Raw genomic sequence first — 57,671 nt, 5'->3', positions numbered from 1 at the left:
AGAGGGCCGGCGAGTCGGACAGTGGACCCGGCTCGAACAGCAGTCGGCCGCCGTCGGCGACACTGACCGTGGTACGTCCGACCAGGCCGATCGTCGTCAGGAAGTTGCTGCGTATCGCTCGCGAGGACTCGTACGTGCCGGCTGCCAGCGCGGCGTGCCTGGCCACGGTCGCCGAATCGACGCCGGCGGTCGGCTGTCCGTCGCGGGCCGGGAAGTAGCGGTCGGCGAATCCGTTCACGACCGACTGACGAAGGTCGTGGCTGGCGAGGGCGCCGGAGCCGTTGCTGTTGAGCGAGACGAAGATGCCCGCGCGGTCGTCGGGGTAGATCTGCAGGTGGGTGTGGAAGTACGTGGTGTCGCCGCCATGGCCGAGGATCCGGTGGCCGTTGCGGCTCTCGTCGAAGAAGCCGAGCGTCATCCGGGGTCCGTCGGCAAGTGTGCCGAGCGACGTCGCGTCGAGCGCGGGCCGCTGCATCAGTTCGCGGGTCGGCTTGTCGAGCAGGGGTCCGAAACCGACAGGCTCGCCGAGTTGGGCGAGCATGAACCGCGCCATGTCGGTCGCCGGGGCGCTCAACGCGCCGGCCGGGGGAGTGCCGACGATCTCGAAGGGTCCGGCGGGTGCGGCGGAGGTGTCGTACCCCTTGGACATCCGGTCGCGCAGTGCCGCCGGAAGGGGCTGTTCGAAGCTCGACGACGGCATGCCCGCCCGGTCCAGGATGTTGCGCTGGACGTACTCCTCGAAGCGTGTCCCACTGACGCGTTGGACGATGTAGCCCGCGAGCGAGTTGCCGTAGTTCGAGTACGCCGGGACGGTCCCCGGCTCGTAGATCTGGTCCGGCGGGTCGGTCACCAGGGCCTTACGCAGATCGACGTCGCCACCCTCGGTGCCGATGAGACCGGCGATGCGCTCCTCGAAACCGGCGGTGTGCGTCAGCAGGTGCCGCAGGGTGACGGCCCGCTCGTAGTGGCGCGGCAGGTCGAGGTCGAGGTACGTCTCGACGTCGGCGTCGAGGTCGAGTTTGCCGCTCTGCACGAGTTGCAGGACGGCGGTGGCGGTGGCGAGTTTCGACACCGAACCCATCCGGAAGAGATGCCGGTCCGGGTCGACCGGCACGGCCCCGGTGCCACCGTTCCCGGTGTCGGCGTGGCCGTACCCCCGGGTGGTGATGATCTTGCCGTCGTCCACGACGGCAACGGTGGCCCCGGCGATGCCGGTGCGGTCGAGGGCCGCCGGCAGCAGACCGTCGAGCCAGGCGTTGGCGTCGGTGTCGGTCAGGGTGGAGGCCGCCCCGCTCGCGGCAGCCGGTGCCGCCGGAGCGTCGACGGGTGGCGCGGGAGCGCTCTGCCCCGCGCCACAGCCCGCGGCGCTCACGGCGATGACGACAGCGGTCGCCACCACCGCGCCGAGGCGGACGAGCGGCCGTGCGATTCGGGCCGAGCGGGACGGGGAAGAGAAGAGAGAACGCATCGTCGGTTACTGCCTTTCCAGGCGAACGGGGTTCCGGAACAGGTCCGTACGGCGTCACCCGACGCCCTGGGACAAGCCTGTTCGAGCGACCGCACCCCGCCATCTGGCGCAGGACGGCAATGCGCTTACGACCTGAGGAGGAGGGGCATGTGCACCGACGGTGGGAAGCGGAGCGTCCGCCGCCGCCCCGGTCGCGTGAACCACTTCCCGTACGGGTGCATCAAACCCAGTGACAGACCCGATAGAGGAAAGGACCGTCCATGCGCGGCAGACTGCTGATCGGTGTGGTGCTCACCCTTACGTTCGTCGTCGGTTGCACGTCACCGTTCGACCGGGTCGGCGGCGACGCGGCGCCCGCCGGCTCCCCGTCCGCCAGCACGAGCCCGCCGGCACCGAGCGATCCGGCCTCGGCCACCCCCAGCCCGACTGCTCCGGCCAGCCCCACCCCGGCCACCCGCACCACCGGGCCGGCCAAGCCGCTGAGCGAGATCAGGCGGACCGACTGGCCCAACGCGGTCATCGACAACCTGAAATTCTGCGGTGGGTCCGACGACAAGGTCACGTTCCGCAACGGATCCAACGGCGCCGCCGTGCCGTGCAAGATCCTGCCGGGCGGCGCGAGTCCGGTGTACGCCGAGTTCATCGTCGAGGAGCCCGCGATCGCGCCGTCGACCGAGGACGCCCTCATCCTCGTCGAACTGGGCAATCCCGGCTCCCGACGGGCACAGGCCCTGGTGCCCGTCCAGCTCTCCGACACCGGCGGAAAGCGGTCCGCGTGGCCGTACATTGTGGGCGACAGCGACGGGCCCGACGAGATCGAGACGTTCATCTCGTACCGGGTGGTGGGCCAGAACGTGCAGGCCACCGTCCGCAAGCTCGACGGCAGCACCGAGAAGCGGGAGTGGCGCAAGGCCGACGGCAGCGGAAGATGGGAACGGACTACCGTTGGGTGACCAGCGACGGGTCCACCCGCAACGTGCCGAGGATCTCGTCGGTACGGTCCGCGCCGTCGCTCTGCTTCACCTGGACGTACACGCCGACGATGCCGTCGGCCGCGACCAGGGTGACCTCGCTGAAGGACGTCTGCGCGCCCCCGCAGCGCGCCCAGTGCCCGACGTTCCCGCTGAGGGCACCGACGGTGATCGCCCGATCGGCGGCACGCGTGCATCCGCTGTGATCCGGCAGTGTCGGCCTCTTGGCTCCCGCGAGAGCAGGGCTCAGCCCGACGAAGACCCCCGGTGTCGCGCTGTCCACGTCGGACCAGTCGGTGAGGTCCGCTCCGACGAGCAGGCCCGGACCACGTTCGCCGGCGAGGCCGATCACGGCCGGGTCCCAGCCGGCGTCCCGCAGTTGCCGTGCCCAGCCGTCCGGGACGGCCACCGAGAGCGCGCCGGTCGCGTCGGCCACCCGGGTCCAGCCAAGTGCGGCGGTGGGAACGGTGGCGGATCCGGCCATGACCAGCGTCGCGGCCACGGTGCCGGCGGCGGTGAGGCTCCGACGGGTACGCCGCAGCCACGGGCGAGCCGGAACCCGTCGCGCGGCGAGCAGACCCTCCAGCGCGTCGGCGTACGTCGCTGCGGTTGGCCAGCGGCGGCCCGGGTCGCGGTGCAGAGCCCGACGGACGACGCGCTCGACCGCGGCGGGTACGCCCGAGGCCGCCTCCATCGCCTGCCCTGGAGGCTTCCCGGTCAGCATGTGCTGGGTCAGGGCGCCGATCGCGTAGACGTCGGCGCGCGCGTCCAGCCCGCCGCCCGCGACGAGCTGTTCCGGTGCCATGTAACCGGGCGTGCCGGCGGTCAGCGTGAACCCGGAGGCGTGCGCGAGCGCCTTGGCCAGCCCCAGGTCGGCGACGAGCACCCGCCCTCCGGCCGCAGGGCTGTCGAAGAGGATGTTGGAGGGCTTGAGGTCGCGGTGCAGCACACCGTTGTCGTGCAGGACGGCCACCGCCCTGGCGATGTCGGCGGCGACCCGCACCGCTTCGCCTACCGGCATCGGCCCGCCCACCAGCCGATCGGCGAGCGTGCCACCACCGGCGTACGTCATCACCAGGTACGGCCGACCGTCGGGCAGCTCGCCGATGTCCAACACGCGGACCAGATGGTCGGAGTCGACCTGTCGCATGAACCGCGCCTCCTGGCGGAACCGCGCCCGGATGTCGGCCCGCTGCGACCAGTTCTCGGCCAGCACCTTCACGGCCACCGGGGCCTGCAACTCGTCGTCGTGCGCCAGCCACACGGTGGCGAACGCCCCGCTGCCGACGGGGCGTGCGACGCGGTACCGGCCGACCTGTGGCGGGATGGACACGGCCGTATTATCCGGCAACCGGAACTGCGGGTGTCACACACGAGCGGGGGGAGCGCCGGTGGTGGACGGGTCGTCGATCGAGGAACTGGCGCGCCGGGCGGCGACCGGCGACAGCGCGGCCCGGGACGCGTTGCTGGCGGCGATCGGTCCGCGGGTCCTTGAGCAGTGTGGGCGTTTCCTGCCCTGTCGGCAGGACGCCGAGGAGGCGGCCCAGGACGCGTTGGTGCAGGTGGCCAGGCACATCGAGCGATTCGAGGGCCGGTCGCTCTTCTCGACCTGGTTGCACGTCGTGGTCGCCAACTGTGCCCGCCAGACCTATCGGTCCCTGCGGCGACGGGCGGCCGAGCAGCCCAGCCCGCTGCTGCCCGTCGAGGTGGCCGACCCTCGTACGACGAGCGTCATCGCCGGGTCGCGCCTCGACCTGCTCGACGCGTTGGACCGGCTGGAGGCCCACCGGCCGGAGTTGGTGACGGCACTGGTGTTGCGGGACCTGTGCCAGTTGGACTACCAGGAGATCGCCGAGCAACTGGGCATCCCGGTCGGCACGCTGAAGTCCCGGATCCATCACGCCCGTCGGCACGTCCGCGAGTCGTTGCGGGGCGGGGAGTAGGGCGGCGGGCCTGCCGGACATCGTATCGATCTGGGGTTTTGTCGCTGATCGAGTGACATCGTTTGACATGCGACGTCGACCCAACTTTGATATTCGATGTTCATAGTTCGACTTGGTCGGGTGCCGGTCGTCCGGCACCGGATCGGTCCGGTCGACGCCCCGATCCTGGAGGACGGATGTCAGCTTTCGCGCGGCCCAACCCCCGTCACGCACGACGACGACGGCTACTGCCGGCGGCGATGGCAGCGGTGACGCTGCTGACGGTCGCCATCGGCGTACCGGCATCGGCCGCGCCGGCCTCTACGGTGGTCAGTGCGGCATCGGGCCGCTGCCTGGACGTCGTCGGCAACGTCCGCACGGCCGGCGCCGGCATCAACATCTACGACTGCAACGGTCAGGCCAACCAGTCCTGGACGTTCACCTCGGCCGGTGAGCTGCGGGTCTACGACGAGACGATGTGCCTGGACGTGGTCGGCCAGGACACCACCGCGCCGGCCACCCTGCAGATCAACTCCTGCACCGGCGGCGCCAACCAGCGCTGGCGGATCAACACCAACGGGACCATCGTCGGCGTCCAGTCCAGCCTGTGCCTGGACGTCAACGGCGGTGCCACCGCCAACAGCACCCTGGTGGGTCTCTGGACCTGCAACGGGCAGGCCAACCAGCGGTGGACGACGGCGCTGGGCAGCTCCGACACCCAGCCGCCCACGGCTCCCGGCAGCCCGCGGGTGAGCGGCCTGACGTGCAACTCGGTGACCTTCGCGTGGAACGCCTCGACGGACAACGTCGCGGTGGCCTTCTACGACGTCTACCACGACGGCCAGTTGATGAAGTCGGTGAGCGGCTCGACGCTGTCCACCAGCCTCACGGTGGTCGCGGGAGCGACCTGGGGCCTGTACGTCAACGCCCGGGACGCCGCCGGCAACGTGTCCCAGGCGAGCACCACCGTGTCGATCACGCCCCCGCAGTGTCAGGCCGACACGCAGGCGCCGACCGCGCCGCAGCAGCTCTCCGGCACCGCGTCGGGCACCACGGTGACCCTGCGCTGGACCGCGTCGACCGACAACGTCGGCGTCCGGGCGTACGACGTCTTCCGGGGTGGTGTGAAGGTCGGCACGGTCACCGGCACGCCGCCGGTGACCACCTTCACGGACAGCGGGCTGGCGGCGAACACCGCGTACCAGTACTACGTGGTGGCCCGGGACGCGCAGGACAACACCTCGTCGCGCAGCGCCACCACGACGGTGACCACCGGCGCGGGCTGTGGCAACCCGGTGTGCGGGGTGCGTCAGGTCACCACCGACACCGACGTCCCGTGGGGGCTCGTCACGTTGTCGGACGGCACCGTGCTCTACAACCGCCGCGACGCGCACGACATCATCCAGCTCAACCCCAGCACCGGGGCCAAGACCAATCTGGGCACGGTGCCGAACGTGCAGAGCACCGACGGCGAGGGTGGCCTGCTCGGGCTCGCCGTGTCGTCCAGCTTCGCCAGTGACCGCTGGTTGTACATTATGCACACCTCGCCCAGCGACAACCGGATCGTGCGGATCAAGTTCGAGAACGGCCGCCTCAACACCTCCAGCGAGCAGGTGCTGGTCAGTGGCATCCGGCGGAACAAGTACCACGACGGTGGCCGGCTGCGCTTCGGCCCGGACGGCAAGCTGTACGCCAGCACGGGCGACGCGCAGAACGGCAACTACGCGCAGGACCGGTCGGCCCTCGAAGGCAAGATCCTGCGTCTCAACCCGGACGGCACGGTCCCCTCGGACAACCCGTTCGGCAACTACGTCTGGAGTTACGGCCACCGCAACCCGCAGGGGTTGGCGTTCGACTCGCAGGGTCGGCTGTGGGAGCAGGAATTCGGCAACTCGATCATGGATGAGACCAACCTGATCACGAAGGGCGGCAACTACGGCTGGCCGGCGTGCGAGGGCACCAGCGGCACCTGCGGCACGGCCGGGTTCATCGCGCCCGCGCGTACCTATCCGACCGCGGAGGGGTCCTGCTCCGGGATCACGATCGTGCGGGACGCGCTCTACGTGGCCTGTGCGCGGGGTGCCCGGATGTATCGGGCGGTGATCAGCGGCAGCAGCCTGACGAACGTGCAGACGTACTTCAGCGGCACCTACGGCCGCCTGCGGACGGTGGAGCCGGCTCCCGACGGCGGTTTGTGGTTGACCACCACCAACACCGGTGACAAGGACAGCACCCCGAACAACAGCAACGAGAGGATCCTGCACGTCACGCTCGGCAACTGACAGCTGTGGGCCGGGCGGCTCAGCGCCTCGTCAGGATGACGAGCTGCTGGGTCGCCCGGGTCATCGCCACGTACCGGTCCACCGCGCCCTCGATGCCCGTGCCGAACGCGTCCGGATCGATCAGGACGACCAGGTCGAATTCGAGGCCCTTGGCCTGCTCCGGGCTCAGCGATCGGACGCGCGACGCCGGTGCGAACGCCGGGTCGCCGATCACACAGGCGGTCCCGTCGGTGTGCTCGGTGAGCCAGGCGTCGAGGATCGCGCCCAGCTCGGCCGTCGAGCCGTGTACGACGGGGAGCCCGTTGCCGCGGATGGAGGTCGGCACGTTGGCGTCCGGGAGCACGGCCCGGATGACCGGCTCGGCCCCCGCCATGACCTCCTCCGGGGTCCGGTAGTTGATGCTCAGTGAGGCCAGGGTGATCCGGTCCAGCCCGATCCGCTCCAGGCGTTCCTGCCACGACTCGGTGAACCCGTGTCGGGCCTGGGCGCGGTCCCCGACGATCGTGAAACTGCGCGACGGGCACCGGGCCAGCAGCATCTGCCACTCGGCGTCGGTCAACTCCTGGGCCTCGTCCACGACGATGTGCGCGAACGGGCCGGCCAGCAGGTCCGGGTCGGCGGTGAGCGATCCGGACTCGTCGGCCAGGGCGTCGCGCAGGTCGGGCTGGCGCAGCATCGTCAACAGACCCTCGCCGTCGTCGTAGGCGTCGGCCGCGAGGAGTTCGTCGACGACCCGGTCCCGGTGCTCGCGCTCCACGGCGGCGGCGGGGTCGTGCCGCTGCGAACGCCCCGACGCGACGCCGAGCCGCCGCCGGGCCGCGTCCAGCAGCGGCAGGTCGGACACGGTCCAGGCCCGGGGCTCGTCGCGCTGCAGCGTCCGGATCTCCTCCCGGCTGAGCCAGGGCGCGCACGTGCGCAGGTACGCGGGCACCGACCACAGGTCTCCCACCAGGTCGGCCGCGTCGAGCAACGGCCAGGCGCGGTTGAAGGCGGTGCGCAGCTCCCGGTTGCGCGACAGCGACCGGCGCAGCACGTCGTCCGGCTCGTCGCCGTCGTACCTGTCGACGAGGATCGTGAGCAACTCCGCCCAGATCTCGTCGCGTGCCTCGTTGTGTGGGGTGCCCGGCCCCGGCGCCTGGAACGCGTCGGCCCAGTCGTCGGCGCCCAGCCAGAGGTCGCCCTCGTCGGTGGTGACAGTCATCGGCTTGACCGGTGGGTCCTCGTAGAACCGGACCGCCGCGTCGATCGCCCCGACCAGGTCCGCCGACGACTTCAGCCGGGCCACGTCCGGGTCGGGTTCGACGGTAACCGCCCCGCCCTCGTCGACGAGGTCCCGCAGGGTGCAGGTCTGCACGTCCTCCTCGCCGAGGCTGGGTAGGACGTCGGCGACGTAGGCAAGGTAGGGCTGGTGTGGCCCGACGAAGAGCACTCCGCCCCGGCGTTGACCCAGGCGAGGGTCGGAGTAGAGCAGGTAGGCGGTGCGGTGCAGCGCGACGACCGTCTTCCCGGTGCCCGGGCCGCCGTCCACGACGAGAGTGCCAGCCGATCCCGCCCGGATGATGGCGTCCTGGTCGGCCTGGATGGTGCTGAGCACGTCCCGCATCCGGGCGGAGCGGGCAGTGCCCAGGCTGGCGATGAACGCGGACTGGTCGTCGAGCGCGACGGCGTGCCCCACGAGCCCGTCCGGGGTGAACACCTCGTCCCAGTAGTCGCTGATCCGGCCGCGAGTCCAGCGGTAACGGCGACGGCTGGCCAGACCCATCGGGTTCGCGTGGGTGGCGCCGAAGAACGGCTCGGCGGCCGGAGAGCGCCAGTCGAGCAGCAGCCGCCGACCGGTGCTGTCGGTGAGGCCACGCCGCCCGACGTACACGGGTTCGGGGTCGTCCGCGCCGACCACGTGGCCGAGGCACAGGTCCAGGCCGTAGCGACTCAGCGCATGCAGGCGGCCGGTCAGCCGGCGGATCTCCTCGTCCCGGTCCATGGCCTGCCGGCCCTTGCCGCCGGGCGCCAGGCGCTCGGCGGCAAGGCGCTCGGACAGCTCGGTGTTCAGCTGGTCGAGGCTCTGCGCCATCGTCGCGAAATGCTGCTCGTCCAGGGCGATGAGCCTCGGGTCGGCCTTGGGGGAGAGGTGCGCGGGGAGATCGAACACGGAGGTAGGCAGGGAATTCAAATGATGACTTCCATTTCGGCAGATTCTGGCCTCGGCCGACGATTTTGCGGCACGACCCGGGTCTTGCCGCAAGCCCCCCAGTGCGCTATAAGTTAGAGGTGGCGGGGGAGCAGGTGCCCCCGTTTTCCAAGCTCAGGGCATGTCCACGAGCTCGCGGCCGAGGGGCCAGAGCGCCGCCGGCACGAGCTTGAAGTTGGCGATGCCGAACGGGATCCCGATGATCGTCACGCAGAGGGCGATGCCCGCGACGATGTGGGACAGCGCGAGCCACCAGCCCGCCAGCACCAGCCAGAGGATGTTCGCCAACCCGGAGGCCACGCCCGCGCCGGGCTTCGGCACCAGGGTGCGGCCGAAGGGCCACAGCGAGTAGACGGCGAGGCGGAGCGACGCGACCCCGAACGGGATCGTCACGACCAGGACGAAGCAGATCAGTGCGGCGACGCCGTACCCGACCGCCAGCACGATGCCACCGCCGAAGACGAGCCACAGCACATTCAGTACGAAACGAATCACCACTCCAGCATGAGCGACGCTCGCCACCCGCCCGCGCTCGGCGACCACCCGCGTTCGGCGACCACCACGAGAATGAACACCATGGACGCGAAGACGTACGCGACGGTCGCCGACGTGTGCCGGCGGCTCGCGGGCCGGCTCCCCGACGATGTCCTCGGGACCGTGCGGGAGCACTACGCCGCGGGTGAGTTCGCCCTGGCCGACGCCACCCTCCTGCTCAGCCTGACGTTCCACGGCGTCGCGATCACCAGCGCGGAACGGGCACTACTGCGCGCCTTTGTCGGTGAGCCCGACGGCTCCGACCTGGCCGGCGTGCCGGCCGTCACGGAGGTGCCGCCACTGTCGTACCGGTTCAGCGTCGACGGTCCGCCGGACGCGCCCGATCCAGCCCCGGCCGACACCCTCCTGTCCGTCGACGCGCCCCGCCGCCACGGGCGCAGCCTGCACCGCGCCTGGCGGACGCCACTGGACGGCGCGCCGGACGCGGCGGCGTGGACGTACGTGCTGCTGGTGGCCGAGGGCGCGGACGAGCCGTCGACGTACTCGGGCGTGCTGTCGACGCTCTGGGTCGCGCTGGGGCAGAGGTGGCCGGTGGAGGTCGTCGCCGCGGACTCGCCGCGAACGCCGTACCAGGAGGCGGCGCTGGCCGCCGCCGCAGCGGTCTGGCGCGCCTGACGACGAAGCCCCGACCGAGGGTCGGCTCGGTGGAAAACCTGAGACGGAAATCGGGGGCCGGGCGAGGATCTTCCCGGAACCGGCCGCGACGCCGAGGATCAGATGATGGTCGGCATGAAACGCGCTGAGCTGTATGTCCTCGCCGGACCGATCGGAATCGCCGCCTACGGCCTGGTCCGCCTCTGGGCGAAGTCCGATGGTGTGTACGGCCCGGGGTTCGACTGGCAGGCCGCGCATCTGGTCGCGCTCGCCGGCATGGTGTGCTTCGTCCCGGGGGTGCTCGCGCTGTCTCGCCTCCTGCCCCGCAGCCCCTGGCGAACCGGGGTGGTGACCGTCACGATGGTGGGACTCGCCGCGACGATGGTGCAGTTCGGCGCCGACATCGTGGAGGGTCTCCTGGCGGCCGACCGGGCGGAGATGTCGGCGCTCGGCGCGGACTTCAAGGCCATCCCCGGCGTCGAGGTGGCCTTCTACGACGTCGTACCCCAGTTCTTCTTCCTCGGCCTGGTCGTCCTCGCGGGCATGCTCGCCGCGAAACGGCGGCTGCCGTGGTGGAGCGTGCCGCTGCTGATCGTCGGCATCGTCCTGCCGGTGGTCACTCTCGACCTGCTACCCGTCGCCGGCCTGGCCATGCTGGTGGCGCTCGCCCCAGCGTTGCCGGCCCTGCGCCAGCAGGGCGAGCGTGCCGAGCCGCCCCTGGCCGTGCGCTGATCTGCGCTGGTCCCCGCCGTTAATGGCTGACGGGGACCAGCGTGGCTGCGACAGCGACGGTTTACCGCACCGCATCCCGTCGTGCCGGTGAGGACGACTCGGATAGTACGTGATCCGACAGCAACTTTCGAGCGGGCCATATAGCGTCTGAGCTGGGCAAACGTTCCGAATGAACCGATCGGGACGCCCTCTTTCGATGCCACTGCCGGGCATTCTCCCTATCTCGCAAGGAAGGCCCGTCCATGCATCGCATGATCCATCGAGGACTGCTCCTGACCGGCACGGCCGTCGTCATCGGAATGCTGACGACCTCGGCGGGCGCGGCAGCCCGGCCCGACAGCGTCTCGTCGAGGTCTACCTCATCCGCCGGTCCGGCATCGTTGAACGCCGGCTCCTGCACCATTCTCTGGGACCTGCTCAACGCAGGTGGCCGTAATGGCCGGGTGGCGGTTGGTCTGACCGAGGACCAGCAGCTCCTGAAGTTCGCCGCCAACCGACCGGGGTTGGCCTGCGTGATCGGCACGGTGGACCTGCCCGGCGCCGAGAACCTCGTGGGCATCGACTACCGGGTCCAGGACGGCCGGCTCTACGGCGTCGGCAACAGCGGCGGCATCTTCACGCTGTCCACCAGCGATGCCGCTGCCACGAAGGTCAGCCAGCTGACCATCCCCCTCAGCGGGTCGTTCTTCGGCGTCGACTTCAACCCGGCCGCCGATCGCCTGCGCATCATCAGCGACGTGGGCCAGAATCTGCGGCACAACGTCAACGTCGGCGGCGTCACCCTCGCCGACGGCACCCTCACCTACCCGCCTGCGGTCACCGCGGCCCCCGGGCTGACCGCGGCGGCCTACACGAACGTCGACCTCGATCCGAGCACCGCGACCACGTTGTTCGACATCGACACCAACCTCGACCAGGTCGCGCTGCAGTCCCCGGCAAACGCTGGCCAACTCGTCGCCACCGGCAGCCTGGGCGTGGCCGCCAACCCGCGGGCCGGCTTCGACATCCACAGCACCCTGCGCAGCGGACGAGCGGTGAGCAACAACGCCTACGCCGTCCTCAACGGTGGCTTCCCCAGCCAGGTGTACCAGATCGACCTGCTCAGCGGCACCGCTCAGCTGACCGGTGCGTTCACCGTGAAATACCTGGTCATCGATCTCGCGCTGCACCTCAACCAGCAGTAGCCCCGATGTCTGACAGGGGTGGCCCACCTTCGGGTGGGTCACCCCTGGCCGTGTTCTGGCAGGCGCGCGCCGGTCAACCCGGCAGCCCGGTGCAGGCGACCCCGTCGATGGTGCACGCCTCGGGGGCGGCACCGGTGGGTGCGCCGTTGACCCGGAACGTCACCCGGACCGACGAGCTGCCGGGCACCGCAGCGGCGCTGCCGTCCGGCACGAACGTCCACACCGCGCCGTCGCGGCTGGCCTGCGCGCCCTCGACCGCGCTGACCCGCAGCGACTCCCGGGGCAGGGTGAGCACCAACGTCCACTGTGGTGCCGGAACCGGCCCCGGGTTGGTGATGGTCACGGCCGCGCCATAACTGAGCAGTGCGGTGTCCTCGACGGCGAAGTCGGCGATCAGGGGGGCCGGCGTGGGTACGGCGGTCGAACCCGTCGGCGCGGGGCTGGTCGTGGCCCCGACGGTCGGCGGAGGGACCACGGTGACCGAGGCGGCGGGCGGGGAAGCGGCCACCGCCGGGCTGGTCGCTGCCGGTTGTGCCCGCGCTCGGGGAGTGCCGCCCGGCGTCGTGCCCACCGGATCCACCGACAGTGGCGGGTCGAGAGTCACCGGCGCCATCTTCTCCGGCGTGCGGAGCACTCCGGCGACGAGAACCGCCGTCACCCCGAGCACCCCGAGCACCGCGACCGCGGCAACCCAGGTGATCCGCGAGGCGTCGTCGCGACCGCTGAGCACCCGCCGGGCAGTCGTGGCGAGGGCCACGATCCGGTCCAGCAGGATGATCGCCACGGTACGGCGTGGCTGGGGTGGTGTCACCGGCACTGCCTGTCTTCCCTTCAGTTCGTCGCCGGATGCCCGCCCGCGATCCGTCGCGGATGGCCCCTGCCCTGTCACAGGGTGCGGAGCCCGACGAGGATCGCCTCAAGCAGATCCGTGGTCGGCAGCTCCGACAGCACCGGCGGGTCGTGCGTCTCGATCAGTCCGGCCGCGAGCAGGTCGCCGAGCAGCACCCGCACGGTCCCGAGCGGGAGGTCCAACTCGGCGCCGACCTCGGCAACCGACACCGGATGGTGGCACAGCTCGACGATCCGCGCCTGTTCGGGAAAGAGCGGGGTGGGAGGCGCGGCCGCCCGCCGGGCGACGACGAGCGAGATCAGGTCGAACTGACCGCCCACGGGCGAGGTACGCCCGCCGGTCATCGTGTAGGGCCGGGCGACCGGGCCAGCGTCGTCGTCGTACCACGCCTCGTCAGCGGTGCCGTTGGTGCGCACACGTGTCCCCGATCGTCGCGGAGGAGGCCGGACCCAGTGTGATCGGCAGGTGCTGCTCGGCCTGCCCCACGAAGAGCGCCACCTCGTACGCCATGTCGCCGACCTTGACGTCGTCACCGGAGATCCGCACGGTGAGGATGGTCCCGTTCGCGATGGTGGCGACGAAGAGGAAGGCGCGCGCCATCTGCACCACGACCTGACGCAGACCGCCCGCCTCGCAGGTCCGGGTGGCGGCCAGCCCCAACGCGATCAGGCCGGCGACGACGCCGGAGATCTGCTCGGCGAGCTTCGTCTCCACCTGCCGGGAGCCGCCGAGGAGCAACCCGTCCGGGGACAGCACGACGGCGAACTCCGCGCCGTGCACTCGGTCGACCAGGCGGTCCAGGGCGCCGGTCAGGCCGTCGTCGGTGACCACTGCGGAGGTCATGGGTCTCTCCTCGCTGTTCTGGCGACCGGCATCTCGACCGTGTCGAGGCCGGCCCTGCCGTGTTCGGGGTCGGGTGGCCCGGTCTGACGGACCCGCGTCGGCAGCGCGCCGTCGCCGCTCGGGTCGGTGCCGTGGTGCGCGGGCGGGTACGGGGCGGGTGGCGGCGAGGTGGAGGGTCTCCGGCCGGTGTCGGGCGCCGGGACCAGGTGGGCCGGCAGGAGCACGACCGCCGCCGTCCCGCCGCGCCGGCTGGGACGCAGCGAGACGAGGGCGCCACATCGGTGGGCCAGCACGGCGACGGTGTACAGACCGGTGGGACCCGGTGGTGGAGCCGCGGGCGGGCTGGCGAGCAGGTGGTTCGCGTCGGCCAGCGCGGCGGCGTCCAGGCCGGGCCCGTCGTCGACGACCAGGATGGCGCACCCCGGTGTCCGTTGCTCGCCGCCGACCCGGACGGTGGTGTCCGCCGGCGAGAAGGAGAGGGCGTTCTCGATCAACTCCGCCAGCAGGTGGACGACGTCGGTGACGGCCGGGCCGGCGAGCGACCACGGCCAGTACGGCGCGATCAGGACCCGCTGGTAGTCCGGCACCTCGGCGACGGCACCGCGTACGACGTCGAGCATCGGCACCGCGCGCCGCCAGCGGCGGGCGGGCCGCGCGCCGGCGAGGGCGATCAGCTTCTCCACGTTGCGCCGGACGCGGGTGGTCAGGTGGTCGAGCTGGAACAGCTCGCTGCTCTCCTCGGCGGGTCGCTCCCGGCGTTGCATCCCGTCCAGCAGGTCGAGCTGATCGCGCAGCAGGACCTGGTTGCGGCGGGTGACCCGCAGGAACAGCTCCCGGTCGGGACCGTCGGGCGCCGCCGCCACGTCCGGGGTCGGGACCGGCGCGTCGACGATCGGCCGGGTCAGCTGGTCGGTCAGCCGTCGGACGGTGCTCGCCCAGCTCACCAGGAGCACGAGCACGACGATGAGGCCCAGCCCCACCACGGCGCCGGTCCGGGCGACGAGCACGGCGGCACCCGGCGTGGCCCGTTCGACACTGCTGCGGGCGGTGCTCGTCACCAGGGTCTGCAGCGCGCCGAGGGCGGGATCCGCGGCGGCCCGCCAGTCCGCCAGGGTGGTCCCGGCCAGGGCGTTTGCGGTGTCCGTCCGCACCAGCCTGTCCTCCAGGGCGAGCAGCCCCGCGAACGCGGGGCCGCCCGCGATCCGCCGGTGCTCTGCCGGGCCGTCGGCCGGCAGCCCGGCCGCCGCCTCGGTACGCGCGAACCGCTGGTTGTCGACGAGTTCGGTCAGCCGGCGGCGATCGTCCGGGCCGAGCCGTTGGGCGGTGAGGGCCGCGCTGACCAGGGTGTCCTCCCGCGCGAGCAACTCCCGGGCGCGGGCCAGCGCGATCACCGCGCGGCTGTCGGCGGCCAACGTGCTCTCGTTCGCGCCCCACTCCGGGCCGTACACCCGGAAGGCGACGTCGACGACCTGGTCGTACCCGTCGACCGCCTCGGCCTGGTCGAGTTGCCCGGCGTCCACCTGGGACCTGATCGTGCTCAGGCCGTCGAGCCGGCGGACGAGTTCGTCGGCCCGGTCGCGCACCTCGCCGGCGCTGAGCAGCCGAATGTCGCGGCCCGCGCGGAACCTGCGGAGCTCGGCGGCGGCCCGGTCGGTGACCTCACGCGCCCCGCCCAGTGGGGTCGCCGCCGGCCCGGCTCCGGCGAGCGCCTCGGCGCTGGCCCGACGTTCGACCTGAAGGCTCAGGATCAGGCGGTCGATGGGCTGGCCCAGGGTGTCCGCCAGGGCCCGCACCCGCACCAGGTCGAGGGCGTCCTGGCTGGTCAGATAGGCCGCGTACGACCAGAGTGTGACCAGGACGGCGGCCAGTACGACGAGCCTCGTCCGGATCAGCCGGACCTCGCTGGGCGTCACGTCCCGCACCGCTCGGTGCGGCGGCGTCCCCGGCGGGGGCACTCCATCAGGTCGTCCGCTGCGGCCACGGCTGCCCGGCCGTGTCGCTGGCCCGGTCGGCGACGACGGTGCGCAGCAGTGCCAGCAACTCGGTGCGGTTGGCGCAGTTCAGTCGGTTGCGCATCCGCGCCACGTGGTGTTCCACGGTCTTCGCCGAGATGAAGAGCCGGTCGCCGATCTCGCGGTAGGTCAACCCGGCCAGCACCAGCTCGGCCACCTCGTACTCACGGTCGCTGAGCCCCTGCTGGGCGGGGCCGGTGACCCGCGTGGCGCTCTCGGTGGTGCTCGTCGGTGCCAGCTCGCCGTGGCCGCCGGGTGGTCGCCCCTGGAGTGCCCGCGCACACTCCAGCAGGGTGGTCATCGCCCGCCGGTCCGCGGTTCGGATGGCGGCCTGGCCGGCGAGGCGAGCACCGTCCCAGCGCAGTCCGGTGTCGTGCAGCGCCCGGGCGGCGGCCTCCACGCGGGTCGGGTCGACGACCCCCCGCAGCACCTCCACCCAGCACTCCGCGGCGGCGGCGACCACTGCGGCGTACCGGCTGTGGTCGGCCGCGGCCAGCAGGGCCGCGACGTGTTCGTCGGCGACGTCCGGCGCCCCGGTGAGGATCGCGGCGTGCAGACCGCTCCAGCGCAGCGGAACACTCCACAGTGGTGGGTCGTCGAGCCGGCCGAGCAACGTGCGCGCCTCCCGCAGGTACGGTTCGAGTCGGGCCAGGTCACCGAGGCGCGCGCCGGCGATGGCCAGCTCACCCAGCGGCAGGAGCGTGAACAGGTCGACGGGGTGCCGGACCACCGCTTCCAGCGCCTGTCCCCAGCCACGCTTGAGTGCCCCGATGTCGCTGGTGCGGCGGCCGACGCCCATCCGGATCGCGGCGGCGAACAGCGCGTCGCGGGACTCCAACTGCCGCCCGTCGAGCGTCACCGCGGCGAGCTGCTCGCTCGCGGCGCGTGTCTCGCCCCGGACCATCAGGATCCACGCCTGCAACAGCCGGTGGCGGCGAGCCATCAGCGGACCACCGACACCGGCGCCCAGGGCGCGGCGCAGCACCTGCTCGGCGATCTCCAGCTCACCACAGTGCACGGCCGTCAGCGCGGCGAGCGCCGCCGGGCTGTCCGGGAGGAGTGCCGCCCGCCCGTCCGGTTCCAGCAGCGCGGCGGCCTGCACGAGCGCGGAGAGCGCGGCGGTCGGCGGGCCGCTCACGCTCTCGCGTACGCCGTCGGCCATCAGCCGGGCGGCGCTGGCGTGCAGGGTCGGCGGTTCGCCCAGCGGGTCACCCGCCGGTGCCGCGGCGGCGGGGTCCGGGTCTCCGCTGGCGAGCCCGCCGACGACGGCGAAGGCCAGCGCCGAGGCGGTGCCCGACCACCGGTACAGCTCCACGCTGCGGCCGACGTGGCCACGGTGCGCCAGGGCGGTCGCCGCCACCACGGCCGCCTCGGACCGATCGTGGGGTGCGGCGGTGGCCAGCAGCCGGTCCGCCAACCGCAGGGCGTCGTCGAGGTTGCCGGCGAGCGCGGCGGCGAGCGCCTGCTGCGCGCTGGCCGGTTGCCCGGCCGCGGTGGCGGCGGCGAACAGCTCGGCGGCGAACGCCGGCTCGTCGGCCAGGGCCTCGCCCGCCGCGGCGGCCAGGGTCGAGGCCGGGCAGTCGCCGAGCGCGCCGACCGCGAGCAGGGAACGGACCAGCGGCAGTACCGCGCCGCCCCGGGCGAGCTGCACCTCGGTGAGCCGGCGCCAGACCGCGGTGCGGTCGGTGGTGGGGCTGAGCGTCGTGACCGCACGCCGGACGATCGGCGCGAGCCGGCCGTCGGCGCCGAGCAGCCCGGCCGCCCGCGTGGTGGCGATCAGTTCGTCCACTGCCGCCGGGTCCACGCCCAGGAGCGCGGCGAACATGTTCGCCGGCAGCGACCCGCCGGCCGCGACGGCGAGCAGCAGCCGACGTACGGCGGCGGGCTGCACGTCCAGGTCCGGCCCGAACTCCGCGACGACGGACCGGGGTGGGTTGACCACCGTGCCGGTCCGGGTCTCCGCGCCGGCCAGGCCGCGGGCCAGCCGTTCGACGTCCCGGGGTACGCCGGAGGTCTGCGTGTGGACGAAGTCGACCAGGTCGTCGCGGCGGCCCAACTCCGGCGTGGCGGTGAGGTAGCTGGCGGTCTGCTCCCGCGTGAACGGGGTGAGGAGCACGGCCTGCCCGTCCCGCCGTAGCGAGTCGACAAGCTCGCTGAACGCCGCCGACCGGGGCCACGGGCGATGGGCGACCACCAGGCGGTGCCGGCGGGCGCCGAGCAGGCGCAGGAGCACCTCGATCCGTGCGTCGTCGAGCAGGTGTGCGTCGTCGACGAGCACCAGCGTGCCGGGTTCGACCGGCTCGTCGGGCGCCGGGGTGGCCGTGCGTACGGTGATCCCGGCCCGCTGGTGGACCCGCGCCAGCTCGGCGAGGAGCGCGGTCTTGCCGTGCCCGCCGGGACCGGCGATGCCGACGGCCAGTGGACCGGTCGGGTCCTGGGCGACGGTGTCCAGCAGGGCCTGTGGCCCTCGGTCCAGCGTCAGCCCTGGTACGGCGATGTCATTCATGATCATTGGGGTCATCCTTCGCGTCCCCGGCCGCGGGCCAGCGCCAGGCGGGACGGTTTCGGCAGGTCCAGTGGGAGGACCCGGACCGGGGGCCGCGGTGGCGGATCGCCCGGAACGGTGTCGTGGTGCGGGCGGCGCGGCGCCGGGACGGTGGCCCGCCCGGTGCCGCGCCCGGCGTCGCGGGCCGGTGCCGGCTGGCGAGGGCGCGGCGACACCACCTGGGCGGCGGCCAGTGCCGCCCCGGCGGCGGCGGTCAGTTGCGAGTCCGGTTCGACCTCGACGGGCACCGGGAGGGCCGCGCTGATCAGCTCGACGACGAGCGGCACGCGGGTCGAGCCGCCCGCCAGCAGGACGCCGTCGAGCTGCGCCGACGTCAGGTCGGCGCTGCGCACGGCCCGCAGCAGCAGGTCGACGGTGGTCTGCACCATCGGGCGGATCATGTGCTCGAACTGGGCCCGGGTCACCGGTATCCGTGCCGGGCCGCTCGGCAGGGTCACCACCACGTCGGCCGTCAGGTCGACGGTCAGCGCCCGCTTGGCCCGGTCACACTCCGCGCGCAGCCCGCGCAGCGCGGTCTGGGTGCCGCGGCGTGCGGTGCTGGCCAGCTCCCGGGCCAGCATCGTACGGGTGTGTCCGGCCAGCGCCTCGTCGAAGTCGACGCCGCCAACCGAGTCGAGCCCCTGCGGCGTGCCGAATGTCTCGTAGGTGCCGCGCGGGGTGCGACGCACCAGCGCGGCCTCGAAGCTGTTGCCCCCCAGGGCGTAGACGGCGGCGGTGGTGCCCGCGAACCCACGGGCCGCGTGGCTCTCGGCCACCGTGACCGTGCGCGGCAGCAACGTCACGTGCCGCAGGCCGAAGTGCGACAGTGCGCGGTGCAGCACCTCCCGCCGGTACGGACGCCACCCGGCCGGGTGGCTGAGCACGACCGCCTCGGCGGGGCCGCCCTCCAGGGCGTGCACCCGCTCCACCACCCAGGCCGCGAGTTCCGCGGTCAGCGTCTGCGGTGTGCACGCCTCCCCGCCCAGCAGCAGGGGCACGTCATCACCGATCCGGTGGACGAAGTCCCGGGTGGTGCGGCTGCCGTCGTCGGTCTCGGGCTCGCCGACGTGCAGCGAGCCGTCCTCCGCCAGGCACAGCACCGACGGTACGAGAGGGGACCCGACGTGCAGCGGAACGGGCTCGGGACGCGTCCAGGACGCACCGGTACGCCGTGCGACCGCGGCGGCCGTGTTGGTGCTCCCGATGTCTATCCCCAGGACGTACGGCATCGTCTCTTCTCCCCCCGTGAGTTGGCCGGCCGGTGGCGATGGTGTCGGTGCTGCCGACGACCCACCCCCGGCGAACCCCGCGGGCTCCTACGTTCGTACCAGAGATCCGCCCCTGGTCGGGACCCTAATCTCGCCGGGACGGTTTCCCCCTGTCCCCCTAACGTACGAGGTCGCGGAGCCCCTAGTTCAACCGGGCCGGATGCGGGTTGAGCCCCGATGCCCGGGACCGGGCCCCGGCAATAGCGTCACTGTCGACGTACGACACCCGCCGCCGCCACTTCCGAGGAGACCCGGCACATGGACTCGCACCAGACCCTCCACGACTTCGTGCTCGACCTGCTGACGAACCCCGACGCACGGTCGGCATTCGACCTCGACCCCGAGGGCGCGCTGCGGGGCGCGGGGCTCACCGACATCACCGCGGCGGATGTGCAGGACGTCGTGCCGCTGGTCGTCGACTACGCGCCGGGGGCGGGTCTCGCGCCGTTGGCCTCGCCGGTCGGGCAGCTCGGGCTGGACCCGCTGTTCACCGACAGCACCGATGTGGTGGGTCAGTTGCAGAGCGTGGCGCAGCAGATCAGCGTCACGAGTTCGCCCACCGGCGTGGACGTCAAGGCCGGCGTGCTCGGTGCGATCGCGGTCGACTCGTCGACGGCCGCCGCCGGGGTGACCGTGCTGCCGGGGATCGGCCTGGGCGTCGGCCCGGCCGGCCTGGACACCGACTTCGCCGGTGCATCCGACGTGGCGTACACCCTCGACGCCGACGTGGTGCAGCCGGTGGACGCGATCGCGGACCCGGTGCTGGGTGACGTCACCGGCACCGTCGGCGACGCGAGCGGCCTGCTCGACGGCACCGACCCGAATCTGATCGGCGGCGACCTGACCGGCGGCGTCCTCTCCGGCGCCCACGGTCAGGTCGGCGGGGTCGTCAGCTCCCTGGGTGTCGACGACACCCTCGGTGGGCTGGGCCTCGGGCACGGCGACGGTGTCGTCGGCGGCGTGGTCCCGCCGCTCGACGTGCCGTCGGCGGTGGGCGGCGTGACGCACCAGGTGGACAGCCTCCTCCCCGGTGTCACCGACACGGTCGGTGACGTGACCGGCGGGGTCACCGATGGTGTGCTCGGCGGCGACTCACACGCCTCGTCCGATCACGGGCTGCTGGGTATCACCGGCGGCCTGCTCTGACCCGGATCTCCGGGCGGAGCGGGGGGCCGGATCGTATCGGGCGGTCCGGCCCTCTCCGCTTCCATGTCCGCTGCCTCTTGATAATTGAGCTGAAATCAGCACACTTGGTGCGGTGATGGCCGGGATCTGGTTGGACGTGCTGGACGACATCGCCCGCACGTGCAGTGCACACGGTCGTGGTGACCTGCTCCAGACGATCCGGCAGAAGCGTGCCCAACTGCTGGATCCGACGCTGCGCGTCCTGGTCATCGGTGAGCCGAACCAGGGCAAGAGCCAGCTCATCAACGCGATCATCAACGCGCCGGCCTGTCCGGTCGGCGACGGCCGCACCACGGTCCTACCGACAGTGGTGCAGCATGCCGAGGCCCCGACCGTCGCGGTCGCCCAGGCGCCGCCACCCGCCCGGGGCGGCGCCGCCGTCGCGGTGGCCGTCGAGCGGACCCCGGTGGCACTGAACCAGGTCGCGGAGAGCGTGGCCGGCCTGATCGGACGCCGGCCGGGTGGCGGCCCGGCGTACGTCGAGATCGGAGTGCCCCGCGCCCTGCTCGGCGCCGGGTTGGTGCTCGTGGACACTCCCGGCGCCGACGAGGTCTCCGGTATCGGCGGCGCGACCTCGGTCGCCGCGCCCGCCCGAGCGGACACCGTGCTGCTGGTCTCCGACTCCACCCGGGACCTGTCGGTCGCCGAGCTGAACATGCTGCTGCACGTCATGCGTGCACACCCCAACGTGGTCGTGGTGCAGAGCAAGACCGATCTGGTGGCGGACTGGCGCGCGGTGGCCGAACGCAACCGGCAGCACCTGGCCGAGGCGGGCATCCCGGCGACGCTGATCCCGGTCTCGGCGACGTTGCGACTGCGCGCCGCCGGGAACGACGACCGGGGTCTCAACGCCGAGTCCGGCTTTCCCGTGCTGATCGCCAGACTTCAGCGGGACCTGGCCGGCAAGGCCGACCGACTGGCCCGGTCGTCGGTGCAGACGGTGGCCCGGACGGTGGTGGAGCAGTTGGCCGCCCCGCTGCGCGCCGAGTTGGCGACCCAGGAGGCCGAGGAGCAGTCCGGGCCGATCTCCCGCCTGCACGCGGCGCAGCGTGAGGTCGACGAGTTGCGCCGGTGTTCCACCCGGTGGCAGAACACCCTCAGCGACGAGATCGGCGACCTGCTGTCCGACATCGAGTACGACCTGCGCGACCGGACCCGGGAGATCCTGCGTACGGTCGACGAGGCCTTCGACACGGCCGATCCGCTGGTCGCCTGGGACACCTTCCAGGACTGGCTGGAGCGGAGCCTGGTGGAGGCCGCGGAGGCGAACCACGAGTGGCTGATCCAGCGCTGTGACTGGATCGCCCGGCGGGTGGCCGCCAACTTCAACAGGTACGGCTACGACGTGCTGCCGCCCTGGTCGATGACCATGCCGGAGGACATCGGGCAGCGGCTGCCCGAGTTGCAGATGCCGACGATCGACCGGTTCACCCCGAGCCAGAAGCTGTTCACCGGCATGAAGGGCTCGTACGGCGGCATGCTGATGTTTGGTCTGGCGACCACCCTGGCCGGCATGCCGATGATCAACCCGGTCTCGGTCGGCATCGGGGCGCTGTTCGGCGGCAAGAGCATCCGCGACGAGAGCAAGCAGTTGCTCCGTCGCCGTCAGGCGACCGTCAAGACGGCCATCCAGCGACACGTCGACGACTTCTTCGTCCGGATGATCCGGGACTGCCGGGACACCGCCCGGCAGGTGCAGCGGATGCTGCGGGACCACTTCACGGGGCTGACCGAGGAGCTACAGGAGGCGATCGTCCAGTCGTTCCGCAGCGCCAAGCAGGAGGCCGACACGGATGCGTCGCTGCGCGAGCAGCGGCAGCGTGAGATCCGGCTGAAGATGACCCGGTTGGCCGCGCTCTACGAACAGGCTCAGCAGTTGACCGGCACCCGGGCCGCCCCGCTGCTGTTGGAGCCGCAGGCATGACCGTGGGTCTGCGCCTGGACGAGGCGGCCTGGGAGTTGTTGCACCAGGCCATCGACCTCTACCGGGACCATCCGCGGGCCGTCGGGCAGCTGCGGCACCAGGTCGCCCGGTTGGAGCAACCGCTGCGGATCGCGGTCGCCGGCCCCTGGCGTTCCGGCAAGTCGACGGTGCTCAACGCCCTGATGGGGGAGGAGGTCGCGCCGGTCGAGCGGGCGGACGGGGCGTTCACCTGGTACGAGGATGGCGCCGAGCCGCACGCGACCGCGTATCCGGCCGGTCAGCCTCCGCAGGAGTTGACGGTGGTCAAGTCGGCGACCGGCCTGCGGGTGGATCTCGGCTGGGGCGCGGGCGACGTGCGCGACATCGTGGTGCGGTGGCCGACGCGGGCGCTGCGGCAGGTCACGCTCATCGACACACCCGCGGTCACCAGCACCGTCGAGCAGGATCGGGCGCCGGTGTGGGAGCGGGTGTTACGGGACTCGGACGCGGTGTTGTATCTGACCCGCGACGCCCGCGACAGTGATCTGCGGGTGCTGGAGTCGGGCCGGGACAGCGTGGTGGGGCAGGTCGCGCCGGTCAACGTCATCATGGTGTTGTCCCGCGCGGACGAGATCGGCGGAGGTCGGATCGACGGCCTGCTCACCGCCCGGCAGCTCGCTCGTCGGCACCACCGCGATCCACGGGTGAGCGCGCTCAGCGTGAACGTGGTGGCGTGCAGTGGGATGCTCGGCCTGGCGGGCCGGATGCTCGGCGAGTCGGACTTCGCCGCGCTCGCCGCCATCGCCCAGGTGCCCCGGGTCGAGCTGGACGCCCATCTGATCTCCGCCGATCGGTTCCTCCACGGCGAGCTGCCGGTACGGCTGGAAACGGCGGCGCGTGCCGCGTTGCTGGACCGGTTCGGGCTCTTCGGCGTCCGGTTGGCGACCACCCTGGTGCGCAGTGGGTTCGACAGCCGGGTGAAGCTCTCGGCGGAACTCATTCGGCGCAGTGGCCTCACCGAGCTGCGTGAGTCGGTGACCCGCTGTTTCATCGACCGCGGCGACGCCCTCAAGGCCCGGTCCGCGCTGGCCGCGGTCGAGACGCTGCTGCGGGCCGAGCCGACCCCGGGTTCCACGGAGTTGGCCGGCGCGGTCGAGCGGATCCTCGCCGGTGCGCACGAGTTTCGGGAGCTACGCCTGCTGGTGGCGCTGCGCAACGCCCGGCTCGGCTTCGACGCGGAGTTGACCGCCGAGGCGCAGCGGCTCGTCGGGGGTGACGGGGTGGGCCTCGCGGCCCGACTGGGGGTCGAGCACGAGGCGACCGTGCAGCGGCTCTGGGAGGTTGCCACCGACGCGCAGTGGCGGTGGCGGGACCGGGCGGAGGACCCCCTGCTCCCGTTGGCGCAGCGGCGCGGCGCCCAGGTCGTCGTCCGCAGTTGCGAGGGGATGATCGCCGAGTTGGTGGCGGGCGGTCGCTGAGCGGACGGTTTCCGCCGTCGATCGCACCCCGAAAACCGTTATTCGATCTTGCTCGCCACGGTCGTCCCTGACCTGCGGAGATAACGCTCTCACGGATGGTGGAAGAGACTTGACGCGGCAGTGATCCGGACGCAACGATGCATTCACATTCCTCGTTCCACTGCCAGGCGTGATCGGCGCACGCCGTCCTCGTACCACGAAAGGACAATCGTGCGCAGATCCCTGAGATCGTGGCTCGGCGTCGCCCTGAGCGCGATCCTCGTGGCCGGCGGCATCGTCGCCGCGCCACCCACGGCCAGCGCCGCACCGTTCACCGTGCTGGTCTTCAGCAAAACTGCCGGGTTCCGGCACGGATCCATCACCCCGGGCATCACCGCCATCCAGCAACTCGGCGCCGCCAACGGCTTCACCGTCGAGGCCACCGAGGACGCCGCCCAGTTCACCGACGCCAACCTGGACCGGTTCGCCGCGGTGATCTGGCTGTCCACCACCGGCGACGTGCTCAACGCCGCCCAACAGGCCGCGTTCGAGCGCTACATCACCGGCGGCGGCGGCTACGTCGGCGTGCACGCCGCCTCCGACACCGAGTACGACTGGCCCTGGTACGGCGGGCTGGTCGGGGCGTACTTCGCCTCGCACCCGGCCGAGCAGAACGTCACCGTCAAGGTCGCCGACCAGGTGCACCCGTCCACCGCGACCCTGCCGCAGCGGTGGAACCGGTTCGACGAGCTGTACAACTACCGCACCAACCCGCGGGGCACCGCGCACGTGCTGGCCACCCTGGACGAGAGCACCTACACCGGCGGGAGCATGGGTGCCGACCACCCGATCTCCTGGTGCCAGAACTACTCCGGCGGCCGAGCCTGGTACACGGGCCTGGGCCACACCGACGCGTCGTACACCGAGGCGAGCTTCCGTCAGCACCTGCTCGGCGGCATCCAGACCGCCGCCGGCGCGCTCGACGCGGACTGCGGCCCCACCGTCACCAGCAGCTTCCAGCAGGTGGAGCTGGCCAAGGGTGCGGCCGAGACCGGTGAACCGATGAGCCTGACCGTCCTGCCGGACCGGGGCGTGCTGCACACCTCCCGCAACGGCGTGATCCGGCACACCGACGCCGCCGGCAACACCAAGATCGCCGCCACCCTGCCCGTCTACACCGGCGACGAGGAGGGCCTGCAGGGCATCAAGGCCGACCCGAACTTCGCCACCAACCGCTGGGTGTACGCGTACTACGCCCCACCGCTGAACACTCCCGGCGGCGGCCCCCCGGCCACCGGCACCCCGGCGGACTTCGCCCCCTGGGACGGCGTCAACCGGCTGGCCCGGTTCACCGTGAACGCGGACAACACCATCAACCTGGCCAGCGAGACGCTGATCCTGAACGTGCCGACCAGTCGGGGCATGTGCTGCCACGTCGGCGGCGACATGGACTTCGACGCGGCCGGCAACCTCTACCTGTCCACCGGGGACGACACCAACCCGTTCGACTCGGCCGGGTTCACCCCGATCGACGAGCGGGCCGGGCGCAACCCCGCCTCCGACGCGCAGCGCACCTCGGCGAACAGCAACGACCTGCGCGGCAAGGTGCTCCGGATCAAGCCGAGCGCGGCCGGCGGGTACACCATCCCGGCCGGCAACATGTTCGCCCCGGGCACCGCACGGACCCGCCCGGAGGTCTACGCGATGGGCTTCCGCAACCCGTTCCGGATGAGCGTGGACAGAGCCACCGGCATCGTCTATCTCGGCGACTACGGTCCGGACGCGGGCACCGCCGACCCGAACCGGGGACCGGCGGGCAACGTCGAGTTCGCCCGCATCGACCGGCCCGGCTTCTACGGCTGGCCGTACTGCACCGCCCGCAACGACGCCTACAACGACTACACCTTCCCGTCCGGGCCGTCCGGGGCGAAGTTCAACTGCGCCGGTGGGCCGGTGAACAACTCGCCCAACAACACCGGCATCACCCAGCTGCCGCCGGCCATCCCGGCCTGGCTGCCGTACGGCGGCTCCGGCTCGCCACCGGAGTTCACCGGCGGTGGCCTGTCGCCGATGGGCGGCCCGGTCTACCGGTACGACCCGAACAACACCTCGCCGGTGGCGTTCCCCGAGTACTACGACGGGACCTACTTCGCCGGTGAGTTCGGTCGTCGCTGGATCAAGAACATCAAGCTCGACGCGTCCGGCCAACCACTGAAGATCAACCCGTTCCCGTGGACCGGCACACAGGTCATGGACATGGAGTTCGGCCCGGACGGCGCGCTCTACGTGCTCGACTACGGCACCGGCTGGTTCAACGGCGACGCCAACTCGGCGCTCTACCGCATCGAGTACGCCCGCGAGGGCAGAGCGCCGGTCGCCAAGGTGTCGGCCACCCCGACCAGCGGCAGCGCGCCGCTGACCGTGGCCTTCTCCTCGGCCGGCACCCTCGACCCGGACGGTGACCCGTTCACCTACGCCTGGGACTTCGACAACAACGGCACCACCGACTCGACGGCCGCGAACCCGAGCTTCACGTACACCACGAACGGGACCCGCAGCCCGACGCTGACGGTCCGGGACACCACCGGCAAGACGGCCACCGCGAGCGTGGTCGTCACGGTCGGCAACAGCGCGCCGGTGGTCACCGTGAACACCCCGTTGAACGGGCAGACGTTCTCCTTCGGCGACGCCGTGCCGTTCAGCGTCACGGTCACCGACGCCCAGGACGGTGCGGTCAACTGCGCCCGGGTCAAGGTGAACTACGTCCTCGGCCACGACTCGCACGGCCACCAACTCGGCAGCGCGCAGGGCTGCACCGGGGTCATCCAGACCACCGCCGACGGTGAGCACGACACCGCGGCGAACATCTTCGGCATCATCGACGCCGAGTACACCGACCTGGGCGGGGGCGGCCAACCGCCGTTGACCACGCACACCCAGGCGGTGCTGCAACCCCGGGTGCGGCAGGCCGAGCACTTCGGTGACTCGTCCGGCGTCCAGATCGTCGCCGGGGCGGCCGGGCACGGCGGAGCGGCGGTCGGCTACATCGACAACAACGACTGGATCTCGTTCCGTCCGTACAACCTGAGCGGCGTGCAGTCGTTCAGCGCCCGGGTCGGCGCCCCGGCCGGCGGCGGTGGCACCCTCGAACTGCGGGTCGACTCGCCCACCGGTCCGTTGGTCGGCTCGGCCACCGTGGTCCCCACCGGCGGGTACGCCACCTTCGCCACGGTCACCGGCGGGGTCACCGCACCGACCGGCACCCGGACCCTGTTCCTGGTCTTCAAGGGCACCGGCCCGTACTTCGACATCGACGAGTTCACCCTCTCCACGAGCCCCGGTGGACCAGGACCCGACCCGGACCCGGATCCCGAGCCGGGTGCCAACCTGGCCCGGGGCAAGCCGGCGCGGGCGTCCAGCTTCGAGGGCGCGTTCACCGCGGCCAACGCGTTCGACGGCGCGGCTGGCACCCGGTGGGGCAGCGCGTTCGGTGACCCACAGTGGATCGACGTGGACCTGGGTGCCTCGTACGCCATCAACCGGGTCAAGCTGACCTGGGAGGCGGCGTACGGCAGCGGGTACCAGATCCAGACCTCACCGGACGGGGTCACCTTCACCACGATCCGCACGGTGACCGGCGGCGACGGCGGCGTGGACGACCTGACCGGGCTCACCGGCTCCGGCCGGTACGTCCGGCTGCTCGGCACCACCCGGGGCACCGCCTGGGGTTACTCGCTGTTCGAATTCGAGGTGTACGGCGGCACCGGCAGCCCGACCGGCGGGAACCTGCTGCTGAACAAGCCCACGTCGACGTCCAGCAACGAGGGGGCCGACGTGTCCGGCGCCCAGGCGGTCGACGGCAGCCTCACCACCCGTTGGTCGAGCACGTTCTCCGATCCGCAGTGGATCCGCGTCGACCTCGGCAGCCCCACCGCGATCGGCCGGGTCAAGCTGAGCTGGGAGGCGGCGTACAGCAGCGCGTACCAGATCCAGACCTCGAACGACGGCACCACCTGGACCACCGCGAAGACGGTGACCGGGGCCGACGGTGGCGTGGACGAGCACGCCGGGCTCGGCGCCAACGGTCGCTACCTGCGGATCAACGGCACCGCCCGGGGCACCGGATACGGTCATTCGCTCTGGGAGGTGGAGGCGTACACGAGCTGAACCACCACCGCTGACCGGGCCGGCACGGACGTACCGTGCCGGCCCCGTCGTCTCCGACCGGTTTGATCGTTACCGGTCGCGTCGGGACCGGCAGTGTCGGGACTCGCGAAGGAGCGCGCCGCGGCTAGTCGTCGGCGACGGCCACCGGCTCCGAGCCGATGCAGCGCACCTTCAACTCGTACTCGCGGGTCGACCCCGCGAAGGTGACCTCGACGTCGTCGTCCGGGCCCCGGTCCACGTCCCGGACCCGGTAGCCCTGCGCCGGCGCCCAGGAGACGAGGCGTACGCCGCCGGCGCCGCACTCGGCCACGGCCGTGCCGCCCTCGGTGGCGAACCCCCGACGGACCCCGGGGCTGGCGCTGGGTGCGGCGCCCGTCGTGCCCGGAGCGGCCGAGCCGGTGCCCGTCGTGCCGCTGGGCACGGGCTCCGGCGAGGCGAGCGCCCGTTCGATCTCCGCCTCGCTGCGCACCCCACCCGGGGTGCCGGTGATGCTCTCCCCGACCAGCTGGATCGCGCCCAACCCGATCAGGGTGGCCACGGCGACCGTGGCCACCCACCCGGCGGCAACGAGGATCGAACGACGGCCCATTCCCTGACTATCCCCGATCCGTCCTTGTCGTTGGCACATCCCGACGCTAAGGCGTGGTTAACGTGGGCCTCGCCGCCGGTGGTAGCGGTTAACCTGCCAGCTGTGGCCCGCCTGCTGCTCATCGAGGACGACCTGACGATCCGTACGCCGCTGATCCGGGCGTTGCGGGAACGCGGCCACGCGGTGGCCGCCGCCTCGACCGCGATGGCCGGCCTGCGGGACGCCCTGGAGGATCGGCCCGACCTCGTCGTGCTCGACCTGGGCCTGCCCGACCTGGACGGCCGCGAGCTGCTGCGGATGCTGCGCGCGGTCAGCTCGGTGCCGGTCATCGTGGCCACCGCCCGCGACGACGAGGCCGAGATCGTCCGGGTGCTCGACGCGGGCGCCGACGACTACGTGGTCAAGCCGTTCACCGCCGCGCAGCTCGACGCCCGCGTCCGGGCGGTGCTGCGACGGGGCCCGGCGGGCACGGACGGGCAGGACCCGTCGCTCGTCGTGGGCGGACTGCGCGTCGACCCCCGGTCCCGACAGGTCACCCTGGACGGGACGGCGGTGGAGTTGACGCCGCGCGAGTTCGACCTGCTGCACCACCTGGCCGGCCGCCCCGGCCAGGTGGTCACCAAACGTGAACTGCTCACCGAGGTCTGGCAGATCCCGTACGGCGGCGCCGACAAGACCGTCGACGTGCACCTGTCCTGGTTGCGCCGCAAGTTGGGGGAGAACGCCCAACAGCCGCGCTACCTGCACACCGTGCGCGGGGTCGGGGTGCGTCTCGAGGCACCGGCGGCACAGCCGTGAGGGCCCGGCTCGCCCTGCTGGTCGCCGCCGTCAGCGTGCTCACCCTGATCGCGTTCCTGGTGCCGTTGGCGCTGCTGGTCCGCACCGTCGCGGAGGACCGGGCCACAGTTGCGGCCACCGCCGACGCGCAGAGTCTGGTGCCGGTGGTCGGTACCGCCGACGCGACGACGATCCGACTCACCGTCGAGCAACTCGCCGCCGAATCCGGACGACCGGTGAGTGTCTTCCTGCCGGACGGTTCGGTGCTCGGCGCGCAGACCCCCCGTACGCCGGCGGTGGCCCTGGCCGCGCGCGGGCAGAGCCTCACCGGGGAGTCGGCGGCCGGCCGGGAGGTGGTCATCGCCGTGCAGGGGCGGACGGACGGGACCGGGGTGATCCGGATCGTGGTGCCGCGACACGAGCTGACCGCCGGGGTCACCCGGGCCTGGTTGGTGCTGGCCCTGCTCGGTGTGCTGCTGGTGCTGATCGGCCTGTTGGTCGCCGACCGGCTGGCCCGTAACCTGGTCCGCCCGATCAGCGACCTGTCCGCCGTGTCGCACCGGTTGGCCAACGCCGAGCTGGACGCCCGGGTCACCCCGGCCGGACCGGCCGAGCTGCGCGAGGTGGCCGGTGCGCTCAACCATCTCGCCGCCCGGATCCAGGTGCTCCTGGTGCAGGAGCGCGAGCAGGTCGCCGACCTGTCGCACCGGCTGCGTACCCCGTTGACGGCGTTGCGCCTGGAGGCGGAGTCGTTGCGTGACCCGGACGACGCCGCCCGGATCACCACCGCGGCCGACGGGCTCGAACGCGCGGTCACCGGGTTGATCCGGCAGGCCCGGTGGCGTCACTCGCCGACGGCGCAGCCGGCCACCTCGGACGCGGCGGCGATCGTCGCCGACCGGGTGGCGTTCTGGTCGGTGCTGGCCGAGGACACCGGCCGGGCCGTCACCCTCGACCTGGTTCCCGGCCCGCTGCCCGTGGGGGTGCCCGCCGACGACCTGGCGGCGGCCGTGGACGCCCTGCTCGGGAACGTCTTCGCGCACACTCCCGACGGGACGCCGTTCGCCGTCCACCTCACCCGCGACGCGGGGGAGGTGGTCCTCACCGTGGCGGACGCCGGCCCAGGCCTGCCCGTCGGGGCGGTGCGGCGGGGCGCCAGCGCGGCCGGGTCGACAGGTCTCGGCCTGGACATCGCCCGGCGCGCCGCGCAGGCCGGCGGCGGCAGCCTGGAGTTGCGGGCCGGCCCGACTGGCGGGGCGCGGGTGCTGCTGCGGCTGCGGCCACCGACGACCCGGCGGGAGGGTTAGGCGCGGTGCCGTGGGGTAGCTGCCAGCTATGGCGCGGTATACGAAACCCGAGCTCAGAGAGCAGATCAAGGAAGAGGTCAAGGCCTCCGACAAGGGTGGCAGGCCGGGGCAGTGGTCGGCGCGCAAGTCACAGCTGGTGACTCAGGAGTACAAGAAGCGCGGCGGGGGATTCCTGGGCGAAAAGGACGAGCGGCAGAAGTCGCTCCAGCGCTGGGGCAACGAGAAGTGGCAGACGAAAGAAGGCGACACCCGCGCGCGCAAGGGCGACACGACGAGCCGTTACCTGCCCAAGAAGGCCTGGGACGAGATGTCGGACAGCCAGAAGCGGGCGACCGACACGAAGAAGCGTGCCGCCTCCCGATCCGGCAAGCAGTACGTCGCCAACACCGGGCCGGCGAAACGGGCGCGTCGAGACGCCACCACGGCCGGCCGGATGTCGGAGATGTCGGTCGCCGAGGCCGCCAAGCTGGTCCGTGGCCTCGACACGCGGCAGCTCAGGACCGCGTTGCGCAACGAGCACGCCGGCAAGGACCGGAAGACGCTCGTCCAGCGGCTCGAAGCGGAACTCAACAGGCGCGGCTAGCCGCGCTGGCACGGCCGGTGCCGCACCGCGCAGGTCAGGGTGCCTGACCCGCGGCCTCGAAGCCCGCCGAGGTGATCCGGTCGTCGTCTCGCCGGCGCAGGATCTGCACCTCGGTGCTGGCCTCGGTGTCGGTCAACGGCAGCACTGCCACCGAGGCGGGCACCACGGCGGAGATGCTCGCCGGCGCGATCGTCACCCCGAGGCCGGCCGCGACCAGGTGCGCCACAGTGGCCCAACTGGTGGCGTCCTGGACGATGCGCGGGGTGTAGCCGGCTTCCAGGCACGGCCGGAGATTGCGCTGGTAGGCCCGCTCGCCGGCCACCCGTGGGAAGAAGACGAACGGGTCGTCGCGCAGCATCACGGCGTTGATCGCGAGGCTTCCCGCGTGCGGGTGGTCGGGCGGCAGGACGGCGACGAAGGACTCGGTGGCGAACGTGGTGCCGACCAGGTCGTCGTGGTCGTCCGCGTCCCGAACCACGCCGAGATCGACCTCGCCGTTCAACAACCGGTCGACGATGTGCGCCGTGTACGCCTCGTGCAGCCGTAGGTGGACGGCCGGATGGCGTTCGCGGAAACGACGGATCGGCCCGGCCAGCCCGAGCGGGATCGCCGAACTGACGAAGCCGATGTCGAAGCGCCCCTGCTCCCCGCGCCCGATGCGCCCCGCCTCGTGCACGTCGTCGGCCACGGCGGCCAGCACCCGCCGGCACCGGCCCAGATACGCCTCGCCCGCGGGCGTCAGTGCCACCGATCGGGAGGTGCGAACGAACAGCGGCGTACCGATCATCGCCTCGAGCTGGCGGATCTGCTGCGACAGTGGCGGCTGGGCCATCCGCAGCCGCACCGCGGCCCGGCCGAAGTGCAGCTCCTCGGCGACCGCGACGAAGTAGCGCAGGTGGCGCAACTCGGGTTCCATACGTCAAGAATACGAATGACCCCGAACAAGATATTGGACGTTCGAATAGCGGTGGCCGGAGAATCGAACCATGAACCCGAGCACGCTCACCGTCACGTCCATGACGACCGCTGCGGAGGCCGAGGCCTTCCGGACGCTGAACGAGGAATGGATCTCCCGCTTCTTCACCATCGAAGAGTCGGACCGCAAGACGCTCGGCGACCCGTTCGCCGCCATCGTCGACCCGGGCGGCGACGTGCTGATCGTCCGTGCCGGCGGGGAGATCGTCGGCTGTGTCGCCCTGGTCCGCAACTCCGACGACGTCTTCGAACTGTCGAAGATGACGGTGGTCCCGGCGGCGCGCGGCAAGGGCCTCGGCCGCCAGCTCATCGGGGCGGCGATCGAGCGTGCCCGCCAGCTCGGCGCGACCACCCTGTTCCTGGGCAGCAGCACCAAGCTCGCGAACGCCGTGCACCTCTACGAGGCTGCCGGCTTCCAGCACGTCAGTCCGGAACAGATCCCGCTGCCGCCGTACGCCCGCGCCGACGTCTTCATGCGAATGGCGCTCTGATCACTTCCGGTCGAGGCGCACCCTTGGGGCTGGGTGCGCGGCCGACGCCAGCGCCGGCTTAACCCGGCCTTAGCGTTCGGACAGCGCGGTGCTATCCCAGTTCAGCCGATCCTCAGAGTCGACAACCCAGGAGTTGACATCCGAGGAAAGGTGGACACCACGATGAAGCGCACCAACCTGCTTCTGGCGACGGTCGGCGGGTCGGCGGTGCTGGCGGTGGCCGGGGTCGCGCTCGGCGTCAACGCCGTGAGCGACACGCGGGCCGGCGGCACGGCACTCGCCGCGGCCACCGTCGCCCCAACGGCCACGGACGCGCCGGAGGCCGGCGCGACCACCGCCGCGCCGGGGACCAGCGGTACGCCGTCGGCGGGCGCCTCGTCGGGTACGCCGAGCGGTACGCCGACCACCGGCACCGCGCCGGCGGGCAGCGCGGTCGACGAGAAGCGCGCCGGTGAGATCGCACTCGCCAAGGCCGGTGGCGGTCAGATCGTCGAGGTCGAATCCGAGCAGGAGAACGGCCGGCCGGTGTGGAGCGTCGAGATCGTCGCTGGCGAGACCGAGCACGAGGTGGACGTCGACCGGGACAACGGCTCGGTGGTGAAGGCCGAGCACGAGCCGGTCGACAACGACGACAACGACGACGACGACGCCGATGACGCCGATGACGACGACGCCGCCGACGACGACGCCGCCGCCGACGACGACGCCGCCGACGACGACAACGACTGACCGTCCGCTGCCGCCGCCCGGCACGGGGATCCCCCGGGGCGGGCGGCGGCTCGCGTCGTGGCGCAGGTCGCCCGGTGCGGCGGCCTCAGATGGCGACGCGTTGCTCCTGGACCGTCGGCTGGGCCTGGTCGAACTGGGTGCGGTACAACTCCTGATACCGGCCGCCGGCGGCGAGTAGTTCGCCGTGTCGCCCACGCTCGACGATTCGGCCGTCTTCGACGACGAGGATCTGGTCTGCCGCCCGAATGGTGGAGAGCCGGTGCGCGATGACCACACTCGTCCGGCCGGTCAAAGCTTCGGCGAGGGCCTCCTGAACCGCGGCCTCGGAGGTCGAGTCGAGGTGCGCGGTGGCCTCGTCGAGGATGACCACGCGCGGACGGGCCAGCAGCAGGCGCGCGATGGTGAGCCGTTGCCGTTCCCCGCCCGACAGCCGGTACCCGCGTTCACCGACGACCGTGTCGAGCCCATCGGGAAGGGAGCGGATCAGGTCGTCGAGGCGGGCACGCCGGAGCACCTCCCACATCTCGGCCTCCGTGGCGTCCGGCCGAGCGAACGCCAGGTTGGCGCGGATGCTCTCGTGGAAGAGGTGCCCGTCCTGGGTGACGACGCCCAGCGCCGTCCGGATCGACTCGGCCGACAGGTCGCGTACGTCGACGTCGGCGAGCCGCACCGCGCCGTCCTCGACGTCGTACAGGCGGGGGACGAGCTGCGCGATCGTCGACTTGCCCGCCCCGGAGGAGCCGACGAGGGCGACCATCTGCCCCGCCTCGGCGCGGAACGACACCCCGTGCAGCACCTCATCGCCGCCGCGGGCGTCGAGCTTCACCACATCTTCGAGAGACGCGAGCGACACCTTGTCCGCTGACGGGTAGCCGAACCGTACCCCGTCGAACTCCACCGCGACCGGCCCGTCGGGGAGCGGCCGGGCATCGGGCCGGTCGAGGATCAGCGGCTTGATGTCGAGGATCTCGAACACCCGCTCGAAGCTCACCAGCGCGCTCATCACCTCCACCCGGGCGCTGGCCAGCGAGGTCAGCGGCGCGTAGAGACGCGACAGCAGCAGCGCGAGGGCGACCACGGTCCCGGCGTCCAGGCTGCCCCGCAGGGCGTAGAGACCGCCCAGCCCGTAGACCAGGGCCAGCGCCAGCGAGCCGACGACGGTGAGCGCGGTGATGAAGACCCACTGGAGCATGGCGGTGCGGATGCCGATGTCCCGCACCCGACGCGCCCGCGCCGCGAACTCCGCCGACTCCTCGGCCGGCCGCCCGTACAGCTTGACCAGTGTCGCGCCGGGTGCCGAGAAGCGTTCCGTCATCCGCGTGCTCATGGCCGCGTTGTGCTCGGCCGCCTCACGCTGCAACTGGGCGAGCTTCGAACCCATCCGGCGCGCCGGGAGGACGAAGATGGGCAGCAGCACGAGCGCCAGCACCGTGATCTGCCACGAGAAGCTGAGCATCACCGCCAGCGTCAGTGCCAGGGTTACCGCGTTGCCGACCACCCCCGACAGGGTGTCGCTGAAGGCCCGCTGCGCGCCGATCACGTCGTTGTTCAGGCGGCTGACCAGCGCACCGGTGCGCGTCCGGGTGAAGAACGCCACCGGCATGCGCTGCACGTGGTCGAAGACGGCCGTGCGCAGCTGGACGATGAGTCCCTCACCGATGCTGGCGGACAGGAACCGCGTCACCAGACCCAGGCCGGCTTCGGCCAGGGCGATCACGGCGATCAGCACCGCCAACCGGATCACGACGCCGCTGTCGGCGCCGTCCACGATGGCCTCCACGACCCGTCCGGCGAGGACCGGTGCCGCCACCGTGAGGACCGCCGTCACCACGCTCAACAGCAGGAACCTGACGATCAGGGACCGGTGGGGACGCGCGAACTCCACGATGCGCTTCAGGGTGACACGGGACAGTGGTCGTTCTTCCTGCGCGTTCATCGCGTGGTGCAGAGACGTCCACGCGGCAAATTCCATGCTCATGCCTTACCTCCGATAACGGAGGTTAGGACCTCACCCGAGATTGAGGTCAAGTCACCGCGCCGGGCGTTCCACCTCGACCCGCGACCGGAGGTGCCGTGACCGGAGATTGCTAGGCGTCGCGGCGCAGCGTGAACCAGAAGGTCGGCACCGAGTTGGTGCCCGGTGTGACGTCGAGGAGGTCCCAGCCGCGGAACCTGGCGCGGAGCTCGTCGGCTGTGACGCCTGCCGCCCACGACGTGACCTCGGGCATCGGACTGCCGAGCGGCTCGGGGCCGTACCCGAACATCAGCAGGCGTGCCCCGGGAGCGGCGCGGTGCGTGAGCCCGGCGGCGTAGGCGTCGCGGCGGTGCAGCGGGACTCCGCAGTAGCAGCTCAGGTCGAAGAACAGGTCGAAGGGGCCCGGCACGTCAAGCTCGTCGAGGCGGGTGGCGTCTCCGTGCAGCAGCCGTACCGCCACTCCCGCCGCCGCAGCCTTCTCCCTGGCTTGGTCGACGGCGCGGTCGATCAGGTCGACGGCCGCCACCTCCCAGCCGTGCCGTGCGAGGTAGGTGGCGTTGGTTCCGGTGCCGCAACCAAGTTCGAGGGCGCGGCCGGGCGGCAGCGCCCCCGGCCCCTCTACCAGGTCGACCAGCTCGGGCGGCGTCACGCCGGTGTCCCACGGCGGCTTGCCGGTGCGGTAGTAGCGCTCCAGCGCGCGGTGGACGGACTCCTCCTCCGGGTCCCGCTGCGTGGAGTCCAGGTCCGGCCCTGGCTTCTGGATGGCGTGGGGCTGGCTCATCGTGTCCTCCAAAAATAGAGTCCAACTCTAACGTTGTGCTCTAAAAATAGACCCGCAATATGAGCGAGGTCAAGCAGCCGGACAAGCGCGCGCTCATGTCTCACCCGACACCGGCATCGTCCGGTCGAGGGTGGCTGCGTCGTCGCCCGAGGCGTGGCCCAGCGGCGGCGTGGGGGAGCGGGCGGACCGCGTCAGGCGTCGGGCTGCGGCTGGCCGGCGACGCCCTCGACGCCGGAGCGGGGCTCGAGAACCACCACCGCGGTTTCGGAGGGGCGCAGTGCCGCGAGGGCGTCCAGGTTGGTGTCGATGTCGCGCCAACGGGTCCACAGGCGGACCCGCTCGTCCCCGGCCGCGGCGCGTCCAAGGACCAGCCGCCGCCCGTCAACCAGGTCCACCGTCGCCTCCGGATGGGTTCGCAGGTTGAGCCACCAGGCGGGCTCACCCTCACCCCAGCCGTTCATCGCCAACGTGAACAGGTTGGGTCCATCCTCCAGGTACGCGACGATGACACCGCGTTGCTGACCGGTGCGGCGACCGGTCGTGGTCAGCCGCAGGGTGCCCCACCGGTCCGGGCGGGGTCGCCAGAGCCCGACTCGGCCGCGAAACACCCGATAGAGCCCCCGGTGCACGGACCAGGCCGTCCGGATGAACCAGCGTGGCGGCAGCCTCGGCTTCTTTGCGCGATCCTCGATCGACACGACGGCCTCCACACCTGCTCGGCGATGGTACGAACAGAATGCCAGCTGCGCTCCCGGCGCGGAATGGTGCGCGTGGTGATCGTTGGACGCCAGGTCACGACGTGTTCGGTACCGTTGCCGAGCAGTGTGTGTGGACACTGTCGAGATCCTGGTTGAGTGGTGGGAGTGGGTGGTGGCTGTGTGGGCGGCAGGTAAGGTCATCCGGTTCGACGAGGCACGTGGTTACGGCTTCATCGCGCCGGCGAAGGGTGGCGAGGACATTTTCGTCCACGCCAACGACTTCGGCGAGCAGCGGCACCTGGTGCATCCCGGCATGCGTGTCGAGTACGAGGTGGAGGCCGGCGACCGTGGTCTGAAGGTGGCGGCCCTGCGGATCGTCGAGCCGGTCGCGGGCGCCCGCCCGGAACGGGTGCCGGACGTCGTGCCGACGCGGACCGGGCAGACCGGCGAGGATGACGGGATGTGCGACGTCCTGTCGCCGCGCGAGTTCACCTACGAGGTGACGGAGTTACTGATCGAGCGGGTGCCGACGCTGACCGCGGCCCAGATCTCCGCGATCCGGCAGCCGCTGGTCGACCACGCCAGATCGCACGGCTGGGTCGAGAGCTGAGCCGCTGGCCCGATCGGGCGCTCGCCATCCGCGGGTCAGGACTTACGCGTCTGGACATCTCTGCGCAGGTATGCCTCGGCCAGCTGACGTAGGCGGGTCCGGTCGAAGCTGCGCCCGTGGCCGGGATGGACGACGGACACGTCGAGATCGGCGAGAAACTCCATGCTGCGCCGATAGGCGGCCACATCGGAGTTCGGCAGGTCGTCGATCAGCGCGCCCTCGTAGATGATGTCGCCGGAGTACAAGGTCCCGGTGCGCTGCTCCAGCAGGGCGATGCTGCCCGGGGTGTGGCCGGGAAGGTGCAGCACGGTGAGTGTTCGCCCGCCCAGGTCGACGTGGTCACCGTCGTCGAGCAGGCGGTGCAGGGTCATGGGTGGGATGCGGTAGCTGGCCGGGTCGTAGTCGGGATCGGGCAGGACGTCGATCATCAACTCCGGGACGGGTTCGCCCGCCGCGTCGATCCCGAGCTTGTCGAAGAGTTCCGCGCCGTACAGGCTCGCCGGCACGCCCGCCGTCAGGAGTTCCGCCTCGGCGGGGTGCGCGGCCCGGTCCGCGAACTCGGCTGCCCCACCGACATGATCCAGGTGCGCGTGGGTGAGCAGGACCATCGGATCGCGCTCGAACATCGCCGGGATCGCCTCCCGGAGGGCGACGACCCCGAGCCCGGCATCGATCACCAGATCACGATCGTTGCCGCGCAACCACCAGAAGTTCGCCGACAGGAGCTCGTTGACGTGCGGTTCCGAGAGCCGGATGACGCCACTACCCGCCTCACCTCGGGTGTACCAGTCGACCATGTCGACGATTGTGCCAGTGATGGGTGTGCGTTTCGATCGGTCACAGCCCGGCGTGCGTGGTCAGGCTCTGCCGCAGGTGCAGTTTCGGCCTGGACCCGACGACCGAACCGACCACCTCACCCCGACGGAACACCAGCAGCGTCGGCAGGGACATGACCCGGTAGCGCCGGGTGGCCTGCGGGTTGTCGTCGGAGTTGAGCTTGGCGATGACCATTCGCTCGCCGAACTCCCCGGCCAGCTCGACGAGGCTCTTCTCGATCATCTTGCAGGGTGGGCACCACTCGGCCCAGAAGTCGACGACGACAGGCCGATCGCTGGCGAGCACCAGTTCGGCGAACGTGTCGTCGGTGACGGTGGTCAGGGAGCCGATTGTCGTCTCCTGGGGCATGTTTCCTCCCGGTGCGCGATGGCGTGGTTGAGCTGGGTGTGCAACTGCTGACGGACCGCTGCGAGCCGACCGAGGTAGTCGTCGACCTCGGCGAGCTTGCGTCGCAGCACCAGCACGGAATCGGGGCAGACGTCGCCCGATGCGTTTCCCGCCCGCAGGCAGGCGACGAACGGACGGACGTCGTCGAGGCCGAAGCCGACGTCGAGCAGCGCGCGGATCTCCTGGACCACCCGCAGCTCCGCCTCGTCGTAGACCCGGTAGCCGTTGGCCGAGCGCTGCGGACGTACCAACCCGTGGGCCTCGTAGTAGCGCAACGTCCGGGTGCTCGTGCCGGCCCGTTCCGCCAGCTCGCCGATCAGCATCAGACCTCCTCGACCAGCCCGTCGCGACCAGGCTAAACCTTGTCGTCAGCGTCAAGGCAAGGTCGAGCCCGGGGACGGCTCAGGGCGCCGCGAGGCGGCGCCCTGAGCGTCTGCGCGTGCCGGAGGGCCTAGCCGATGCGGAACTGTTCGCCGTAGACGGCGAACGCCAACGGCGTGTTCAGGTTGAAGTTGCCGTTGTTGAGGAACACCCGCTGGGCCGTGTCGACGCGGGACGTGTCCGAGTGGGCTTCCTCCTTCTTCATCTCGATGACCCGCTCGTCGAGGAAGGCGTTGAGCCAGGTCCGCTCGTCGCCGCCCTGCGCCGGGGGCTTCGCGCGGGCGAGGGCGCGGCTGCGGATCTGGCGCATGCCCTCGTACCCGTGCATGACCGCCGCGTCGTAGTAGGCGAACTGACCGAGCGCCCGGACCTGGTCGTTCTTGCCGTCGCGTACCGAAGGGTTGAAGTAGACCCGGTCCCGCTCGGCCTCCTGGGCCGCCCGGAACACCGAGTCGTTGGCCGCCGTCCGCCAGTCGCGGGGGAAGTTGGGGTCGAGGCCGGCGTGCGACGCGGTGCCGTTGACTGCGCGCAGCGCCGGCAGGTAGCCGGCCAGCACGTTGCCCGGCTTGGTGTTCGTGTACGCCTGCACCAGTTCGAGCATGTCGCCGGTTCCGGAGCAGAATCCGATGATGCCGGCGGTGTAGCCGCGACCGTCGCCGATGTCCTCGATGTAGGAGAACTGCGCGCGCCAGTCGAGCGACGAGTTCTCCGCGGCCGAGACGAGCTGCATGGCGACGTCCTTCTTCGCCGGGTCGTCGAGGTTGGTGCCGGCCGGGACGGTAGCGGTCGGCGTGGGGGTGGGTGTGCCCCCGCCGGGCAGCGTCCACCGCTGGTTGCTGGTGCCCCCGCAGGTCCAGATCTGCAACCGGGCGCCGTTCGCGGTGCTCCGGTCGGTCACGTCGAGGCACTTGCCCGAGGCGGTGTTGACCAGGGCGCCGTTGCTGGCCGTCCACTTCTGCGCACCGGTGTTGTTGCAGTCGTACAGCTGGATCTTGGCGCCGTTGGCGGTCGACGCGGCGGTGACGTCCAGGCACTTGCCGAGCGCGCGGATCGAGGTGTCGGTGTTGCCGACGGTCCACGTCTGGGCCGCGCTGCCGTTGCAGTCGTAGAGCTGGACCGCGGTGCCGTTCGCCGGATTGGCCCCGGCGACGTCGATGCACTTGCCGCCGAGGCCGGTGATCGGGCCGGCGGTCGCGGCGCTGGCCGACGGCAGGCCGTAGCCGACCGCCGCGACGCCGGTCAGCAGGGTGCCCACGACGTAGGCGGCTGTTCTCTTGCGCACCATGGTGTTCCTCGGGGAAGGGGCGGCATGCCGCCGGCCGGTCGATGCCCGGCGCGGCGATCGGCCCCGGCGGGCACCACGAGAATCTGGAAACTGTATTAACAGATATCAGTACGTCGGGTCGCCGTCAATCGACGAGCGCAGGCCGTGACGACGCATGTTCATCTCGTTGTCGGCGGGCGTTGTGCGCCCGGCCGGCTACCGGGGTGCTCGGCCCCCGGACCACCCAGTTAGATGGCCTGAGCAGTGCCGCGTCCCGGGCGAGACGACCCGGGACGGCACCGACACGCAAGGAGCGCTCCATGGCAGTCCACCTCCGCCGTACCCGGTCTCTGTGGGTCACGGCCGCCGCCGTCCTCGCCGTGGCGGCGATGTCCGCCTGCGGCAGCGCGGGCGCCGATCCGGTCGGCACGCCCAGCGTCACCGCGCCGACCGGGGCCGCGCCGACCGAGGCCACGCCCACCGGCGTCGCGGCCCCGGCGGTCAAGGGCAAGCTGCGCGGGTACGGCACGGTGCGGCAGCTCAGTGAGGCCGCGGACCTGGTGGTCCGGGGTGCGGTCGAGGCGGACGGGTTCCGGGTGGACGAGGTGCTGCGCGCGGCGAGCGGATCGTCCGTGGGGGCCGGGACGCGGATCACGCTCGCCAGCCTGGATCGCGGCGTGGCCGACATGGCCCAGATGTCCACGCTCACGGCGGGTCAGGTCGTGGTGCTCTACCTCGCCAGGGACCCGGCGGCCCCGACGTTCCGGACGCTGAGCGGCGACTTCGGGGTGTTCGACGTGGCCGGGGCCGGCGACGACGCGGTCGCGGTGTCCCGCTCGCAGGCCATGGCCGTCAGCGGTCTGGTCGCCGAGGACCCGGCGGCGTCCGGCCACGGCTTCCGCACCACCCTCGGCCAGCTTCGTACCGTCGCCGGCCAGGTGAAGTAGGACGACGGACACGGACGGCACCCCGGGGGGTGCCGTCCGCGCGGTCAGTGCTCGCGGTAGGTGGCCAGGTCGAAGTCGGCGTACACGCCGTCGCCGCCGAGATCCTGTACCCACAGGCCGACGAACGCCCCGGTGAAGCCCCACGCGGCCGGCTCGCCGTCGATGATCAGTGCGGCGTGCTCGTCGGACAGGATCGTCGCGTCCAGGTCGACCGGGAGCCGCCGCCAGCCGGCGCCGAGGTCGTACTCGAAGCCCACCACCGGCCCGTCGAACACCGCCCGCAGACCGACCCGGGTGACCCCGCTGGCGTCGACGGTCAGCTCGGGGTACGGGGTGCGTCGCCCGTTGTCGGAGCTGAGCAGCTCCAGCACCGTCCGCCCGTCGTCGGCCCGGGTCAGGTAGAGGTGGTGCCAGTTCAGCGTGTTGTAGTAGGCGGTGATGCCGGCGAGCTGACGGTGGTCGACCGGGTCGAACTCCACCACCGTCTCCAGGGAGCAGTGCGTCGCCTCGACGCGTCGCGCGACCAGGCTGGGGGCCTGTCGACCGACCGGTGACTGCCCGCCGTGCACGCGCAGGTGCGACGGGCGCGACCGTAGGTCGATCCAGTCGTCGGTGGCCGGCCGGCGCAGCGTCGACCAGCACAAACCCAGCTCGGAGGCGTCGAAGTGGTCGGTGTCGGGTTCCGCGGGCCACGGGTGCGCGGGCAGGTCCGGCGCGACGACCTCGTCCGCGGGCACCCCGCCGGGGATCCGGGGCCAGCCATCCGCCGGCCACTCGACCCGCTGGATCGCGGTCTCCCGGCCCAGCACGCAACTGCCCAGCGGTGAGTAGGGGCGACCCACCAGGTGGGCCAGATACCACTCGCCGCCCTGGGTGCGCACCAGACTGCCGTGACCGGCCTTCTGCAACCGCAGGTCGGGCCGGCCCACCGAGCTGAGCAGCGGGCCGTCCGGGTCCACCTCGTACGGCCCGAACAACTCCCGGGATCGCGCCACGGTGACCTGGTGCTCCCAGCTGGTGCCGCCCTCGGCGGTGATCAGCCAGTACCAACCGTCGTGGCGGTAGAGGTGCGGGCCCTCGGTGACCCCGACCGGGGTGCCGGTGAACAGGATGCGGGGTCGGCCGACCAGGCGGCGCGCGGCCCGGTCGTACTGCTGGATCTCGATGCCGCCGAAGCGGTCCCGGCCGGGTCGCCAGTCCGCGCTCATGCTCAGCAGCCAGGTGGTGCCGTCGTCGTCGTGGAACAGGGCGGCGTCGAAACCTCGCCCGTGCAGCTTCACCGGATCCGACCAGGGGCCGGCGATGTCCTCGGCGGTGACCAGGAAGTTCTGTGGGTCCCAGTAGCCGCTGGCGAAGCTGGCCACGTCGCTGTAGACGAGGTGGAACTGACCGTCGTGGTACGTCAGGTCGGGCGCCCACACGCCGTTGGAGTCACCGCAGCCGCGCAGGTCGAGCAGGCGGCGGTCGGTGATGATCCCACCCAGCGTGCGCCAGTTCACGAGATCACGCGAATGGTGCACACGCACGCCCGGATACCACTCGAAGGTCGAGGTGGCCAGGTAGTAGTCATCGTCGACGCGAAGGATCGACGGGTCCGGATGGAATCCGGCGAGGACAGGGTTGCGGATCGACCGGGCAGCGGTCACCACGTTAGCGATGTCGGTCGACACGAGGGCTCCTCTGGACGACTGTCTGGAACTTCCGGAAACTTGCGGTCCCGGATCACTGGAAGTCCTGCCTACGCTAGCCGGTCTTTTCGCAATAGGACAGAGGTCTTGACCGTTGCGGCCACAGCTCGTAGCGTGCCGGCCATCGACCGGTAATACCGGCGAAGCAATGAAAGTTCCGGAGATCCATAAGTCCCACCCCGCCGGCTCGGCCGGCGTCCGAGCACCCTGTGAGTCCCCGAAGGGATGGATCATGACTACGCACCTCTCCCGCCGAACGCTGCTCGGCCTCGCCGGTGCCGGCGCCGGCGCCTACCTGGTGAGCGCCTGTAGCGGTGACGACAAGTCCAGCGACCCGAACGCGCCGCAGACCATCAACTGGTGGCACATCCAGAACACCGACCCGTTGCTGCCCGTCTGGGCGGCGATCGCGAACGAGTACAAGACGGCACACACCAACGTCACCTTCGACATCCAGCCCCTGGAGAACGAGGCGTTCAAGGCCAAGCTCACCACCGTCACCCAGGCCGGCGACCCGCCGGACCTCTTCCAGTCCTGGGGCGGCGGCGTGCTCAAGCAGCAGGTCGACGCGGGGCTGGTCAAGGACCTCACCGACGACGTGAAGCCGTGGATCGGCGGGTTGCTGCCCGCCGCCATGGAGCCGTACACGATCGACGGCAAGATCTACGGCGTTCCGTTCGACATCGGCATGGTCGGTTTCTGGTACAACAAGGACCTCTTCACCCGCGCCGGAATCACCGCCGCCCCCACCACCTGGACGGGTGTGCTCGACGCGGTCCGCAAGCTCAAGGCCGCGGGCATCACCCCGATCGCCCTGGCGGGCAAGGACAAGTGGCCGGCCCACTTCTACTGGTCCTACCTCGCGATGCGAATCGGCGGCAAGGACGCGCTGCAGAAGGCCGTCACGGACAAGAACTTCGACAGTCCCGACCTCGTCGCCGCCGGCGACCGGCTCAAGGAACTCGTCGACCTGCAGCCGTTCCAGAAGGGGTTCCTCGGCGCCTCGTACAGCTCACCCGACGGGCAGGCCGCCACCATGGGCAACGGTGGCGCCGCCATGGAGCTCATGGGGCAGTGGGCGCCGGCGACGCAGGCGACGAGTTCCACCAGCAAGAAGGGCATCGGCGACAAGCTCGGCTTCTTCCCGTTCCCCGCCGTCGACGGCGGAAAGGGCGCAGCCACCGAGGTGTTCGGCGGCGGCAACGGCTTCGCCGTCGGCAAGAACGCGCCCGGGGCCACCGTCGACTTCCTGAAGTTCCTGCTCAGCGCCGACAACCAGCGCACGGCCACGAAGACCGGCGCGGTGCTACCGACCGTGAAGGAAGCCGCGTCGGCCATCACCGACCCCAACGCCAAGACCGTCGCGGACACTCTCGCCAGCTACACCGGCTTCCAGCTCTACCTCGACCAGGCGTACGCGCCGGCGCTCGGTTCGCAGATCAACGACAGCGTGGCCGAGCTCATCGCCGGCAACAAGTCGCCCGCGCAGGTCGTCAAGGACATCACGCAGGTGGCGAAGACCGTCTGACCGTGCTCTCCCACCCATCCGTAGCCGGCCGCAAAACCCCAGTGGAGTAGGCATGACCACGCCATCGACCGTGTCGGACACCAGGCGCGGCGACACGGCGACGGACCCGCCGGCACCGGGGCCGGGCACCGCGCGTCAGCGCGGCCGCCAGCCCCGGCCGGGCCGCGGCGGCGTCCTCGCCATCTTCCTCACACCAGCCCTGGTGCTGTTCCTGCTGCTGGTCATCGCCCCGATCCTGGTGGCCGGCTACGGCAGCCTCTACAAGTGGAACGGCTTCGGGCTGCCGGAGAACTTCATCGGGCTGGACAACTACACACGCGCCTTCCAGGACCCGACCTTCCGGGGCGACCTGTGGCGCGGGTTCGTGCTGGTGCTGCTGTCGCTGGCCGTTCAACTGCCCGCCGCGCTGGCCCTGGCCATGTTGCTCAACCAGCCCCTGCGGGGCCGCGCCGTCTACCGGCTGATCTTCTTCGCCCCGTACGTGCTGTCCGAGGTCACCACGGCCGTCCTGTTCACCCTGGTGTTCTCACCCAACCGGGGCCTGGGCGAGGCGCTCTCCGGGTGGCTGAGCGCCGATGCCGGCGCCGTCTTCGCCGACCCGGACACCGTGCTGTTCGCCGTCTTCCTGGTGGTGTCCTGGAAGTACTTCGGCCTCTACATGATGCTGTTCCTGGCGGCCCGACAGGGCATCCCCAAGGAGCTCTCGGAGGCCGCGGTCACCGACGGCGCCACCGCCTGGCAGGCGTTCCGACACGTCACCCTGCCCCTGCTCGGCCCGACGATCCGGATCAGCGTGTTCCTGTCCGTCATCGGCACCATCCAACTGTTCGACATGGTCTGGGTGCTCACCGGCGGTGGCCCGATCCACTCCTCGGAGACCATGGCCGTGACGATGTACGAGTACGGTTTCCGCCGCTTCGAAGTCGGCTACGCCAGCGCGATCAGCATCATCATGTTCCTGCTGAGCCTCGTCTTCGCCCTGTTCTACCAGCGAATGGTCCTGCGTCGGGACACCGCGGGCGCGATCACCAACCAGGGAGGCCAGCGATGACCGCCAGGATCAGTCGCGCCCAGCGGACCCGCAGCCTCGTGCTGCACCTGATCTGCGTGGCCGTCGGCGCGCTGATCGTCGTACCGGTCTGGTTCGGGGTGCTCGGCGGCTTCAAGGACAACGGTCAACTGTCCACCAACCCGCTGGGCTGGCCCGACCCCTGGGTGGGCAACTACGTCGACATCCTCGCCAACGGGTTGTTCTGGCGACAGCTCGGCAACAGTGTGCTGATCGCCGTCAGCAGCACCGTCATCGTCGTCGGCGCGGCGGCGATGGCCGCGTTCGTCTTCGCGCGCTACGCGTTCCGGGGCCGCGAGTTCCTGGTGACCCTCTTCGCGATCGGCCTGATGTTCCCGTTCGCGGTGGCCATCCTGCCGCTGTTCATCCTGCTGCGCGGCATGGGCCTGCTGGACAACCCGCTCGGCGTCATCCTGCCCCAGGCCGCCTTCGGGCTGCCGATCACCATCATCATCCTGCGCCAGTTCTTCCGCACCATCCCGGCCGAGGTGGAGGAGGCAGCTGTCCTGGACGGGTGCAGTTCCTTCGGGTTCTTCTGGCGGGTCCTGCTGCCGATGGCCCGTCCCGCCCTGGCCACCGTCTCGGTGCTGGCGATCGTGACCAGCTGGAACAACTTCATGTTGCCGCTCGTCGTCTTCAGCGACCAGAGCTGGTGGACGCTCCCCGTCGGGGTCCAGGCCTTCCAGGGCCAGTACGCCGACGACACCGCACGGGTGCTCGCGTACGTCGTGCTGTCCATGATCCCGGCCCTGGGCTTCTACGCCGTGGCCGAACGGCAGCTCATCGGGGGCCTGACCGGCAGCGTCAAGGGGTGACACCGCAGCACCGCGAGCAGACCTGAAGCCTCTCGGCAGACGAAGGAGCGACCGTGGGCGCGGAGAACGGCCGAAACGTCACCATCGCGATGATCGCGCGGTTGGCCGGTGTCTCGGTGCCCACGGTCTCCCGGGTCATCAACGGGCGATCCGATGTCGCCCCGGACACCCGGGAACGCGTCGAGGCGTTGCTCAACCGGCACGGGTACCGTCGCCGGTCGCCGGCCCGGCGCACCGACGCCGCCCTCATCGACCTGGTCTTCAACGACCTGGACAGCCCGTGGGCCGTGGAGATCATTCGTGGGGTGGAGGACGTCGGCCAGAGCAGCGGCGTCGGCACCGTCGTGTCGGCCATCCACTGGCGCATCTCCTCGGCCAAGCAGTGGCTCGACAACATGCGTACGCGCTCCACCGAGGGCATCATCTTCGTGACCTCGATGGTGAACCCACCGTTGCAGGCCGAGCTGCGCCGCCTGCACCTGCCGGTGGTCATCATCGACCCGGCCGGTGTCGACCCGCAGGAGTCGCCCACCATCGGCGCCACCAACTGGGCCGGCAGCCTGAGCGCCAACCAGTACCTGATCAGCCTCGGCCACCGCCGCATCGGCTTCATCGCCGGCCCACCGCACCTGATGTGCAGCCGGGCCCGGATGGACGGCTACCGGGCCGCGCTCGGCGCCGCCGACATCCCCGTCGACGACGCCCTCATCCGCCCCGGCAACTTCTACCACGAGGGCGGGTTCAGCGCCGGCACCCAGTTGTTGGCCCTGCCCGACCCGCCCACCGCGATCTTCGCCTCCAGTGACCAGATGGCGCTCGGCGTCTACGAGGCGGTGCGCAAACGCGGGTTGCGGGTGCCCGACGACGTGAGCGTGGTGGGCTTCGACGACCTGCCCGAGGTCCGGTGGTGTTCCCCGCCGCTGACCACGGTGCGCCAACCGCTGGCCGAGATGGGCATGCTGGCCGCACGGACCGTGCTGCGCCTCGCCGCCGGTGAGAGGACCGAGAGCCCTCGGGTCGAGCTGGCCACCGAGCTCGTCGTCCGCGACAGTGCCGCACCACCCCGGTGACGTCAGCGCCCGGCGTCCGGCCCGTGATCAGGCCTCGCGGAGGGCGTCGTCGACGCGGTCCCGGGGGCATGATTACCGGATGCGTGCTGACTCACTCCGTCGCAGCCCGGAGACGGGGTGAACAGTGGATCTCGGCCCTGATTCGCGCGACGTCCAGGTGCTCGGTGTCGGCATCGACAGGTACGAGGGTGGGAGCGACTGGAGTCTGGTCGGGCCGGTCGACGACGCCATCCGGTTCGCACGCCGGTTCGTCGCCTGGGGGGTGCCGCCGGAGCAGGTGACCCTGCTGTTGGCCCCCGAACCCGATCCGAGCGCCGTCCCGCCGGGAGTCGTCGTGCGAGCCGCCGATCGCGCGACCGTACGGGACGTGCTGCTCCGGGAGTTGCCGACCCGCCCCCAGTCCACCCTCTACGTGGTGTGGGGAGGCCACGGCTACGTCGACACCGGCCGGCACCGGCGGCTCTACTACGCCGACGCCACCGCCACGGACGCCGGCTCACTCGACCTGGATTCCATGCTCGCCACGTTCGCCTCGGACCTCGTGCGGTCGTTCGACCGGCAGTTGTGGATCGTCGACGCGTGCCAGTCGCACGACCGCCCGCACGCGCTGCGCACACCCGGCAACGAGACCTTTCCCGCCGGCGAACCCGCCGCCGGTCGGACACAGGACGTGCTGTTCGCCGCCGGTGTCGGACAGGCCGCCGCCAACCTGCGGGCACGACGTACCGGGCTGTTCAGTCGGGAGGTGCTGCGGCTGCTGGAATCCGACGACCCGGACCTGCTCGGCAACCCGGCTCGGCTGGTGGCCGCACTCCGGGACCGGTTCGCCGAGCTGCGGGCGACCGGGCTCACCGGGCAGACCCCCACGTACCTCTGGTACCGCAACGCGCTCGGCGACGAGGGCCTCGTGCTCGGTCGACCTCCGGCGGGGCAGCCGGCGCCGCCGACCTCGGCGTCCCCGCCGCCGTCCCTGCTCGGTCCCCTCGTGGACGCGCTGCTGGCGATGCCGGAGTTCCTGCGGCCCAACGAACGGGAGGAGATCCTGTCCCTTCTTCGGGGTCAGGTGTATGCCGCGATCCGACGCAGCAGCGCGGCCCGGGCGGACACCATCAGCATCGTCCGGACCTGTCTGCGGTATTCGGGCGCCCTGGCGGAACTCGTGGAGGCGGTCCGTTTCTTCGCCAGCGACGACGTCGCGATGGCTCAGGTCGAGGAGAGCGCCGCTCGGCTGGCCCCGTACGCCTGACCCGAGCCGCGGGCGGTCCACGTCGGACCGTCACGTCACCGCGGTGCGGGTTACGGTGGGCGTAGCTCGATGTGACGCTTTCGTTGCGCTCCAGACATAAGCGATGATGGAGCCATTGCGAGCCATCGTCGGAAGGGTTGTCGTACATGGAGGAAGGCCTCACCGGTATCGAGTCGGAATTGCTCGATTTGTCAACGGTGGACATTGCTACTCTACGATCCGTTGACCGCCCCGGCCTGACCGCGGCCATCGCGCGGGTGCGAGAGAGAGTTGCCGACTCGGGGGGCAGCATCAGCGGCTACAACGGCTCCTTCCCGAGTCGGATACGGTCTGCCGGGCCGGATTCGGAGGGAGATGTCGTCTGATCCCGTGACGTTGGGGCCGACGTACCTCGATCCCGAGCATTTCCAGGCCCTTGCCTCCGGTGCAGGTGACGGACAGACCATCGCGGCGCTCTGGCGGTCCGAGCGGAGCTGGCGGCTGATCGTGCTGCGGGCGCTCCTGGACGGCTGCGCCACTCGGCCCGACGCGGCCGGTCCGCTCGCGCCGGTCGCGGACGCCTGGCAGCTCCTCGCCCAGGCGCACGGTGCTGATCCGGCCGCCACCGAGGACGTCCTCGCCCAACCACAGGTCGGCATCTGGGCCGCCCACACCCTGCGTCGGCTGCACGACGATCCCGATCCCACCGTGCCGTTGTGGCTGGACGTCGGATACCTGCACGCCCTGGCGGCGGCGAGCGCCGTGCGGGCGGGTCTCTCCTTCGACGTCGACATTCCCGTGCGTGACGGCGCGGCAGTGCTTCCCACGGTGGGTGCCGCCTCGATCCCACCGACCGTGCCGGTCGTCCGGGTGCGGGCCCGCGCCGGGCAGGTCGACCTGGTGAGCACCGCCCGGACCGTGCGATGCGGTGCCGCCGACGACCCCAACTGGCACCCACCGATCATCGTCGCGGTCGACTCGGACGGCGTCGAGCTCCGGGTGGAACTGCACGACCGTGACGTGTACCGCGACCTGCGGGGCCCCTCGCCGCCCCAACCGCTGTCGGCGTCCGACGTCGTCCGTTGGCGCGCGCTTCTCGCGCAGGCCTGGGGGCTGCTGGTCAGTCAGCAGCGCGGAGGGGCGCAGGCGATCGCCGGGATCCTGCGCAGCGTGGCGCCCCTGCCGCCGCGGGCCCGGTTCCGTCAACTGTCCGCATCCGGTGCCGAGGCCTTCGGGGGTGTGCTGCTCTCCGAGCCGGACGACGCCGCACAACTGGCCGTCACCCTGGTGCACGAGTCGCAGCACCACAAGCTCGGTGCGCTGTCCCACCTGCTCACCCTCGTCGAGGGCGGCGGCGACGTCCGCTACTACGCCCCCTGGCGGGACGACCCCAGGCCACTCGCCGGCATCCTCCAGGGCGCGTACGCCTTCGTCGGCATCACCCGGTTCTGGCGAACCTACCGACACGACGCACCGCTCGACGAACGGGCCGCCGCGGACTTCGAGTTCGCCCTGTGGCGACGGCAGACCCTCGACGTCCTGCGGATGATGGCGGCGTCCGGCCGGTTGACCGGGCACGGCCAGCGGTTCGTCGACACCCTGCACACCGAGCTGAAGGCGTACCAGGAGGACCCGGTCCCCGCCGTCGCGCTCGACGCGGCAGGTGTCGTCGCCGTCGATCATCGCGCGATGTGGCGGGGCCACAACATGAGCATCCAACCCGCCGACCGGGACGCGCTGGCGGCAGCCTGGGAGCGCCGTGATCCGACGGCGGAGACGGGCTTCGGTCGCACGGTGCTGGCGGCGCCACCGGAGGGCCTGCTCGACGCCCGGGCCGTGCTCCGCAGGTACCTGCTTGTCGACCCGGCCGCATTCGGTCGGCTGTGCGCCGCACCGGACGAGGTGGGGGCCACGGTGGCCGGCGCCACCGAGGCCGATCTCGCCCTGGTGGCCGGTGACCTGCCTCGGGCGCGGGCCGCCTACCTCGACGAACTGCACGAGGACGCCGCCAGCGTGCACGGCTGGGTGGGCCTCGGCCTCACCCACCTCGACCGTCCCGCCGACCCGGTGCCGCGAGCACTGCTGGGTTACCCGGAGCTCGTCCTCGCCGTCGTCGACGGGCTGCGCTCGCGCGGCGACACCACGGTCGGTCCGGACCCGATCGAGCTGGCCACCTGGGTCGGCCGTCTGATCCCCGACCGGGACCTCGACACGGTCGACCCGGCGGGTTGGCTGGCCGCCTGATCCCGCCGGGTCGACCCCGTCGTCAGAGAGGCAGCGGGTCGATGTCGCAGTTGGCGCGGACGCCGGCACCGATCGCCGCGACCGCCGGGTGCTGCGCGCCGAGGGTCAGCCGCAGTTGCTCGAGACCCTTGTCGAACATCATGCTCGCCTCGGCCTCACGACCAAGGTCGCGCAGGTCCATGGCGAGGTTGAGCGCACAGACGAGCGTGGTGGGGTGGCTGTTGCCGAACACCTGCCGACACAGCGCGAGCGTTTCCAGGTCGAGAGCGTGGGCTTCGGCGTACTCGCCGAGCTCGTAGTGGTCGCTCGCGAGGTTGACCCGGGCGGTGAGCACCAGCGCGTGCGACTCGCCGAGCCGGCTGGTCAGGTGGTGCAGGGCGGTCTGGTTGAGATCCCGGGCCTGGGCGCACTCGCCCAGCAGCCGGAGGGTCACCGCCAGGTCCACCTGAGCCCCCGCGGTGTGCGGGTGGCTGTCGCCGTACAGCCGGCGTAGCCCCTCCACCGCGATCTCCGCCGACTCCCGGGCTGCCCGCAGGTCACCGTTCAGCCGCTGGTCGATGGCGAACGTCAGCGTGGCGAGCACCGTGTCCGGATGGTTGTCGCCGTAGCGGGACCGGAAGCGGGCCAACACGTAGCCCGAGAGGTCCAGGGCGTCGTTGTGGCGGCCGGCCTTGCGCCGGAACGTCGCCAGCGCGCGGCTCCCGCGCAGGATCGACGGGTGATCGTCGTACTTCAGCATCCGTCGGGCCGTCGCCACGACGGTCTCCTGATCGGCGTGCGCCGCCACGTAGTCGCCGAGCTCCCGGCGGTCGAGGTTGATGCCGCCGAAGGTGCTGAGAGTGTCGGGGTGGTCGGTGCCGTAGATCTGCACCAGGCGCTGGTAGGTCTGTTCGTCGAGCTGGAGGGCTCGACCGAAGAGGCCGGACAGTCGCATGCTCACCGCGAGGTTGTGCGCGGCGCGCAACGTGAACGGCTCGTCCTCGCCGAAGTTCCGCTTGGCCTGCTCGTAGACCGTGAGCGACAGTTGCAGCGCGCCGGCGAAGTCACCGGCGACGCGGTGGTCGGCGGCCACGGCGCCGATGGCGTCCAGGGTCTCCTCCCGGTCGTCGCCGATGGTCTGCCGGTAGAGCTTCAGTGTCCGGGCGTTCAGCGGGGCCGCCGCGGCGTAGTCACCGACGACGAAGTGCATGAAGCCGAGCCAGCTCGCCGCCCGGAGGCTGTCCGGGTCGGCGCCGTCCGAGCTGCTGTCGGTCCAGGCCGCCCACGCGCGTTGGGAGAGGCCCCGGGCCGCCAGGTGGTCACCCCATCGCCACAGGTACTTCGCCTCGTTCAACACCATGTCCCGGACGAGGTCGTTCGAGCACCGCTCAGCCTGCGAGGCGAGGATGTGCGGATACAGGTCCGCGTACCGCTGCCAGTGGTCGCTGTTGTCGGGCTGGTCGGGGTCGTTGCCGGCGAGCAGCAGGTGGGCGCCGTGCTGCATCTCCTCCTGTTCCTCCCGGTCCATCTGGTTGATCAGCACACGTTGCACGAGTCGGTGCATCTGGAACGAGTTCGTCCGGTGATCGATCCGGGCGAGCGACAGCCGCCCGATCATGCGGATCGCCTGGTTGAGGTGGATCGGGTTGCGGACGAGAGGATCCAGTTCGGGGTGGATGCGCAGCGCACGTGGCTTGGACAGGAGCACCTTGCCGATCGGCTCGGGCGCGAAGAACGCGCACACCTGGAGTAGCCGCAGGGCCGCCGGATCCCGCTCCCGCAACCAGTTGAGCGACACGTTCCACGCCGCGGCGACGAGCTCGGGATAATCCTGCCGCGCCGTCGTCTCGTCGTCGAACAGCGGACGACTGGCGTCGAGAAGGTCGAGGTACTCGTCGGTCGGCATCTTCGTCTCAGCGCGCCAGGCCGCCGCCTGCTCGATGGCCAACGGGAGGTCGCCCAGCGCCGTGGCGAGCCGGTCGGCGTCGGTGACGGCCAGGTCCGGGTCTCGACGACGGAGCAGGTCGATGCTCTCCTGGCGTTCGAAGATGTCGACCGGGAGGCTGTTGGCGATCCGCCGCCACGCACTGATGCGAGAGGTGACCACGATGCTGCCCGGGCCGCCCTTCGGGAAGAACCGCTCGACGCTCTCCGGATCCTCGGCGTTGTCGAAGATCAAGAGCCAGTTCGAGTACGGGCGACCCACGCGCAACGCCTCCAGCACCGCCGGTACGGCCGTGTTGGCCGTCGCGGGCACGGGCAGGTTCAGGCGCGTCGCCAACTCCACAAGCGCGGACTGGATCTGCGCGGGGCGCTCGGCCGGGATCCACCAGATCAGGTCGAAGTCCTGTTGATGCAGGTAGACGTACTCGATGACGAGCTGCGACTTGCCGACGCCGCCGGCGCCGTGCACCGCCTCGGGTAGCACGGCCGTCGTGCCGGCGCGCAGGCGTTGGTGCAGCCGGTCGAGGAGGTCGCGTCGACCGGTGAAGTTCGTGTTCCGCAAGGGCAGGTTGCCGACGAGCGCCGATTGCTGACCGTCGAGCCGCTGCATGGGCGGCAGATCACGGGACGACGACGGCAGGCCCGATTCGATGCCCGTCTCGGTGTCCAGGATGGTGTGTGGCGCAGTGCCGATCGAGGCGGCCGAGTCCGGCGATTTCACTCTGTCAGACATTCCGGACTCCATGGTCCTGTGGGCGGTAACGGAAGATGGCTCCAGTACTCGACGTACCTGCCGTGGAATGGGTGAGCCGAGCGCCTGGCCCAGCCGCGCGGCCGCGACGAGGTTCGGCCCGCCCAGTGAGAGGTGAACAGCCAACTCGACCCGCAGATAGGGCTCCGCGGCCGGGGTGACGCGCTCGTACGAGGTGTGGCGCGGATCCTTGATGCGAAGGGTCAGGTTGCGCACCGCCGCGACGTCGTGCGCCAGTTCGTACTCCACGACGTGCTGAACCTCGACGGTGCGGTCGCGGTACCCGAGCGTGAGGAGCCGCTCGCGTACGCCGTGCGCGAACTCGTACCTGATGCGGGTGTCGTTCGCCGGCGCGGCCCGGTGCAGGACGGGTCGGACCAGGTCGCTCGTCAGCACCTCGGTCAGCTGCGCCGGCCCCGACCGCACCATCGTCTTCAGCAGGGCGCGGATCACCCGGGCGTTGAGCGGCGCGGCCGCCAGTCGGGTCGCGAGGATGAACGACGCCGGCGACACGGTGGCCCGGAAGCGGGCGACGAGGTCGTGTGCGGTGAGCGCACGGCTCACCCGGCGGGGGATCTCGCCATCGGGCGGCAGGAGCAGCGCGGGCAGCCGGACGTCCCCGGTGGGCGTCTCGGAGAGCAGCCCGCTCCACCGTCGCAACCAGTCGGCCCCTCGTTCGATGACCGGAACCGCTGTCAGCCGGGCGTCGTCCTGCTCGTCGGTGGGGCGAAGGTCCAGACCGCTCACCCGCCACGACCACCGGTGCGTCGCCGAATCCGACTCGGTCGGGCTCCAGGCCACCTCGGTCGTCTCCATCCGTCGCTCGCGCCACCGCTGTTGGGGCAACAGGTTGACCACGGCGATCGTCATGCTGGCGGCCCAGGAGACGAGGACGGGTTGGACGAGGCCGCCTCGCCAGGCGTCGGATCCGCCGTGGGTCAACAGGAGAACGACGCGCTGCCCGGTCGGGTCGACGAGTGCCGAGGGGGCGACGGGGCCGCTGTCGGCGCTGTCGGTCACCACGAGTGCGCCATCGTTGACGGCCAGCCGCCAGACCTCGACCGAGCTGAAGCCCGGCTGGGCGCGCAGTTGCGCGACGAAGGCGGAGATCTCCTCGGTCCAGAACTCCATCACCGCGTCGTCGTCGACGACCACGACAACATCCCGGGGGTGGTGTCCCGGATCGAGCCTCGTCCCGTTGGTAGGGCCGCTCGCGACGTCGACGGCTGACGGCATCATTCGGCTCACCACGGCCCGGTCGTCGATGCCGGCGGCGGCACCGGGCGGTGACGGTCGTGGGCGCCCGTGCCTGACCGTTGTGTGCGCCGACTGGCGGCACTCCCTGTGCTCCGCTGGCCGTTGCCGCTCATGCCAGGACCTTTCGCCTGTCGCCGTCGGCGGAGTCCGCCCCTCCGGGCTGCCGATCCGGATCGTCGAACAACATCACAAAGCCATGCCCGATGTGCTTGTCGAGCCCCTCCGGGTCTTCGCTCCACGCCAACTGTCGCAGGTGCGCGACGCGGTTCGGAAGGGCTGTGACGTCGGTGTCCGACGCCCGACCGTCGACCATCGACGCAACAGTCTGGCATAGATCCTTTTTGGACGGTGGGTCTCGGTGCCACACGATCGCCGGCACACCGGAGCGCAGCCCGACGAGCAACTGCCGCTCGCCGATGCTGTCGGCGGTCGGGGTCTCGCTGAGCACCAGCACGGCGACCGCGCTCTCGCGTTTGAGGATCGCTTCGAGCTGGACGTCGGCGTGGTGCCGCGCGGCGCAGTGGATCAGCTTGCGCTCGCCGGGGTGGTCGCTGACGAGTCGCCAGCGGCTGCGCCAGAGCCGGTGCCAGTGGCTGGCCCGGTTGCGCTCCAGGCTCCTGATCACCAGGGGGTATTCCGTGGTCAGGGGGCTTGGCAGCGCGGACTGGAGCTCCTTGCGCCAGGTGTCGACCGGCTCGTTGATCAGCTGCCAGGGCAGCACGAACTCGATGGTCACCGCGCCGGCCCGCGCCGCCCAACGGCGTTCGGCCTCGTTGACGACCCGGTCGACGGCCGCCTCGAGTTCCTCGTACGCGACGTGCCGATCCTCGCCGCGGATCGGCTGCCACTCCGGAGACGCCCACTGGTACCAGTGGGACATGATGTACGTGTCGTCGTCGCCGCCGTACTTCTCGAACTGGATCACCAGGTAGGCGCTGCGGGCGGGTGCCGCTGCGGTCGGCTGAGCGGCGTCGAGCTGATCCGCGACGCCCCAGTGCGTGGCCAGCTGTTTGCGCAGCTGGCGCAGCCGGGGCAGCGACGCCTGTGCCACGGCCGGCGCCAGCCGGTCGAGCAGCACGAGCCAGGACGGCACCTCGCCATGCGCGTTCGCCGACGTGAGGTGGGCGAACAGCTCCCACGCGGTCTCGCACCGGGGTGGGGCGGGGGTCGCGCGAATCTCGGCGACGAACTGTCGAAGGTCGGGGGTCGCGTCGAGCGTGGACAGCTCCCCGCGCAACCAGGCGACGTCGTAGTCGGAGAGCAACTCGTACGCCTGCCAGTCGTCGGCCAGGCGCAGCAACGCGACTGTCTGTTTGCTCTCCGGCTCGAGCAGCTCGAGGCATTCGGCGAGGCAGCGCAGCCCGCCCGGTCGGTCCACGCAGGCCGTCACCAGCGCGATGAGCTGGAGTCGGAGTACGCCCACCTCGCGGTAGTCCAGCGCGCCGCCCAGCGCGTGCCGCAACTCCTGCAACAGCAACTGTCGACTGCTCGGGTCCTGCACGACCGACGACGCTTCCAGCACGGTCGTGATCTGTCCGACGAGTCGGCGGCGTTCCTCCGCTACGGGCGGCGAATGAAGCCGCGGGGCCTCACGCACGAGCCTCGGGTGGTCGCTCGTCGCCGGATCGGCGGCGATTCGGTGCGGCGGGCGTCATCAGGTCGGCTCCGAGCCGAACGGGTTGAGCGTCGTCAGTGCCTGCACCACGTCGTCCGCCTCTCCGGTTACCTCGGCGCGCCGACGTTCAGTGCCGTCGTCGAAGATCGCGACCACCCGGAGCTGCTGCCCGCCGCGCCGACGCAACAGCGTCTGCAACGCGTACCAGCCGGCGGACGAGCTGATCCCCACGGCGATCTGGAGCAGGGCGTCGGTCAGCACACCCCGGGACGAGACGAACTCGCACTCCGTGAGGGGGTGCCAGGTGCCTGCTGTCAGCCGTGCGGCGAGTAGTTCCTCGATCAGCTCGGGGACGGAGTCGTCGTAGACCGGAACGCCGCCGTCGTCGGCGATCGGCAGGAAGGTCACGTCGGCGTCTGGCCGTGGGCCGGGCTCCCGGTGGCGGTCCGTGGCGACAATCGAGACCTTTGGTGACATGCGCTTTATGGTATTGGTGGTGGCGGCGGCCATGGCGTCGCGGAAGTGTCGCCAACTTGACAATTCGCAATGTGCTCGTACTGGACGTGCGGATCGTGGGGCTCGCCACATCCGCCTGTGTCTATGAGCTTTCCACACGTGGAGCGCCGCTGCCGCTCTGGTCCGCGCGGGCGTGCCACCGGGAACATGGCTCCGCGCCGAGGGTCACCAGCTTCCACTTGGTGGGGGAGGGTGCCACAATGATGGCGGCGCTCAAGCGGTCACCGCTGGGCCCGGGGGAGGGCCTTCCGCAGAAAGCGGACGGTGGGCACGAACCCGGAGGCCGTTCATGCACCCAGACGCTAACGCCATCTCCAGCCTGGTCGATCTGCTCGGCGGCGCGCTGCAATTGGTCGCCGCGGTCGTTACCCTCCTGGCCGCCGTCGGCGTCCGCGGGCGTCGTTCAGGGCGCGGCGGTCGGGGCGAAGACGACGCCTGACGCCCCCGCAGACCGTCGAACCGACAGCGCCACACGGGCCGCGCGGCCCGGCTCGGGAACGTCCCCGAGCCGGG

At 71.3% G+C, this 57,671-nt stretch carries 47 protein-coding genes (1 of these 47 cut by a window edge); 24 read left to right on the top strand and 23 right to left on the bottom strand.

Going from position 1 to position 57,671, the window contains the following annotated elements:
- On the bottom strand, nt 1–1,468 hold the 5' portion of the coding sequence (locus tag AB0A90_RS20665; RefSeq protein ID WP_357250140.1) for a serine hydrolase domain-containing protein. It extends 569 nt beyond the left edge of the window; 1,468 of the gene's 2,037 nt are visible here — the first part of the coding sequence; its start codon is at nt 1,466–1,468; the stop codon falls past the left edge of the window.
- Nucleotides 1,469–1,728: 260 nt separating this feature from the next.
- On the opposite strand from AB0A90_RS20665, the gene AB0A90_RS20660 reads away from it, so the two are divergent.
- Nucleotides 1,729–2,421, top strand: a complete 693-nt coding sequence (locus tag AB0A90_RS20660; RefSeq protein ID WP_357250138.1) for a hypothetical protein — start codon at nt 1,729–1,731, stop codon at nt 2,419–2,421.
- Here the strand turns inward: AB0A90_RS20660 and AB0A90_RS20655 are convergent.
- On the bottom strand, nt 2,408–3,772 hold the full coding sequence (locus AB0A90_RS20655) for a serine/threonine-protein kinase (protein WP_357250135.1): 1,365 nt from the start codon (nt 3,770–3,772) through the stop codon (nt 2,408–2,410). The two genes, AB0A90_RS20660 and AB0A90_RS20655, sit on opposite strands and share 14 nt — an antisense overlap.
- A 58-nt stretch (nt 3,773–3,830) precedes the next feature.
- Here AB0A90_RS20655 and AB0A90_RS20650 point away from each other — a divergent pair, with 58 nt between their 5' ends.
- Nucleotides 3,831–4,382, top strand: a complete 552-nt coding sequence (locus AB0A90_RS20650) for an RNA polymerase sigma factor (RefSeq protein ID WP_357250131.1) — start codon at nt 3,831–3,833, stop codon at nt 4,380–4,382.
- Nucleotides 4,383–4,558: 176 nt separating this feature from the next.
- Nucleotides 4,559–6,643 carry a PQQ-dependent sugar dehydrogenase gene (locus tag AB0A90_RS20645; protein WP_357250130.1) on the top strand — a complete coding sequence of 695 codons (2,085 nt, stop codon included), beginning with the start codon at nt 4,559–4,561 and terminating at the stop codon, nt 6,641–6,643.
- Nucleotides 6,644–6,662: 19 nt separating this feature from the next.
- On the opposite strand, the gene helR is transcribed toward AB0A90_RS20645, so the two are convergent.
- Both helR and AB0A90_RS20635 read right to left on the bottom strand, forming a co-directional pair.
- Nucleotides 6,663–8,792 carry an RNA polymerase recycling motor ATPase HelR gene (gene helR, locus AB0A90_RS20640; RefSeq protein WP_357250127.1) on the bottom strand — a complete coding sequence of 710 codons (2,130 nt, stop codon included), beginning with the start codon at nt 8,790–8,792 and terminating at the stop codon, nt 6,663–6,665.
- Between the two features lie 153 nt (nt 8,793–8,945).
- On the bottom strand, nt 8,946–9,326 hold the full coding sequence (locus tag AB0A90_RS20635; protein ID WP_357250124.1) for a YccF domain-containing protein: 381 nt from the start codon (nt 9,324–9,326) through the stop codon (nt 8,946–8,948).
- 9 nt (nt 9,327–9,335) lie between these two features.
- Here AB0A90_RS20635 and AB0A90_RS20630 point away from each other — a divergent pair, with 9 nt between their 5' ends.
- The 3 genes from AB0A90_RS20630 to AB0A90_RS20620 all read left to right on the top strand — a co-directional run bounded on the left by AB0A90_RS20630 (nt 9,336) and on the right by AB0A90_RS20620 (nt 11,896).
- Nucleotides 9,336–10,001: a hypothetical protein gene (locus AB0A90_RS20630; RefSeq protein ID WP_357250121.1), complete on the top strand. Its 666-nt coding sequence runs from the start codon at nt 9,336–9,338 to the stop codon at nt 9,999–10,001.
- 114 nt (nt 10,002–10,115) lie between these two features.
- Nucleotides 10,116–10,712, top strand: a complete 597-nt coding sequence (locus AB0A90_RS20625; protein WP_357250118.1) for a hypothetical protein — start codon at nt 10,116–10,118, stop codon at nt 10,710–10,712.
- A 251-nt stretch (nt 10,713–10,963) separates the two neighbouring features.
- The gene (locus AB0A90_RS20620; RefSeq protein WP_357250115.1) at nt 10,964–11,896 is read left to right on the top strand and encodes a DUF4394 domain-containing protein; all 933 of its coding nucleotides are present in this window, start codon (nt 10,964–10,966) and stop codon (nt 11,894–11,896) included.
- A 73-nt stretch (nt 11,897–11,969) separates the two neighbouring features.
- Here the strand turns inward: AB0A90_RS20620 and AB0A90_RS20615 are convergent, their stop codons facing one another.
- From AB0A90_RS20615 to AB0A90_RS20590, 6 genes are all read right to left on the bottom strand, one after another.
- A complete protein-coding gene (locus tag AB0A90_RS20615) occupies nt 11,970–12,707 on the bottom strand; it encodes a cellulose binding domain-containing protein (RefSeq protein WP_357250113.1) in 738 nt (245 codons plus the stop codon).
- A gap of 74 nt (nt 12,708–12,781) precedes the next feature.
- Entirely contained in the window at nt 12,782–13,162 is a 381-nt protein-coding gene (locus tag AB0A90_RS20610) for a DUF742 domain-containing protein (protein ID WP_357250111.1), read from the bottom strand.
- Complete coding sequence (locus tag AB0A90_RS20605) at nt 13,140–13,589, bottom strand: roadblock/LC7 domain-containing protein (protein WP_357250108.1); 450 nt, start codon at nt 13,587–13,589, stop codon at nt 13,140–13,142. Before AB0A90_RS20605 ends, AB0A90_RS20610 begins: the two co-directional genes overlap by 23 nt.
- Nucleotides 13,586–15,502, bottom strand: a complete 1,917-nt coding sequence (locus AB0A90_RS20600; protein ID WP_357250106.1) for a nitrate- and nitrite sensing domain-containing protein — start codon at nt 15,500–15,502, stop codon at nt 13,586–13,588. Before AB0A90_RS20600 ends, AB0A90_RS20605 begins: the two co-directional genes overlap by 4 nt.
- Before the next feature lie 46 nt (nt 15,503–15,548).
- Nucleotides 15,549–18,113, bottom strand: a complete 2,565-nt coding sequence (locus AB0A90_RS20595; RefSeq protein WP_357250103.1) for a LuxR C-terminal-related transcriptional regulator — start codon at nt 18,111–18,113, stop codon at nt 15,549–15,551.
- 5 nt (nt 18,114–18,118) lie between these two features.
- Nucleotides 18,119–19,375 (bottom strand): Hsp70 family protein, encoded by a 1,257-nt coding sequence (locus tag AB0A90_RS20590; RefSeq protein WP_357250100.1) that lies wholly within the window; start codon nt 19,373–19,375, stop codon nt 18,119–18,121.
- 297 nt (nt 19,376–19,672) lie between these two features.
- Between AB0A90_RS20590 and AB0A90_RS20585 the strand changes: the two genes are divergently transcribed.
- The 4 genes from AB0A90_RS20585 to AB0A90_RS20570 all read left to right on the top strand — a co-directional run bounded on the left by AB0A90_RS20585 (nt 19,673) and on the right by AB0A90_RS20570 (nt 28,126).
- Entirely contained in the window at nt 19,673–20,560 is an 888-nt protein-coding gene (locus tag AB0A90_RS20585) for an IniB N-terminal domain-containing protein (RefSeq protein ID WP_357250098.1), read from the top strand.
- 115 nt (nt 20,561–20,675) lie between these two features.
- Nucleotides 20,676–22,523 (top strand): dynamin family protein, encoded by a 1,848-nt coding sequence (locus AB0A90_RS20580; RefSeq protein WP_357250305.1) that lies wholly within the window; start codon nt 20,676–20,678, stop codon nt 22,521–22,523.
- Nucleotides 22,520–23,980, top strand: a complete 1,461-nt coding sequence (locus tag AB0A90_RS20575; RefSeq protein WP_357250096.1) for a hypothetical protein — start codon at nt 22,520–22,522, stop codon at nt 23,978–23,980. The genes AB0A90_RS20580 and AB0A90_RS20575 overlap by 4 nt, the downstream gene beginning before the upstream one ends.
- A 210-nt stretch (nt 23,981–24,190) precedes the next feature.
- Entirely contained in the window at nt 24,191–28,126 is a 3,936-nt protein-coding gene (locus tag AB0A90_RS20570) for a ThuA domain-containing protein (RefSeq protein ID WP_357250093.1), read from the top strand.
- A gap of 124 nt (nt 28,127–28,250) precedes the next feature.
- On the opposite strand, the gene AB0A90_RS20565 is transcribed toward AB0A90_RS20570, so the two are convergent.
- Entirely contained in the window at nt 28,251–28,715 is a 465-nt protein-coding gene (locus AB0A90_RS20565) for a septum formation initiator (protein WP_357250091.1), read from the bottom strand.
- Nucleotides 28,716–28,817: 102 nt separating this feature from the next.
- On the opposite strand from AB0A90_RS20565, the gene AB0A90_RS20560 reads away from it, so the two are divergent.
- The 3 genes from AB0A90_RS20560 to AB0A90_RS20550 are packed head-to-tail and all read left to right on the top strand — an operon-like array spanning nt 28,818 to nt 31,382.
- Nucleotides 28,818–29,513, top strand: a complete 696-nt coding sequence (locus AB0A90_RS20560) for a response regulator transcription factor (RefSeq protein ID WP_357250088.1) — start codon at nt 28,818–28,820, stop codon at nt 29,511–29,513.
- Entirely contained in the window at nt 29,510–30,799 is a 1,290-nt protein-coding gene (locus AB0A90_RS20555) for a HAMP domain-containing sensor histidine kinase (protein WP_357250085.1), read from the top strand. The genes AB0A90_RS20560 and AB0A90_RS20555 overlap by 4 nt, the downstream gene beginning before the upstream one ends.
- 28 nt (nt 30,800–30,827) lie before the next feature.
- On the top strand, nt 30,828–31,382 hold the full coding sequence (locus AB0A90_RS20550) for a DUF5872 domain-containing protein (RefSeq protein ID WP_357250082.1): 555 nt from the start codon (nt 30,828–30,830) through the stop codon (nt 31,380–31,382).
- 34 nt (nt 31,383–31,416) lie between these two features.
- Here AB0A90_RS20550 and AB0A90_RS20545 read toward each other — a convergent pair whose 3' ends face one another.
- The gene (locus AB0A90_RS20545) at nt 31,417–32,298 is read right to left on the bottom strand and encodes a LysR substrate-binding domain-containing protein (protein ID WP_357250080.1); all 882 of its coding nucleotides are present in this window, start codon (nt 32,296–32,298) and stop codon (nt 31,417–31,419) included.
- A gap of 100 nt (nt 32,299–32,398) precedes the next feature.
- Between AB0A90_RS20545 and AB0A90_RS20540 the strand changes: the two genes are divergently transcribed.
- Nucleotides 32,399–32,848, top strand: coding sequence for a GNAT family N-acetyltransferase (locus tag AB0A90_RS20540; RefSeq protein ID WP_357250077.1), 450 nt, complete (start codon nt 32,399–32,401; stop codon nt 32,846–32,848).
- A 162-nt stretch (nt 32,849–33,010) separates the two neighbouring features.
- Nucleotides 33,011–33,577 carry a PepSY domain-containing protein gene (locus tag AB0A90_RS20535; protein WP_357250074.1) on the top strand — a complete coding sequence of 189 codons (567 nt, stop codon included), beginning with the start codon at nt 33,011–33,013 and terminating at the stop codon, nt 33,575–33,577.
- An 85-nt stretch (nt 33,578–33,662) separates the two neighbouring features.
- Here the strand turns inward: AB0A90_RS20535 and AB0A90_RS20530 are convergent, their stop codons facing one another.
- The 3 genes from AB0A90_RS20530 to AB0A90_RS20520 all read right to left on the bottom strand — a co-directional run bounded on the left by AB0A90_RS20530 (nt 33,663) and on the right by AB0A90_RS20520 (nt 37,031).
- Complete coding sequence (locus AB0A90_RS20530) at nt 33,663–35,555, bottom strand: ABC transporter ATP-binding protein (protein ID WP_357250071.1); 1,893 nt, start codon at nt 35,553–35,555, stop codon at nt 33,663–33,665.
- Between the two features lie 109 nt (nt 35,556–35,664).
- Nucleotides 35,665–36,333 carry a class I SAM-dependent methyltransferase gene (locus tag AB0A90_RS20525; RefSeq protein WP_357250068.1) on the bottom strand — a complete coding sequence of 223 codons (669 nt, stop codon included), beginning with the start codon at nt 36,331–36,333 and terminating at the stop codon, nt 35,665–35,667.
- 191 nt (nt 36,334–36,524) lie between these two features.
- A complete protein-coding gene (locus tag AB0A90_RS20520) occupies nt 36,525–37,031 on the bottom strand; it encodes a nitroreductase/quinone reductase family protein (protein WP_357250066.1) in 507 nt (168 codons plus the stop codon).
- Between the two features lie 178 nt (nt 37,032–37,209).
- Here AB0A90_RS20520 and AB0A90_RS20515 point away from each other — a divergent pair, with 178 nt between their 5' ends.
- Nucleotides 37,210–37,641, top strand: a complete 432-nt coding sequence (locus tag AB0A90_RS20515; RefSeq protein WP_357250302.1) for a cold shock domain-containing protein — start codon at nt 37,210–37,212, stop codon at nt 37,639–37,641.
- 35 nt (nt 37,642–37,676) lie between these two features.
- Here AB0A90_RS20515 and AB0A90_RS20510 read toward each other — a convergent pair whose 3' ends face one another.
- From AB0A90_RS20510 to AB0A90_RS20495, 4 genes are all read right to left on the bottom strand, one after another.
- On the bottom strand, nt 37,677–38,438 hold the full coding sequence (locus AB0A90_RS20510) for an MBL fold metallo-hydrolase (RefSeq protein WP_357250063.1): 762 nt from the start codon (nt 38,436–38,438) through the stop codon (nt 37,677–37,679).
- Between the two features lie 40 nt (nt 38,439–38,478).
- On the bottom strand, nt 38,479–38,808 hold the full coding sequence (gene trxA, locus AB0A90_RS20505) for a thioredoxin (RefSeq protein ID WP_357250300.1): 330 nt from the start codon (nt 38,806–38,808) through the stop codon (nt 38,479–38,481).
- Entirely contained in the window at nt 38,796–39,188 is a 393-nt protein-coding gene (locus AB0A90_RS20500; RefSeq protein ID WP_357250060.1) for a MerR family transcriptional regulator, read from the bottom strand. Before AB0A90_RS20500 ends, trxA begins: the two co-directional genes overlap by 13 nt.
- A 128-nt stretch (nt 39,189–39,316) precedes the next feature.
- On the bottom strand, nt 39,317–40,531 hold the full coding sequence (locus AB0A90_RS20495; protein WP_357250056.1) for a chitosanase: 1,215 nt from the start codon (nt 40,529–40,531) through the stop codon (nt 39,317–39,319).
- Nucleotides 40,532–40,830: 299 nt separating this feature from the next.
- Here AB0A90_RS20495 and AB0A90_RS20490 point away from each other — a divergent pair, with 299 nt between their 5' ends.
- Nucleotides 40,831–41,457: a hypothetical protein gene (locus AB0A90_RS20490; RefSeq protein ID WP_357250053.1), complete on the top strand. Its 627-nt coding sequence runs from the start codon at nt 40,831–40,833 to the stop codon at nt 41,455–41,457.
- Between the two features lie 44 nt (nt 41,458–41,501).
- On the opposite strand, the gene AB0A90_RS20485 is transcribed toward AB0A90_RS20490, so the two are convergent.
- Nucleotides 41,502–43,127: a glycoside hydrolase family 43 protein gene (locus AB0A90_RS20485; RefSeq protein ID WP_357250050.1), complete on the bottom strand. Its 1,626-nt coding sequence runs from the start codon at nt 43,125–43,127 to the stop codon at nt 41,502–41,504.
- 250 nt (nt 43,128–43,377) lie between these two features.
- On the opposite strand from AB0A90_RS20485, the gene AB0A90_RS20480 reads away from it, so the two are divergent.
- The 6 genes from AB0A90_RS20480 (at nt 43,378) to AB0A90_RS20455 (ending at nt 51,096) form a co-directional block, all read left to right on the top strand.
- The gene (locus tag AB0A90_RS20480; RefSeq protein WP_357250047.1) at nt 43,378–44,673 is read left to right on the top strand and encodes an extracellular solute-binding protein; all 1,296 of its coding nucleotides are present in this window, start codon (nt 43,378–43,380) and stop codon (nt 44,671–44,673) included.
- A gap of 52 nt (nt 44,674–44,725) precedes the next feature.
- Nucleotides 44,726–45,724: a sugar ABC transporter permease gene (locus AB0A90_RS20475; protein ID WP_357250044.1), complete on the top strand. Its 999-nt coding sequence runs from the start codon at nt 44,726–44,728 to the stop codon at nt 45,722–45,724.
- Nucleotides 45,721–46,557 carry a carbohydrate ABC transporter permease gene (locus tag AB0A90_RS20470; RefSeq protein ID WP_357250041.1) on the top strand — a complete coding sequence of 279 codons (837 nt, stop codon included), beginning with the start codon at nt 45,721–45,723 and terminating at the stop codon, nt 46,555–46,557. Before AB0A90_RS20475 ends, AB0A90_RS20470 begins: the two co-directional genes overlap by 4 nt.
- A 53-nt stretch (nt 46,558–46,610) precedes the next feature.
- Nucleotides 46,611–47,627: a LacI family DNA-binding transcriptional regulator gene (locus tag AB0A90_RS20465; protein ID WP_357250038.1), complete on the top strand. Its 1,017-nt coding sequence runs from the start codon at nt 46,611–46,613 to the stop codon at nt 47,625–47,627.
- A gap of 124 nt (nt 47,628–47,751) precedes the next feature.
- Nucleotides 47,752–48,873, top strand: coding sequence for a hypothetical protein (locus tag AB0A90_RS20460; RefSeq protein ID WP_357250035.1), 1,122 nt, complete (start codon nt 47,752–47,754; stop codon nt 48,871–48,873).
- A 354-nt stretch (nt 48,874–49,227) separates the two neighbouring features.
- The gene (locus tag AB0A90_RS20455) at nt 49,228–51,096 is read left to right on the top strand and encodes an HEXXH motif domain-containing protein (protein WP_357250033.1); all 1,869 of its coding nucleotides are present in this window, start codon (nt 49,228–49,230) and stop codon (nt 51,094–51,096) included.
- A gap of 22 nt (nt 51,097–51,118) precedes the next feature.
- Here AB0A90_RS20455 and fxsT read toward each other — a convergent pair whose 3' ends face one another.
- The 3 genes from fxsT to AB0A90_RS20440 all read right to left on the bottom strand — a co-directional run bounded on the left by fxsT (nt 51,119) and on the right by AB0A90_RS20440 (nt 57,119).
- Nucleotides 51,119–54,925 (bottom strand): FxSxx-COOH system tetratricopeptide repeat protein, encoded by a 3,807-nt coding sequence (gene fxsT / locus AB0A90_RS20450; protein ID WP_357250031.1) that lies wholly within the window; start codon nt 54,923–54,925, stop codon nt 51,119–51,121.
- A 211-nt stretch (nt 54,926–55,136) separates the two neighbouring features.
- On the bottom strand, nt 55,137–56,624 hold the full coding sequence (locus AB0A90_RS20445) for a hypothetical protein (protein WP_357250028.1): 1,488 nt from the start codon (nt 56,622–56,624) through the stop codon (nt 55,137–55,139).
- Between the two features lie 57 nt (nt 56,625–56,681).
- Complete coding sequence (locus tag AB0A90_RS20440; RefSeq protein WP_357250025.1) at nt 56,682–57,119, bottom strand: hypothetical protein; 438 nt, start codon at nt 57,117–57,119, stop codon at nt 56,682–56,684.
- Nucleotides 57,120–57,447: 328 nt separating this feature from the next.
- Between AB0A90_RS20440 and AB0A90_RS20435 the strand changes: the two genes are divergently transcribed.
- Nucleotides 57,448–57,597 (top strand): hypothetical protein, encoded by a 150-nt coding sequence (locus AB0A90_RS20435; RefSeq protein ID WP_357250022.1) that lies wholly within the window; start codon nt 57,448–57,450, stop codon nt 57,595–57,597.
- Nucleotides 57,598–57,671: the final 74 nt, after the last annotated feature.

It is taken from the genome of Micromonospora sp. NPDC049204, from assembly GCF_040647935.1.
Taxonomy (GTDB): domain Bacteria; phylum Actinomycetota; class Actinomycetes; order Mycobacteriales; family Micromonosporaceae; genus Micromonospora.
This window is presented reverse-complemented; position numbering and strand designations above follow the sequence as displayed.

What these genes read in the sequence shown, in the direction of transcription:
- AB0A90_RS20660 (WP_357250138.1), top strand. Translation starts at nt 1,729, where the DNA reads ATGCGCGGCAGACTGCTGATCGGTGTGGTGCTCACCCTTACGTTCGTC.
- AB0A90_RS20645 (WP_357250130.1), top strand. Translation starts at nt 4,559, where the DNA reads ATGTCAGCTTTCGCGCGGCCCAACCCCCGTCACGCACGACGACGACGG.
- AB0A90_RS20630 (WP_357250121.1), top strand. Translation starts at nt 9,336, where the DNA reads ATGAGCGACGCTCGCCACCCGCCCGCGCTCGGCGACCACCCGCGTTCG.
- AB0A90_RS20625 (WP_357250118.1), top strand. Translation starts at nt 10,116, where the DNA reads ATGAAACGCGCTGAGCTGTATGTCCTCGCCGGACCGATCGGAATCGCC.
- AB0A90_RS20620 (WP_357250115.1), top strand. Translation starts at nt 10,964, where the DNA reads ATGATCCATCGAGGACTGCTCCTGACCGGCACGGCCGTCGTCATCGGA.
- AB0A90_RS20605 (WP_357250108.1), bottom strand. Translation starts at nt 13,589, where the DNA reads ATGACCTCCGCAGTGGTCACCGACGACGGCCTGACCGGCGCCCTGGAC.
- AB0A90_RS20595 (WP_357250103.1), bottom strand. Translation starts at nt 18,113, where the DNA reads ATGATCATGAATGACATCGCCGTACCAGGGCTGACGCTGGACCGAGGG.
- AB0A90_RS20590 (WP_357250100.1), bottom strand. Translation starts at nt 19,375, where the DNA reads ATGCCGTACGTCCTGGGGATAGACATCGGGAGCACCAACACGGCCGCC.
- AB0A90_RS20585 (WP_357250098.1), top strand. Translation starts at nt 19,673, where the DNA reads ATGGACTCGCACCAGACCCTCCACGACTTCGTGCTCGACCTGCTGACG.
- AB0A90_RS20580 (WP_357250305.1), top strand. Translation starts at nt 20,676, where the DNA reads ATGGCCGGGATCTGGTTGGACGTGCTGGACGACATCGCCCGCACGTGC.
- AB0A90_RS20575 (WP_357250096.1), top strand. Translation starts at nt 22,520, where the DNA reads ATGACCGTGGGTCTGCGCCTGGACGAGGCGGCCTGGGAGTTGTTGCAC.
- AB0A90_RS20565 (WP_357250091.1), bottom strand. Translation starts at nt 28,715, where the DNA reads ATGGGCCGTCGTTCGATCCTCGTTGCCGCCGGGTGGGTGGCCACGGTC.
- AB0A90_RS20550 (WP_357250082.1), top strand. Translation starts at nt 30,828, where the DNA reads ATGGCGCGGTATACGAAACCCGAGCTCAGAGAGCAGATCAAGGAAGAG.
- AB0A90_RS20545 (WP_357250080.1), bottom strand. Translation starts at nt 32,298, where the DNA reads ATGGAACCCGAGTTGCGCCACCTGCGCTACTTCGTCGCGGTCGCCGAG.
- AB0A90_RS20540 (WP_357250077.1), top strand. Translation starts at nt 32,399, where the DNA reads ATGACGACCGCTGCGGAGGCCGAGGCCTTCCGGACGCTGAACGAGGAA.
- AB0A90_RS20535 (WP_357250074.1), top strand. Translation starts at nt 33,011, where the DNA reads ATGAAGCGCACCAACCTGCTTCTGGCGACGGTCGGCGGGTCGGCGGTG.
- AB0A90_RS20530 (WP_357250071.1), bottom strand. Translation starts at nt 35,555, where the DNA reads ATGAGCATGGAATTTGCCGCGTGGACGTCTCTGCACCACGCGATGAAC.
- AB0A90_RS20525 (WP_357250068.1), bottom strand. Translation starts at nt 36,333, where the DNA reads ATGAGCCAGCCCCACGCCATCCAGAAGCCAGGGCCGGACCTGGACTCC.
- AB0A90_RS20510 (WP_357250063.1), bottom strand. Translation starts at nt 38,438, where the DNA reads ATGGTCGACTGGTACACCCGAGGTGAGGCGGGTAGTGGCGTCATCCGG.
- AB0A90_RS20500 (WP_357250060.1), bottom strand. Translation starts at nt 39,188, where the DNA reads ATGCTGATCGGCGAGCTGGCGGAACGGGCCGGCACGAGCACCCGGACG.
- AB0A90_RS20495 (WP_357250056.1), bottom strand. Translation starts at nt 40,531, where the DNA reads ATGGTGCGCAAGAGAACAGCCGCCTACGTCGTGGGCACCCTGCTGACC.
- AB0A90_RS20490 (WP_357250053.1), top strand. Translation starts at nt 40,831, where the DNA reads ATGGCAGTCCACCTCCGCCGTACCCGGTCTCTGTGGGTCACGGCCGCC.
- AB0A90_RS20480 (WP_357250047.1), top strand. Translation starts at nt 43,378, where the DNA reads ATGACTACGCACCTCTCCCGCCGAACGCTGCTCGGCCTCGCCGGTGCC.
- AB0A90_RS20475 (WP_357250044.1), top strand. Translation starts at nt 44,726, where the DNA reads ATGACCACGCCATCGACCGTGTCGGACACCAGGCGCGGCGACACGGCG.
- AB0A90_RS20470 (WP_357250041.1), top strand. Translation starts at nt 45,721, where the DNA reads ATGACCGCCAGGATCAGTCGCGCCCAGCGGACCCGCAGCCTCGTGCTG.
- AB0A90_RS20455 (WP_357250033.1), top strand. Translation starts at nt 49,228, where the DNA reads ATGTCGTCTGATCCCGTGACGTTGGGGCCGACGTACCTCGATCCCGAG.
- AB0A90_RS20440 (WP_357250025.1), bottom strand. Translation starts at nt 57,119, where the DNA reads ATGTCACCAAAGGTCTCGATTGTCGCCACGGACCGCCACCGGGAGCCC.
- AB0A90_RS20435 (WP_357250022.1), top strand. Translation starts at nt 57,448, where the DNA reads ATGCACCCAGACGCTAACGCCATCTCCAGCCTGGTCGATCTGCTCGGC.